Origin of the sequence: Verrucosispora sp. WMMA2121, from assembly GCF_027460185.1 — a bacterium.
Classification (GTDB): Bacteria; Actinomycetota; Actinomycetes; order Mycobacteriales; family Micromonosporaceae; genus Micromonospora; species Micromonospora palythoicola.
On record NZ_JAPZBH010000004.1, the window covers coordinates 1602688 to 1658732 of the forward strand.

A 56045-nucleotide genomic window follows, 5' to 3' on the forward strand; every position below is an offset into this window, starting at 1 on the left:
CCGCTCGGACTGCGCGATCGCCGGCACGCTGGACCTCGTCGGCGACCGATGGTCCCTGCTCATCGTGCGTGACCTGCTGTTCCGTGGCGAGCTCAGATTCGCCGACCTGGCGGCCTCGGCCGAGGCGGTGCCGACCAACACGCTCGCGGACCGACTACGTCGGCTGGAGGAGTGCGGAATCGTCGTACGCCACCTCTACAGCGAGCGTCCCCGGCGGTACGAGTACCACCTGGCCGAACGCGGCCGGGACCTCGCGCCGGTGCTGGACAGCATCGCCACCTGGGGCATCACCCATCTGCCCGGCACGCGACGGCTCGGTGCCGGCTGACCGAGCCGGTGGTGTGTGTCCGCCCGCGCGGAAAGGCGCATTTCCGACTTGCCCGGCACTGTCGCAACCCGCCGCCCATCCGGCAAGCTGTTGTTTGTCAGCTGTTCCGCGTGGTGAAGCTGGCTGCTGTTGACAGATCGGCAATCTCCGACATTCTGGACGGGTGAGACGGTTCCCAGGATCCGACGCACGGACCGTGGCGGTGGTCGCGGCCCTGGCGGCGTTCTGGCTGCTCGCGATGCTGGTGGTCGGGCGTCGGCAGGATCTGGTCGGGGTGGCGGGCGCGCTGCTCTGTGTGCTGCTCGCCACCGTCGCGGGGGTGGCCGTCACCGCTGCCCGCCAGCGTGACGCCGATGCTCGACTCGAGCGCGGGCAGCCGTCCGTGGGACCGGGGATCGAGCCGCCCGGCATCGATGCCGACACACTGGAGACGCTGGGCGATCGGGAGGCGGTCCGCGCGATGCGGGACCGGCATCGACGCGACCGGCGGGCACGCTGACCCTGCCCGGTTTCAGGGACCGGTCAGCCGCTGGTGAGCGTGGGCGAAGCCAGCCCGTTCAGGCCCCGCCCGGCCAGGCACCGGTAGGTGAGATCAGTGTCCGCGTCCGCTGGCGGCAGCACCTCAAGATTCCAACCAGCCGCCTGGCGCAGCCCACTGACCAGGCGGAACGTGTTCTCGTTGCAGACCTGCCGCACTCGGGGGTCGGCGACGATCTCGTCGTGGCCGGCGTCGACCAACGCGGCCGGCAACCGCCCCTGGGCGTAGCTCTCCCAGGTGTGCCGGGCGTCGCAGGGCATCCGGCTGGCCTCAGCCCGCTGGCCACGCACCTGCACCGGCCCGAAACACTCCAACTCCGTCGCGCACTGGGCACCGGCGGGAAGCGCCTCGGGGTGGGTGGCGCAACCTGGGCGGAGCATCCCGGTTGCCGCCGGACGGGCCGGGATGCTGGGCTGCGGCGACGGCCCGCCACCGGCCGCCCAGGCGCCGACGCCGGCCGAGGCGGCGAGAGCGACCACCCCCGCAGCCCCCAGGAACCAGCGTCGGCGTCGGCTGCGCTCGGTGGGTCCGCCCCCGGCCGGCGGGGCGGGGCGGCCGGGGGCGGATTCACCGGCGGCAGCACCGCCGATCGGCGCCACCCGGGGGACCGCCCCGCCGTCCGCCGTGCCTGAGCCGTCCAATGTGAGGTTGGTGAGCATGTCGCGCAGCTCCGCCGCGGACGGCCGGTCCGCGGGATCGTTGGCCATGCCGGCCCGCAGCACGTCGATCAGGGCCTTCGGGACGCCGGGCAGGCCGGGGATCGGCTGGTGGAACATCTCCAGCACGGTGACCAGGCTCGGGTTGCGCTCGCTCTGCCAGCGCGGCGGCCGACCGTGCATGACCGCGTAGAGGGTGGCGCAGAGCGCGTACACGTCGACGGCCGGCGACGGTGGGCTGTGGCTGAACATCTCCGGCGGCGCGTACGCCGGCGTGAGCACCTCCAGCGCCACGGAGGCGTCCCGCATCTCGGCGACCACGGCGAGGCCGAAGTCGGCAAGCACCGCCGGGTTGAAATGCGAGTGGAGGATGTTCGCCGGCTTGACGTCGCGGTGCAGCACGCCGGCGGCGTGCGAGTGGGCGATGGCATCCGCGATCTTGATGCCGAGATCGCGGGCCTCGACGGCGTCCAGCGGCGAGTTGCGCATCCGCTCGGCGTACGAACCGTCGCAGAGTTCCATGATCAGGTATGGGTGCTGGTCGATGGTGACCCCGACGTCGAACAGGTCGACCACGTGCGGGTGGGACGACATCCGACCGGCCGCTCGCGCCTCGCGCAGAAAGCGGGCCTGGTCCCGGTCGCTGGCCAGCGTCCGGTTCTCCACCTTCACGGCGACCTCGCGACCCACCGAGATCTGCGTCGCCCGGTAGACGGTGGCGTAGCCACCTCGGGCAAACACCTGCAAATCAGTCAGACCAGGCACGATGGGCGTCGGCAGGGCGCCGGGCGGGGTGTCGGTCACAACTTCGAAAATACCGAACTCTGCCGGCCGCTCACTGAACCGCATCGGTGGCCGGCCCCACAGCCGATGTTCCGGCACCGCGCCGGTCGCCGTCGCGCTCCGCTTCGTCGGGAGTCGATCCGCTCCCGCCCGTCGGGCCGATGATCCGCCGGACACCGGTCGTGCCCGTTGCGGTGGACCGGCGTGCGTCCCACCAGAGGCCGCCGGCAGTCGCCAACGCACCCAGGCCCTCCCAGGCCGCCACCCCGAAGAACCGCCCCGGCGCGATGTCAGCCAGCACCGCGAGGGTGAAGACCGTGAACGTGACCAGCCGGAACACCACCGTGAAGCGGTAGAAGGCACGCCACTCGGTGGCCGTGGCGAGCAGGTAGTAGACCCCCATGTTGAACGACGCCATCGAGGAGGCGGTCACGAAGACACCCGTGTAGTCGCCCGGTGCGCGGCTCGGTGGAATCTCGAAGCCGAGCATCCGCAGCAGCGCCTCCGGCCAGAGCAGGCCGACCGCCCCCATCACCAGCGCCAGCACGCCGAACACCGCGATCGTCCATCCGGCGACCGAACGCGGCAGCCTCATCTTCGCCCCCCCCTCGACGACCCGACCGACGACATCGACAGTCGCGTGCACCCGCCACGCTAGCCGTCGGCCCCGGCCGGCCACATCCCCGGAACCGGCAGATCCGCACCGGCCACCGATCGACCGGACGAATCGGACCGGGCCCGACCCGGTTCCTCGACACCGCGCCCACAGTGCGGACACAACGGGCCGGGCCGCCGGCGGTGCCCGTCGACATCGCGGCCGAGCCGGTCAGCCGGGCGTACGCAGCCGGTTCAGCAGCGCCTCCGCGGCGGCCCGCTCACTGCGCTGCTCGGTGGCGTACGCCAGCCGGAGCGCGTCCTCGGCGCTGGCCTTGGCCTCCGCCGGCCGCCCGCACGCGGCAAGTGCCTCGGCCAGTACGCTCGCCGCGATCACCTGGCTGCGGACGTCCTCGGCCTGCACCCGCACCGCCCGACGAGCCCAGTCCAACGCCTGCTCGCGCTGGCCGTGGGCGAGCAGGGCCGAGGCGTAACGCGCCATCGACTGCCGGCGGGAGAAGAGCAGGGACGGAGTGGTGGCCGCCATCGTCGCGACCGGGGCGAGCAGGCCGACCGCGGTGGCGGAGTCGCCGGCAGCCAACCGGGCGGTGGCCAGCAGCACCCGGGGCGCGACCTGTGCCGGTGCCTGCGGATTGTGCGGTTCCACTGTGGTGAGCACCGCGCGGGCGTCCCGCTCGGCGGCGGCCACGTCACCCATCTCCAGCAAGACGAAGCCACGCAGCGTGCCGGCCATCCCGGTCAGCAGCGGATGCGCCGTCCGATGGCCGTACGCGAGCGCGTCGGTGAGCAGGTCCGCGGCATGCTCCGGCTCGCCCAGCCCGCGGGCGACCACCCCCCGGACGACGAGCGCGAAGCCCTGACCCCAGTCGTCCGACGCGGCGGCGAAGTCCCGGTACGCCCGCCGGGCCTCCCGGTCGGCGTCGACCAGCTCCCCCAGCTCGGCGTTGGCGTACGCGTCGACCGCCCGCAGGGTGCCCACCGCCCACGCCTCGCCGACCCGTTCACCGAACGGCAGGAAGACCCGGGCCAGCCGGCGCGCCTCCCGCAGCCGACCGGCGAGCAGCCGGGCGAAGGCGGTGGTGCCACGCAGCCACGCCCGTCCGTACGGGTCCTTCAACTCCGCGAAGAGCCGGGCGGCCCGGCCGAGCACCGCATCCGTGCCGGCGAAGTCGCCACGGGTGGTGGTCACCCAGGCCAGGTTCTGCAACGACCACGCCTGTCCCCGACGGTCACCCGCGGCCAGACTCACCTGGTACGCCGCCGCCAGTCGGCTGCTGGCCTGGCCCAGCCGGCCCACCAGGAAGTCGGTCATGCCCAGCCGGCGCATCGCCGAGGCGCGCAGGGTGGGCAGGCCGGCGTCGCCGGCCACCTGAAGCGCCTCCCGCCAACAGGACTCGGCCCGCCGTAGGTCGCCCATCACCTGCTGGGCCTGCCCGGCGAGGAGCAGGGCGCTGGCCCGCGTCGCCGGATCTCCCGCGTTCGCGGCGATCTTCTCGGCGGAGGCCAGGGCGTCGGCCGCCCGACCGACCTGCAGCAGCGCCCGGGCGTGCGCCACCCGGTCGACCGCGGGTATTCCGTCGCGAGCCAGCTCGGCGGCGCGTTCGGCGTACTCGACGGCCAGTGCCGGCTCCCCCGCGTGCAACGCCCGCCGGGTGGCCCGGCCCAGCGCCGCCACGCCGAGCGGCGCGACCGCCCGGGCCGGGGCGTCCGGACGTAGCGTGACCGCGTCGGCGAGCGCGGTGGCCCGCTCGACGTGCTCGGCCACGAAGTCGTCCCGCGCCCCCTCCGGAAAACCGCCAGGTCCGGCCCCGGTGCCGCCCGGGCCGGCGGTGTCGGTCGCCGGAGCCGCCCAGCGCGCGAGCGCGGCGTGCCGTTCGGCCAGCTCCGCCTTGCTGATCCCGGAGTACGCGGCCTCCCGCATCAGTGGGGTGGCGAAGGCGTACCCACTGCGGGTGCGGTGCAGCATCCGCCGTTGCAGCAATTCCTCGACGGCCCGTTCCAACTCGACGGCGGCGACGGCGGCCGGGCGGCCGTCCCGACCGGTGCGCTGCTCCCGCAGCGCCTCCAGCGCACCGTCGGGCACGGCGTCGCCGACCACCGCGGCGTCCCGTAGCACCGAGCGGGCCTCGGCGGGCAGGGCGTCGATCCGGGCGGCGAGCACCGCCGCGAGATCCCGGGAGAGCAGGCGACTACCCAGCGAGCCGGGCGCCAGCCGCCAGGTGTTGCGCGCCCCGGCGGTGAGCGCGCCGCGCTCCATCAGCAGGGTGACCAGTTCCGCCAGGTAGAAGGGATTTCCCTGGGCGGTGGCGAGCAGCCGGTCGGCGTCGGCCTGCGGCAACCGTCCGCCACCGAGGTAACTGGTCAGCAGCCGGGCCGCGTCGGCACCGCGCAGCGGCGGCAGGGGCTGCACCTCGGCATCGGAGACCCGGGCCAGCGTACCGGCGGTACGGACCAGTTCGGGTCGGCCGAGCAGCAGCACCAGCACCGGCCCGGCGAGCCGGGACAACGTGATCTCCAACGCGCCGATGGTCTCCGCGGTGGCGTCGTGCAGGTCGTCCACGATCACCACCAGCGGCGCCTCCTCGGCGAGCGCGCTGAGCAGGTCCGCCACCGCGTTGGGCACCGCGTCGACGTCGGCCGGCGGCTGAGCGCTGCTCCACTCACCCTGGTCGGTGGGTCCACCGGCGGGCAGTTCCGCGTATCCGAGCAGGGCCAGCAGTTGGTCGGTGGCGATCGGGGCCGGCTCGGTCCGGGTACGGCTGAGCCGTTGTCCGAGCCGACGCAGCCGTTCCTCCACGGCCGCCCGGGTGACCGCGGTCGCGGCGTCGTTGGGCAACCCGGTCGCGGCGCGTACCAGGTCGGCGAGGGGTGCCAGCCTTCGACGCTCGCCGAACGCCGCACAGCGCACCGAGAGGACCCGGGCGCCGGTGTGCGCGGCGTACCGGCCGGCGCCGACGTCGTAGCCGGCGGCGAGGCGCTCCACCTCGGCGGCGAACCGGGACTTGCCGATGCCCGCCTCGGCCGTCATCAGCAACACCCGGGGCTCGGTACGGTCGATCACCTCGGCGAGCCGGCCGGCGACCCGGCCGATCTCGGTCTCCCGGCCCACGAACGGCGCCTCGTCGCCGAGACCGGAGCGGGTACCGGGCGCGTCCAGCAGGCCGAGCAGCTCGTACGCCTCGACCGGCTCGCGCTTGCCCTTGAGCCGCAGCGGCCGCAGCGCCCGCCAACTCGCGACGTGCCGGGTCGCCGCGGCGGTACGGCCACCGGCGTAGACCGCGCCTACGGCGGCGGCGTCGGCCAGCCGGGCGGCGGTGTTCACCGTGTCGCCGATGACGGTGTACTCGATGGCGGCCTGGATGCCGGCGATCACGTCGCCCGTGTTGAGTCCGACCCGCAGTCCCAGCGGCGCCCCGCCGCCCCGCTCGTCGTCGAGCACCCGGCGCACCGCCCGCTGCATGGACAGGGCGGCCCGGACGGCCCGCTCGGCGTCGTCCTCGTGCGCCACCGGAGCGCCGAAAACCGCCATGATCCCGTCACCGGTCAGCTTGTCGACGTGCCCGCCGAAGGTCTTGACCGCCCCGGCCAGCGCGGCCAGCACCCGGTCGGTGACCGCGCCGACGCGTTCCGGGTCGAGATCCTCCGACCAGGAGGTGAAATCGGACAGGTCGCCGAAGAGCACGGTCACCACGCGGCGCTCGGCGGCCGGCAGGGTGGCGGCGGCCGGCAGCGCGGCGCCGCAGTTGTGGCAGAACCGGGCGCCGGGCACGGCGACGGTTCCGCACACCGGGCAGGTCACGCTGGATCCAACCTCGCGTCGCCGCCGTCGGATTCCCGGCCGAGGTATTCGAGTTGGGCGCGTACCGACCATTCCGCCGCCCACCACAGCGACCGGTCCACGTCGGCGTAGACCATGGCGACCACCTCGGCCGCGGTCCGCGCGCCGGTGTCCAGCGCCGCCCGGACCTGGTCGAGGCGGGCACGGCGGTGGGCGAGGTAGAAGTCGGCGGCGGCACCGCAGTCGGCCAGCGCCGGCCCGTGCCCGGGCAACGCCGGCATCCCCCGGTACGTCGAGAGCAGCTCCAGACTGGTCAGGTAGTCGCCGAGGTGCCCGTCGGGGTGCGCCACGACGGTGGTGCCTCGGCCGAGGATCGTGTCACCGGTGAGGATCAGCCGCTGGCCGTCCCGCTCGGCCAGGAAGCAGACCGAGTCGGCGGTGTGCCCGGGGGTGGCGAGCAGTCGGATGTCCAGGCCGAAGCCGGCCAGGGCCTGTCCCGGGCCGGTCAGCGGCGCACCGCCGATGGTGTGCGCCGGATCGGCGGCCAGGACGTCGGCTCCGTCGAGCAGGGCGTGCAGGCGCGCCGATCCTTCGGTGTGGTCCGGATGGCCATGGGTGATCAACACCAGCCCGACCGGCCCCTGCGCGACGATCGCCGCAAGGTGCGCCTCGTCCGCCGGCCCCGGGTCGACCACCACGGCCGGTTCGCCGGGCCGGGCCCGCAGCACCCAGGTGTTGGTGCCGTCGAGCGTCATCGGCCCCGGATTCGGTGCCCGCAGCAGTGTCACCCAGTCCGGCAGTTCGCTGGCGAGGGCGGTCACCGCCCCCGTCACATGCCCTCCCATGGCTGCGATCGTACGACTCCGCGGGCACACCTCCGCGATCTTGCAGTTCCGGTCCCCGATTCGTCCTCGTTAGGGGTCTTCGTCCGGACGGAAACTGCAAGATCGCGGAGGGTCAGGAGACCTCGACGATGACCTCGACCTCCACCGGGGCGTCCAGGGGGAGTTCCGCGACGCCGACGGCCGACCTAGCGTGCCGGCCCGCCTCACCGAAGACGGTGCCGAACAGGTCGGAGGCGCCGTTGATGACACCGGGCTGAGCGGTGAAGCCGGAGGCGCTGGCGACGAAGCCGGTCAGCTTCACGACCTTCACCACGTTCTCCAGACCGACGAGCGAGTCGATCGCGGCGAGCGCGTTGAGGGCGCAGCGCTGGGCCAACTGCTTGGCCTGCTCGGCGGAGACGCCGGCACCCACCTTGCCGGTGGCCAGGAGCTTGCCCTCGACCATCGGCAGTTGCCCGGAGACGTACACGTGCTGCCCGGACTGCACCGCCGGCAGGTAGCTCGCCACCGGCGGCACCACCTCCGGCAGCTCCAGTCCGAGCTCCGCCAGCCTGGCGTGGGGTCCGTTGGCCACGACACTCATGCCTTCGGGCGCTTCAGGTAGGCGACCAGTTGCTCCGGGTTCGGCCCGGGGACGACGGAGACGAGTTCCCAGCCGTCCTCACCCCAGTTGTCGAGGATCTGCTTGGTCGCGTGGACCAGCAACGGAACGGTGGCGTATTCCCACTTCTGCATCGGTGGAGGGCTCCCTCGGTGGCACGGACACTTCGGGACACAGCCTACGGTCCACCGGCCGGTCGGGGCGCGGGACGCTGCTCGGCGTCGGGCCACTGCTCGGGGGCGGTCCGTTGCTCGGGCGCTGTCGGCAGTTCGCCGCAGGGTCCGGCATGGTCGTACGGCTGGGGGCAGCGGGTGCGATCCGGCAGCAACAGGTCGCAGAAGACCCGGTGCCGGTTGTTCTGGTCGTCGGCGGTCGACACCTCGGTCTCCCCGGCGTCGAGTTCGAGCAGGAAGTTCAGCGACGTGGCCAACCGGCCGGCCAAGGCGGTGGCGGCGGCCAGGTCGGTCACCCGGATGGGCAGATGGATGACGTAACCGGGACCGTCCTCCTCCCGACCGCCGGCCGGCTCGGCACTGGCGACCGGGTCGACGGGGCGGCGGTACGACCGCTCGTTGACCGGCAGCCGGCCGGAGAGGTCTCCGCCAGCGGTCCGGCTGCCCCGGCGCGGCCCGGCGGGGAACTGGGCTCGGGGGGTGTTGTCCGTGTCGCGCATGCACTGCCTCCGGGCGTCGTACCTGGTCACGGTGCCGCTCACCGGTCCGGAACTAATTCGCCCGGCCCGGACCGGGGCGTGCCGGAGCGACCGTAGGACTGCCACCCCGGTCCCATCAACAGGACGCGCGCGCCCGGTCGCCTTCGGTCACATTTGCGACACCCGACCAGCGGAAAGTTGATCGCGATCCGGGTACCGGACACACCGGGCTCCCCGCAGCGGCACCGCGGACCGCTACCCTTCCCGTCTGGACGGGCGCCCGGCCCGGCCACCCGATCCCACGCACACCGCCGGTACGCGGTGCTGCGCCGCACCCGGGGGGACCGATGACCCAGCCACCCGCCGGCGGCCCGACCGGCCCCACCGACCTCCCGCCGGCCGGTTCACCGGCCGAGTCCCCGCCGCCGGCCACCGGCCACGATGCGCCGCCCGGGCCGCCGGAGGGCGGGTACCGGCCGCAGCACGCGCCGGCCGGACCGCCACGCAAGCGGGGCCCACTGCTGGCCTCGCTCACCCTGGTGGTGGTGCTGCTGCTCTGCGCCGGCGGCGGCGTGGCCGCCTTCCTCACCCTGCGCAACACCGAGTCCGGCGAGGGGGCACCGGATCCGTCGGTCGCCGTCGACGATTTCCTGACCGCCGTCTATCAGGACCGGGATTCCGCCAAGGCGGCGGATCTGGTCTGCACCGCCGCGCGCGACCGGGACAAGATCCGGGCGAAGGTGGCCGAGGTCGAGCAGTACGTGGCGACCTACCAGAACCCGCAGTTCCGCTGGGACACCCCGACGGTGGACAACGAGACCGGCGACCGGGCAACCGTCACCACCACGGTGACCGTGACCACCGCCGACGAGAAGATCGCCGACCAGGACCTGCGCTTCACGGTGCTCCGTAAGACCGGCTGGTGGGTCTGCGAGGTCGCCTGAGCACGCCGGATGGATAGGCTCGACGGGTGGGAGCAGCGCAGCGACCGAACGACCGGGCCGGCATCGACTGGCCCGCCCGCCTGCACGTGGTGACCGGCAAGGGCGGCACGGGCAAGACCAGCGTGGCCGCCGCGCTCGCCCTGGGGTTGGCCACCGGTGGTCGGCGCACCCTGCTGGTGGAGGTGGAGGGGCGGCAGGGCATCGCCCAGCTCTTCGGCACCGAACCGCTGCCGTACGCCGAACGGCACCTGGCCGACGCCACCGGCGGTGGCGAGGTGTCGGCGCTCGCGGTCGACGCCGAGGAGGCGCTGCTCGAATATCTCGACATGTTCTACAAGCTCGGCGCGGCCGGCCGGGCGCTGCGCAAGTTCGGGGCGATCGACTTCGCCACCACCATCGCGCCGGGTCTGCGCGACGTGCTGCTCACCGGCAAGGTCAAGGAGGCCACCACCCGCACCGTCGACAAACGGCGGGTGTACGACGCGGTGGTGCTGGACGCGCCACCCACCGGCCGGATCGGGCGTTTCCTGAACGTCACCGCCGAAACCGCCCGGCTGGCCAAGGTGGGACCGATCAAGACGCAGAGCGAGGGAGTGTCCGCGCTGCTGCGCTCACCGATGACCGCCGTGCACGTGGTGACCCTGCTCGAGGAGATGCCGGTACAGGAGACGGTCGACGCGATCGCCGAACTGACCTCGCTCGGTTTCCCCGTAGGGCGGGTGATCGTCAACGGGACCCGGGCACCGCTGCCGACCGCGCAGGTGGTCACCGAGGCGGAATTGGCACAGGGCCTGCGCGCGGCGGGACTGCCGGCCGGCGAGCGGATCGTCACCGGCCTGCACGACGAGGCGCGGGACCTCATGATCCGCCGGGAACTGGAGGATTCGCTGCGCACCGACCTGGTGGAGTTGGGCCCGCCCCTGGTCGAGTTGCCGCTGCTGCCCGACGGGGTGGACCGGGCCGGCCTGGAGGTGCTCGCCGCCGCGCTCGTGCCCGGTGATTGACTCACACCTCCCTCGGCCTGGCGCGCGGAGCCGGTCAGCCCGATACGCTCGATTGGTGTCTTCCGACAACGCCGCGCCGCCGCTGGACGTCGACCGGATCCTGGCTGACCCGGGAGTCCGGATCGTGGTGTGCTGCGGCGCGGGCGGGGTGGGCAAGACGACCACGGCCGCCGCGCTGGCGCTGCGCGCCGCCGAGCTGCACGGCCGCCGCACGGTGGTGCTCACCATCGACCCAGCGCGACGCCTGGCCCAGTCCCTCGGCCTGACCGAGCTGGACAACACCCCGCGGCAGGTCAAGGGGATCGACGTCGAGGACAGCGGCGGCGAACTGCACGCCATGATGCTGGACATGAAGCGCACCTTCGACGACGTGGTGCTGGCGCACACCGATCCGGCGAAGGCGGCGGAGATCTTCGCCAACCCGTTCTACCAGGCCATGAGCTCCACCTTCGCCGGCACCCAGGAATACATGGCGATGGAGAAGCTCGGCCAGCTGCACGCCCGGGGCGAGTGGGACCTGATCGTGGTGGACACTCCCCCGTCGCGCTCGGCGCTGGACTTCCTCGACGCACCGGCCCGGCTGTCGCGGTTCCTCGACGGACGGATGCTACGGCTGCTGCTCGCGCCGGCCCGAACCGGTGGTCGCAGCATGTTCAGCCTGGTCACCGCCTCCTTCGGGATGTTCTCCCGAGTGGTGCAGAAGGTGATCGGCACCCAGCTGCTGACCGACCTGTCCGGCTTCGTCGCCGCGCTCGACTCGATGTTCGGTGGGTTCCGGCAGCGCGCCGAACAGACGTACCGCATCCTGCAGGCGCGGGAGACGGCCTTCCTGCTGGTCGCGGCGCCGGAGCCGGACGCGGTCCGGGAGGCCGCCTACTTCGCCGGTCGGTTGCGCGCGGAGCGGATGCCGCTCGCCGGCCTGGTGCTCAACCGGGTGCACCAGCCGACGGTGGCCGAGCTGGGCGCGGCGGAGAGCCGCGCCGCCGCCGACCGGCTGGCCACGGCCGGTGGGCACGAGGGCACCGTCGAGGTGTTGCGGGCCCATGCCGTCCTGGTCGAACAGGCGGTGCGTGAGCAGCAGGTGGCGGCGCGGTTCACCGACGAGTTCCCGGAGGTGCCGACCGTGTCGGTGACGGCGCAGCCCGCCGACGTGCACGACGTCGACGGGCTACGGACGATCGCGGCGGCGATCGGCCACCACTGACCCGCTGTCGGTCCGGCGGGAAGCCACGAGCCGACGGTGCCGGTCGGTCAGTTGCCGGCCGCGGCCAGGATCTTGTCCTTGCCGGTCTTGTCCTTGGCGTTCTTCTTCATCGCCGCCTCGAACATCTTGCGCCAGCTGGTGACCTGGGGATGGCGACGCAACAGCGCGCGGCGTTCCCGTTCGGTCATGCCGCCCCACACGCCGAACTCGATCCGGTTGTCCAGCGCGTCGGCCAGGCACTCGTACCGGACTGGGCAGCTCCGGCAGATCCGCTTGGCCACGTTCTGTTCGGCGCCCTGTACGAACAACGCGTCCGGGTCCCCGTTCTGACACGCCGCCAACGACGGCCAGTCAGTGATCATGCCCATCTGTACACGTCCCCCCTTGCTGTACTACCGACGCCGTCGCGGGCCAGCCGGCAATCCCCCCGGGTCGTCCGGCACGCCTTACCCCAAGGCGGCACAGACGACATGTGGCACTGTCGCCGCCTACATCATGCTCTGTAGCCGCACGATTACGCAACGTTGTCGGCGAAATCCATCATTCCGGACAACCCCGACCTCTCGGGCCCGGGACCGCCGCTTACCCCACCGAGGTCGGCGAAAACGCTGCGAGTCGCCTCCGTACGGAGGAAACTCGGCTCGAATCCACGCAACCGGACACCCGGTGCCACGCGTCTAGCACAACGAGGACGGCGCGCGCAGGAAATGGGGAAAAGACGCCCCGGCGCCCCTCGTTACCTGTTCGCGTACCCTGTCGAGGTGACCTGGATGCGGAAACGTGACCACAACGTCCTGACCAACGCCGCATCGCTGCTCATCTGTGGGCTGTTGGCCGGTGTGGTGGTCGCCGCTGCGGCCTTCCCCGCGGTGGCGATGTCAGGCCTGGCCGCGAAGGCCGGCGCGGAGACCTTCGGCGCGCTGCCGAAGGAACTCACCGTGGCCCGCGCACCGCAGATCAGCTATCTGCTCGCCTCCGACGGCAAGACGCCGCTGGCCACGATGTACGACGAGAACCGGCGCGACGTGAAGCTCGCCGACATCTCGGAGAACATGCGCAACGCGATCATCGCCGCCGAGGACCACGACTTCTACAAGCACAACGGGGTCGACCTCAACGGCGTGGCCCGGGCCTTCGTCAACAACAGCCAGGCCGGCGCCGACCGTCAGGGCGCCTCGACGTTGACCATGCAGTACGTCCGGATGGGCATCGCGTACTCGGCCACGCACCCGGCCGACGTGATCGCCGCGACCGAGGACACCAGCGCGCGCAAGCTGCGCGAGATGCGGTACGCGCTCCAGCTCGACAAGGAGATGTCGAAGGACGAGATCCTGGAGCGCTACCTCAACCTCGCCGCCTTCGGCAACGGCGCGTACGGTGTCTACGCCGCCAGCCAGGTCTACTTCAACAAGCCGCCGAAGGACCTGAAGATCGAAGAGGCGGCCATGCTGGCCGGCCTGGTGAAGGCCCCCACCTCGTTCGATCCGACCACCAAGGACGGCTACCCGCACGCGGTCGACCGGCGCAACTACGTGATCGACAACATGGTCAAGACCGGCGCGATCACCCAGCAGCAGGCCGACGAGGCCAAGGCCGTCAAGCTGGTGGTCAAGGGCAAGCGGGCGCCGAACGGCTGCGTCGCCACCAACAAGAACGCCTGGGGCTTCTTCTGCGACTACTTCTACCGCTGGTGGATGTCGCAGGAGACGTTCGGGGCGACCTCGTACGACCGGGAGCGGCGGCTCAAGAGCGGCGGCTACACCATCGTCACGACCCTGGACAAGCAGGCCCAGAATGGCGCCGACGACGCGGTCCGCGACGCCAAGTCGGTGAACGCCAAGGAAGCCGTGATGGTGGCGGTGGTCGAGCCCGGCACCGGTCGGGTCCGGGCGCTGTCGGTGAACCGGAACTTCAAGCTCGACAACCCCGACAAGCCCAAGAACAAGCCGCACAGCGACCCGAAGCAGCGGGAGAAGGGCAAGCGGGGCAATTACCCGAACACGGTCAACCCGCTGTTGACCGGTGGCGACGGCATCACCGGCTACCAGGCCGGCTCGGTTTTCAAGATGTACACGATCGTGGCCGCGCTGGAGAAGGGCATCCCGCTCAGCTACACCTTCAACGCGCCGCAGCAGTTCAAGTCCGAATACATCATCGACAGCAGCAGCCCCGCCGCCTGTCCGGGCACCAACCTCTACTGCCCGACCAACTCCGGCAAGAAGGCCGGTGGCGTGCAGAACATGTGGAGCGCCTTCTCCGCCTCCATCAACACCTACTTCGTGCCGTTGCAGCAGCAGGTCGGCGCGGAGAACGTGGTGGACGTGGCCAAGCGCCTCGGCATCCAGTTCCGCCAGAGCAAGGACGCGGAGTTCGCCAACACCAAGGAGGCCGCGCACCAGTGGGGCGCGTTCACCCTGGGCGTCTCGCAGGTCACCCCGTTGGAGCTGGCCAACTCGTACGCCACCCTGGCCGCCGACGGCAAGTACTGCGAGCCGATCCCGGTGCAGGAGATCCGGGACCTGGACGGCAACAAGCTGGACGTGGCCAACCCGCGTTGCGAGAAGCGGTTCAGCACCGAGGTGGCCCGCGCCGCGGTGGACGCGGCCCGCTGCCCGGTCGGGGACAACTCCTCCACCAGCAAGTGCGGCGGCAGCCGCACCGCCGCCGAGGTGAAGTGGAACGTCGACAAGCCGGTGGCCGGCAAGTCCGGCACCACCGACTCCGAGAAGACCGCCTCGCTCGTCGCGATGACCAAGCAGTACGCGGTGGCCGGCATCCTGGCCGACCCGGACTGGCCGCAGACGAACGTCAGGATGAAGCACAAGACCGACGACGGCATCAACCCGCCGGTCTGGAAGACGTTGAAGGCTGCCATGAAGGGCAAGAAGGGGATCAACTTCGAACCGCCCGGTAAGAAGATCTCCCTGGGCGACCAGCGCAGCATCCCGGACGTCGGCTGCCTGTCCCTCGATCGGGCCAAGTCCCGCCTCTCCGGTGCCGGCTTCGAGCCGATCGTCTCCAGCAGCCGGGTCACCTCCAACTGCCCTGCCGGCACGGCCGCCAGCACCAGCCCCAGCGGCCGCACCATCAAGGGCGGCATCGTGACGATCGTGGTCAGCGCCGGCAAGCCCAGCAACGACAACGGCGGCGGTAACGGCCGGCCGGGCAACGACGCGCCCTCCGGCCCGCCCAGCAACCCCGGCCGTCCGCCGGACCGGCCCGGCGGCTGACGGCTGACCGGCCTCAGCAATGCCCGAACGGGCGGGCATCCCTTGATCGGGGTGCCCGCCCGCTTCATGTGGTGTCCCCTGCCGCCGGCAGGACAGACAGCCGGCTCGGAATATTCGGCTGGGACGGCTCAGAGGCCCAGTTGGCGGCGTACCTCGGCGGCCACCCGACCGCCCTCGGCCTGGCCGGCCACCGCGGCCTGGGCCGCCTTCATCGCCGGGCCCATCTGGGCCTTGCCGGTGAAGCCGCCCGCCGCCAGCGCCTGCGTGACAAGCGCGGTCAACTCGGCGTCGGAGAGCTGCTTCGGCAGGTAACGATCCAACACCTCACCCTCGGCGCTCTCCCTGGCGGCCTGCTCGGCGCGGCCCGCGTCGGCGAAGGCGGTGGCGGCCTCGCGGCGCTTCTTGGCCTCCTTGGTCAGCACGGCCACCACCTCGTCGTCGCTGAGTTCCCGCTTGGCCTTGCCGGAGACCTCGGCGGTACCCACGGCGGCCAGGGCCATCCGCAGGGTGGAGGTGGTCAGCTCGTCGCGGGCCTTGAGGGCGGTGCGCATGTCGGCGGTGAGGCGGTCCTTCAGCGTGCTCATGGACGGTCAAACTACCCTGATCGGCATGCGAAAGCGCACACTATTCCGGCTCGCGACCGCAACCGTCGCGACGGGTGCCGCCGCCCTGGCGTACGCCTCCCTCGTCGAGCGCAACATGTTCACCCTCCGCCGCTTCGACGTGCCGGTGCTGCCGACCGGCACCGAGCCGCTGCGCGTGCTGCACCTGTCGGACCTGCACATGACCCCCAACCAGGTACGCAAGCAGCAGTGGGTCGCCTCACTGGCCGCTCTCGACCCCGACCTGGTGGTGGTGACCGGGGACAACATGGCGCACCCGGGCGCGGTGCCGGGCGTGCTGCGGGCCCTGCAACCCCTGCTCGACTACCCAGGTGCGTTCGTGTTCGGCTCGAACGACTACACCGGGCCGGTCTGGAAGAACCCGTTCAGCTACTTCCTGCCCGAGCGGGAGTACACCGAGGGAGTCGAGCTGCCCGCCGAGGAGCTGCGTGACGTGCTCGTCGGGGCCGGTTGGGTCGATCTGAACAACCGGCGTACCACGGTCAAGGCCGGTGGCCGGGCGATCGACATCGCCGGCGTGGACGACCCGCACGTCGAGCGGGACGACTACGCCTCGGTCGCCGGGCCGATCTCCCCCGCCGCCGACCTGTCCATCGCGCTCACCCACTCTCCCGAGCCGGCGTTGCTCGATGAGATGGCCGCCGACGGCTTCGGGCTGCTGCTCGCCGGGCACACCCACGGTGGCCAGGTGTGCGTACCGGGAGTGGGAGCGTTGGTGACCAACTGCGGGCTGCCCCGGTCGATGGCGAAGGGCCTGCACCGCTGGCCTGGGTCGGACTCCTGGCTGCACGTCTCCGCCGGGCTCGGCACCCACCCGACCGCCCCCGTCCGGTTCGCCTGCCCACCGGAGGCCAGCCTGCTCACGCTGATCCCGCGCTGACCGTCCGCACCGGGGTACCGAGTTTGAGCCCCGGGACGGGTGGGCTACTATTTGTCGGCACGCCTCGGGGTGTGGCGCAGCTTGGTAGCGCGCTTCGTTCGGGACGAAGAGGTCGTCGGTTCGAATCCGGCCACCCCGACCAGGTGAGGGGCACATCCAGCCACTGGATGTGCCCCTCTTTCTGTGGCGGGACAAGGCCATCGCCCGGCCGACGCATCGAGCACGGCGAGTTTGCGAGGTCAGGTTTGGCCTATGGGTCGACGGGGATGCGCGGGCATGCGCATCGACGTGGACGAGCCCGACGCCCGCAACCTGTTCTGGGAAGGGATGCGAGACGTCGCCAACGCCGCCGCACGCCATCAGGATCAAGCCCTCTACCAGGCAATCATCAAGATCGGCAGAGCCGCGTTGGCGCAGGGCGTCGATCTGGTGTCGTCGGGCGGGCTGTTCCTGCAGTGCCCGATCTGCGACGCCCAGCCAGGTCAACTCTGCATCAACGTGGCCAGCCACCCGCTCGGAGATCGCGCCTGCCATCCGGAGCGCGTCGAGCTGGCGGCGAAGGCGTTCAGCGGAGAAGTGCCGATTCCCCCTCCGCTGCGCTGACCCGCTGGTTCGACCTGGCCGACGTCGGAGCGCCCCAGCTCAGCCGACCCGGCGGCGATGCTCGCGGCGCAGCCGCGCGGCCTGCACGGCGGCGACGCCGAGGAGGACCAGGAGCACCGGGCCGCCACCGAGGACGACGAGACCGGCCCCGATGTTCGCACCGATCGCTCCGGCCGTCATGATCCGCCAGCCGAGACCGATCAGCACTCCGGCGACAATCACCGGTACGAGCGCGGACCACCAGCGGGGATCGAGTTTGTGGGTGACGGTGGCGCGAATCAACAGGGCCAGCGACACCAGCAGCAGCGCGCTGGCCACGACCACCAGGACCCGGTCGCCGGTCGGGCCCAGGCTGACCGGCTCCACCGCGTAGTCGAGCGACTCTCCCTCGGCCGCGATTCGCCGCGCCGCCTCGCCGGTCAGGTCGCCGACGAGCCAGGCGGTCACCACCGGAGTGCTCAGCAGCAGGGCCACCGCCAGCAGCCCGAGACCACGCCTCAACACGCCACCCCTCTGTCCCGCTGGTCGGACGGCCCGGGGCAACCACCGGCGACCTCAGCGAACCAACGATAGTGATTCGCGTTGGTCCTCGTCGCCCCGGGCCGTCGTCCGGTCAGCAGTTCGTGTAGCCGTTGCCCTTCTTCGTCCAGGCGCACTTGTCGATCTGCTTGCCGCTGGCGTCGCGCAGGTACGCGGTGTCGCCGGTGTTGTTCCAGATGTAGTTGCCCGAGCCCCAGTACCGGGTACTGGCCGTGTTCTTGCCCTTGCCGGTACGGATGACGACGCTCTTGCCCTTGGCGAGCTTGACGTCGCCGCTGAACTTGTAGACGTGGTTCGCCTTGTCGCGCAGGGTCCAGTTCTTCAGGTTGATGGTGCTCGCCCGCCGATTGGTCAGCTTCACGTACTCGGCGTTGAGGCTGGAATTCGACCGGTTGTCAGTGCCCGGCGAGTCGTAGTAGACCTTGGTGATCTCGATGGCCGGGGTGGCGGCCTGCGCCGGAACGGCCAAGGTGAGCGAAGCACCCACCACCACCGCGAACGCGGCCACCAGCCCGATGAGCCTTCTCGTCATACGTGTCAACCCCCACGGACAGCGCCGGAATCTCGGCGCGGATGTGTCACGCCGACGCGTGACGGAGCGAGGTTAACGACGCATCACCGCGCAGTGAACACCCCGGCATGCGCTGCCACCGATTAGAGCCGACCAGCGCCCCCGGCACATCCGGCCGGCATCTCCGGTCCACCCGGCCGGCTCGCTGGAATCGCCCGGTCCGACCGATCGGGCCCGCCTCACGATCAAGATCAGCCGGCCGAACCGCTTCGTCGGCTCACGCCTTCGGCGTCCACTTCGGACCGTCGGGCATGGCCCTCGGTCACTCTTCGGGGTAGCCGTCCGTCCGTGCCGGGCACGGGTCTGGCACCGGCCGCCACCAACCCTCGGACGGTTCAGAAGCCGCAGGTCATCCCGGCGGTGTGGCTCACCTGGACGGTGTGCGTGACGCAGCCCGACCGGGACACCAGGTGCAGCAGCAGCGCGGTCGGCTCGGCGACCCACCCGATCCGCTCGTCGTCGCTCATGGTCAGCGTGCACTGTCGCCAGGTGCTCGGCGCCACCGACAGCACCGTGCCGGCGAAGGTCGCGGTCACCGGACGGTGCAGGTGGCCTGCGGCGACGCGTACCACGTGGGGGTGCCGGAGCAGCACCTCGGCGAGCTCGGCACCGTCGGCGAGCCGGATCGCGTCGGCGACCGGGATGCCGACCTCGACCGGCGGATGGTGCAGGCAGACCACGGCCGGCACGTCGGGGCGCGCGGCCAGCGCGCCGTCCAGCCAGGCGAGCTGCTCCGCGCCGAGCCGCCCGCCGTCCGAGCCGGGGACCAGGGAGTCGAGCACCAGCACGGTCGCACCGGGGTGATCGACCTGGTAGTACGCGGAGAAGCCACCGCCGAGCCAGGGTGTGCCCCCGAAGGCGTCGAGCAGCGACTCGCGGTCGTCGTGATTGCCGGTGACCAGGTGCACCGGCAGCGGGAACCGCCCGAGCACCTCGCGCAGCACGGCGTACTCGTCGGGACGGCCGTGATCGGCCAGGTCGCCGGTGATGACCACGCAGTCGGGCCGGGGGTTCAGCGCCAGCACCCGGCCGAGCGCCCGGTGCAGGCCAGCGGCCGGCTCGGCACCGAGGACGCCGGTGGTCAGGTGCGGATCGCTGAGGTGGGCGATGAGCATCGGGCCTCCACTCGACCTGAGATCCCCACGCTATCGCCGTCGCGCCCCGCGCGTGGCCCCACCGGCCGTGTCCACACCCTGTGGATAGCACATGTGTACGACCACAGCCGGCTCCCAGTTCCGCGTGAGTACGCTTGATCCGCGACCCGGCGCCACCGGGATCGGATCCGACCTGGGACGACGTGCGAGTGGATCACCAGAAAGTCATCCGTGACGTCACGGTCCGCCTGCCCATGGCGTCGACCGTCGCCGAGGTCTGCGATGCGGCCGTCGACGCCCTCGCCCGGTACACGCCCGCCACGATCGCCGTCCTGCTGCACGTGCACGGCCGGCTGCGGTGTGTCGCCGCCACCGGCTCCTGGCAGGTCTTCGCCGCCGTCGCACCGGACGCCGGCATCGTGGGCCGGGTCTACACCGCTGGACGCTCCGCCGTCGTCCCGGATGTCGCCGTCGACGACGCGCACATCCCGGTACGCCCCGACGTCACCGCCGAGGTGTGCGTACCGGTGCTGAACCCGGCGGGCCGGACCATCGGCGTACTCGACCTGCAGTGGACCGGGCCGGCCGACCTCGGCTCCTGGCAGACGGTCGCCGAACAGGTCGCCGCCCGCCTCGGCACCCGGATCTCGGCGCTCGGTGGACCGGCGGAGAGCCGCAGCGAGAAGCTGCTCCGGCACGTCTCGGCGATGACCGCCGCCACCACCGAGTGGGAGCTGATGACGGCCGCGATCGCGGCGGCCCGGGACGTGTCGACCCTCGCCGCCGCCGTGCTGCTGCTCGGTGGCCGGGGTGGGCCGCGACTCGGCGCCCCGACGGTCGCACCGGGTGAGTTGGAGACCCGGATGCGCACGGAGCTGGCCGACCTGGCCGCCCCGGCCATCGGACGCGTCATCGACCGGGCCCACCGCTACGGCGCCGGCTACACGCTCGGCGAGGCCGGCCATCCACCGACCGACGAGCATCAGCCGTTGGTGCGGGCGGGCGTCAGCACCCTGGTGGCGGTGCCGTTCGGGCCACCGGAACGCGGCGGGGTGCTGCTGGTCGCCGACGAGCGGCTACTGCGGCCGGACCCGACCACGGTCAACCTGTTGGAGCTGCTGGCCGGGCAGGCATGGGGCTTGCTGGACCGGCTACGCACCCTGGAACGGCTGCGTGAGCAGGCCAGCTCCGACCCGCTGACCGGGCTGCGGCACACCGGCCCGTTCGGGCAGCGGATCGCCACCGTGACGCCGGGCCGCACCGCACTGCTGGCGATCGACGTGGACGACTTCAAGACCGTCAACGACACGTACGGCCACCAGGCGGGTGACCGGGTGCTGATCGGACTCGCCCGGGCCCTGGAGGATGCGCTGCGCCAGGGCGACGAGTTGTACCGGATCGGCGGGGACGAATTCGTCGCGGTGATCGAGGTCAGTCGCCCCGAGGAGGCGGTACGCGTCGCGGAACGGCTGACCGAGGCGGCCCGCCGGGTGGGCCGCACGATCAGCGTCGGCGTGGCTCTCCCCCGCCCCGGCGAGCCACCTGAACTCGCCCTGCGCCGCGCCGACCAGGCCCTCTACGCGGTCAAACGCCAGGGCCGCGACGGCGTCCACCTCTCCGCCGCCTAACCACCCCACCCCACCCCACCCCCCACCTCGCCCCGCCCCACCCACCCCACCCCGCCGGGTTGATCATGAAGTTATTGCGGCGGAGAGCGCTCCCGGGTGACAACAACTTCATGATCGACCCAGGCCATGGGGAGGAGGGGAGGGGTTTGGGGGTCAGGGGTGGGTCAGGTCTTTGGCGAGGAGTTCGGCGATCTGGGCGGTGTTGAGGGCGGCGCCCTTGCGGAGGTTGTCGCCGGTGACGAAGAAGTCCAAGGCGCGTGGGTCATCGACGGCGCGGCGGATCCGGCCGACCCAGGACGGGTCGGTGCCCACCGCGTCGATCGGCATCGGGAACTCGCCGGACGCCGGATCGTCGACCACGATCACTCCGGGCGCGTTGCGCAGCACGGCACGGGCGCCCTCGGCGTCGATCTCGGTGGCGAAGACGGCGTGCACCGCGACCGAGTGCCCGGTCACCACGGGTACCCGTACGCAGGTGGCGGAGACCTTGAGGTCACGCAGTCCGAGGATCTTGCGCGACTCGTTGCGCAGCTTCATCTCCTCGGACGACCAGCCGCCATCGGCCAGCGAGCCCGCCCAGGGGACCACGTTGAGCGCCAGCGGCGCGGGGAACGGGCCGAGTTCGTCGCCGACCGCCTGCCGCACGTCGCCGGTACGCGAGCCGAGCAGCCGGTCACCGGCCACCTTCGCCAGCTGGTCGTGCAGCGCGTCCGCACCGGCCTGACCGGCCCCGGAGACCGCCTGGTACGAGGCGAGCACCAGCTCCCGCAGGCCGTACTCGCGGTGCAGCGGGGCGACCGCGACGATCATCGCAAGCGTCGTGCAGTTGGCGTTGGCGACGATCCCCCGGGGGCGGTTCCGTAGCTGTTCCGGGTTGATCTCGGGCACCACCAGCGGCACGTCTGGGTCCATCCGGAAGGCGCCCGAGTTGTCCACCACGACTGCCCCACGGTCGACCGCGACGGGCGCCCAGTGGGCGGCGACCTCGTCCGGCACGTCGAACATTGCCACGTCGACGCCGTCGAGCGCCTCCTCGGTGAGCACCTGGACGGTCAGCTCCTCGCCCCGGCAGCGGACCCGCCGGCCGGCGGAGCGCTCGGAGGCCAGCAGCCGGATCTCGCCCCAGACGTTGCGCCGCCCGGTGAGCAGCTCACACATCACGGTGCCGACGGCCCCCGTCGCCCCGACCACGGCCAGGGTGGGCAGCCTGGCCACCCGGGCTACCGCCCCGTCCCCGCGTACACCACGGCTTCGGTGTCGCCGCCGAGGTCGAAGGCCTCGTGGATGGCCCGGACCGCCGCGTCGAGGTCGGTGTCCCGGCAGACCACCGAGACGCGGATCTCCGAGGTCGAGATCATCTCGATGTTCACCCCGGCCTGGCCAAGCGCGGCGAAGAAGCCGGCGGCCACTCCGGGGTGCGACCGCATCCCCGCGCCGATCAGGGAAACCTTACCGACGTGGTCGTCGTAGAGCAGACCCTTGAAGTTCAGCACTTCCTGGATCTTGCTCAGGGCGGCCATCGCGGTCGGACCGTCGGTCTTCGGCAGCGTGAACGAGATGTCCGTGCGACCCGTGCCCTCGGTGGAGACGTTCTGCACGATCATGTCGATGTTGATCTCAGCGCCCGCGACGGTGTCGAAGATCCGCGCGGCGGCGCCGGGCTCGTCGGGCACCCCGACGATAGTGATCTTGGCCTCGCTGCGGTCGTGGGCGACCCCGGTGATCAGTGCCTGCTCCACAGAGAGCTCCTCCATCGATCCGGTGACCATGGTGCCGGTGTTTGTCGAGTATGACGATCGGACGTGGATCGGCAGTCCGGCCCGCCGGGCGTACTCCACGCTACGCAGGTGCAGCACCTTGGCGCCGCAGGCGGCCAGCTCGAGCATCTCCTCGTAGGTGATCTGCCTGATGTGCCGGGCGTTGGGCACGATCCGCGGATCGGCGGTGAACACCCCGTCGACGTCGGTGTAGATCTCGCAGACGTCCGCCCGCAGCGCCGCGGCCAGCGCCACGGCGGTGGTGTCGGACCCGCCCCGGCCGAGGGTGGTGACGTCCTTGGTGTCCTGCGAGACGCCCTGGAAGCCGGCGACGATGACCACGGCCCCCTCGTCCAGGGCGCCCTTCAGGCGCCCCGGGGTGACGTCGATGATCCGTGCCCGGCCGTGCACCGACGTGGTGATCACGCCGGCCTGGGAGCCGGTGAACGAACGGGCCTCGTAGCCCAGGTTGTGGATCGCCATGGCGAGCAGCGCCATGGAGATCCGCTCGCCGGCGGTGAGGAGCATGTCCAGCTCCCGCCCGGGCGGCAACGGACTCACCTGGTTGGCCAGGTCGAGCAGTTCGTCGGTGGTGTCGCCCATCGCGGAGACCACCACGACCACGTCGTCGCCGGCCTTGCGGGCCGCGACGATGCGCTCGGCCACCCGCTTGATCCGCTCGGCGTTGGCGACGGAGGACCCGCCGTACTTCTGCACCACGAGTGCCACGACGGTGCACTCCCTCCCGGTTGCCCTGAGCGTGCCGACGCCGCCGGCACCGGGGCCGGCGGCGCGGGTCGGACGACCTCAGGGTATCGGGCGTCTCTGACCGCCAGGTCAGGTGATCCCACGATCCGGCCCGCAGGCACGACGGCAGTGGCCTGCGACACGCTGGGAACGCCGGCCGTCCCGGGGCTGTGCCGAGCCCGGCCGAACACCCAGAATGACCGGATGCCCGCCGCCCATCATCCGAACCGCCACCTGATCGCCGCGCTCGCGCTCGCCGTGCCCGCACTTCTCGCCGCCTGCTCGCCCGATCCGCCGGCCGACCCCGCGCCGGCCCCGACCGTCCCACCGCGCCCGGCCGGCCCGGACGCGGCCCGGGACGAGTTGGCCGCCCTCGCGGCCGCCGCCCAGGACCGGCACCTGGTCGCCCGGTACACGTTGCGGGTGGGCGGGACCGCCGACCGCCTGATCGTCTTCACCAGCGCCGACGACGGCAGTTGGCGGGTGGACGTGCCGGGCGGGGCGCTCGGCGGCACCGCCGACATCGCGCTGGCCGCCATCGCGGACGGGTTGTTCCAGTGCGGGCTGCCGTCGGCGGCCCGACCTGAACCGGCCAGCTGCGTACGCCTCGGCGAGCCCGACGACACGCTGCCGCGCCGACTGGATCCCCGGGTGCAGCACCCGTTCACCGACTGGCTCGACGTGCTCACCGACCGGCGCGCCCCGTTGTCGGTGTCGCCGGCCATGGCACTGCCCGAGGCGACCGGCAACTGCTACTCGGTGGAGACCACCGCGGCGTCGATCAATCCACCGCTGGATGTCGGCATCTACTGTTTCGACGCCGACGGCACACCGACGGCGGTACGGGCGGCGTTCGGCACGCTGACGCTGGCCGGCCCGCCCGAACCGGCCCCGGGCACGGTCCAACTGCCCGGCCCGGTCGTCGAGGGTGAGCCGCTGGGCATGGCCGCGCCGGTGGACCCGACCACACCCGCCGGCCCGGAGCCGACCCAGTAGCGGCGGGCACGTGGGAACGCCCTGACGACCATCCCGTTACGGGTGTCCTTGCCCACATTTGACCACCCGGACCCGTGTGCTAAATCGCCCATACGGGACACTCTTCCCATGACCGATCTCACTCCGCTGCTCGCCTTCCGCTGGAGCCCCCGCTCCTTCGACCCGGTCGCGGAGTTGACCTCGGCCGAGGTGACGACCCTGCTGGAGGCGGCACGGTGGGCACCCTCGGTCGGCAACCGCCAACCGTGGCGGTTCGCCGTCGGGCACCGCGAGGACGAGACCTTCAAGCGGATCCTCGTCAACCTGCCACCGGGCGAACAGCGGTGGGCCGGCCGGGCCAGCCTCCTGCTGCTCGCCGCGCGGCACGCCACCGACAACCCGTTCGCGGCGTACGACCTGGGGCAGGCCGTGGCCCACCTGACCGTGCAGGCCACCGCGCTCGGGCTGCACGTCCGCCAGGTGACCGACCTCGACCGACCCGGCCTGGTCGCCGACCTCGATCTGCCCGCCGACGTGGAACCGTCCGTCGTGACGGCGATCGGGCAGCTCGGCGACCCGTTCAGCCTCCCGGCCGACCTGCTGGTCCGCGAGACCTCGCTACGCCGTCGCCGGCCACTCGCCGAACTGATGCTGACCTGCCCGGACCTCACGCGTTGAGGATCACGCCGCGTGCCTGGTCCCACATCCCGGACGACCCTTCCCAGACCTGACGTCCAGCACGTAGTGTCACTCTGTCATGTGGCAGGTGCACCTTCTCCTTGGTCGCCGCGACGAGGCCTGACGGCCGGCACCTCGTCGCGGAGTCGAACCGCGCCGCCAGCAGTTCCCGGATCCTCCTCGGCCTCGCCGCCGACCTCCATCGCTGACGTCACATGACCACGGGAGAATTCCGCCATGGCTCACTCAGCCGGCACCACCGACATCGACTCCGATCCGTTCGCCCGGCAGCGTCCGAGCCGGATGCCGTACGCCCGCTACCAGCCGTACCGGCAGCAGTTCCGGATCGACCTGCCGGACCGGGCCTGGCCGACCCGGCACATCGAGACCGCGCCGCGCTGGTGTGCGGTCGACCTGCGCGACGGCAACCAGGCGCTCATCGACCCGATGTCGCCGGACCGCAAGCGCCGCATGTTCCAGCTCCTGGTGCAGATGGGCTACAAGGAGATCGAGGTCGGCTTCCCGTCGGCCAGCCAGACCGACTACGACTTCGTCCGGCAGCTGATCGAGCAGGATCTGATCCCCGAGGATGTCACCATCCAGGTGCTGACCCAGTGCCGGGAACACCTGATCGACCGCACCTTCGAGTCACTGCGTGGGGCACGCCGGGCGATCGTGCACTTCTACAACTCGACCTCCACCCTGCAACGCCGGGTGGTGTTCGGGCTGGATCGGGACGGCATCACCGACATCGCCACCAGCGGTGCCCGGCTCTGCCAGAAGTACGCGGAGATCCACACCCCGGACACCGAGATCTTCTACGAGTACTCGCCGGAGTCCTACACCGGCACCGAGCTGGAGTACGCGCTGGAGGTCTGCGCCAAGGTCATCGAGGTGATCGACCCAACCCCGGACCGCAAGCTGATCATCAACCTGCCGGCCACCGTCGAGATGGCCACGCCGAACGTGTACGCCGACTCGATCGAGTGGATGCACCGACGCCTGCCCCGCCGCGACAGCCTGGTGCTCAGCCTGCACCCGCACAACGACCGGGGCACCGGCGTGGCCGCCGCCGAGCTGGGCCTGCTCGCCGGGGCGGACCGGATCGAGGGCTGCCTGTTCGGCAACGGTGAGCGCACCGGCAACGTCGACCTGGTGACCCTGGGGCTGAACCTGTTCTCCCAGGGCATCGACCCGATGATCGACTTTTCGGACATCGACGAGATCAAGCGGGCCGTCGAGTACTGCAACCAGCTGCCCGTGCACGAGCGCCACCCGTACGCCGGCGACCTGGTCTACACCGCCTTCTCCGGCTCCCACCAGGACGCCATCAACAAGGGGTTCACCGCGCTGGAGGCCGATGCGGCGGCGGCCGGGGTGCCGGTCGACGAGTTCACCTGGGCGGTGCCGTACCTGCCGATCGACCCGAAGGACCTGGGCCGCAGCTACGAAGCGGTGATCCGGGTCAACTCGCAGTCCGGCAAGGGCGGCGTCGCGTACATCATGAAGACCGAGCACCAGCTCGACCTGCCCCGCCGGCTCCAGATCGAGTTCTCCGGCGTGGTGCAGCAGGTGACCGATCACGACGGCGGCGAGGTCGACCCGGCCACCATGTGGCAGATCTTCGCCGGGCAGTACCTGCTCGACCACCAGCGCGACCCCGCGGTGGCGCTGTCCGACTACACGATCGGTACCGCCGACGGGAAGGTCGAGATCACCGCCAAGCTCCACACCGGTGGGCAGGAGCGCTCGATCACCGCGATCGGCAACGGCCCGATCGACGCGTACGTCAACGCGCTGGGCACGGCCGGGGTGAGCGTACGCGTGCTCGACTACCACGAGCACGCGCTCTCCTCCGGTGGGGACGCCCAGGCCGCCGCGTACGTCGAGTGCGAGGTGCAGGGGCACACGGTGTGGGGTGTCGGCATGGACGCCAACATCGTCACCGCCTCCATCAAGGCGGTCACCAGCGCCGTCAACCGCGCCCGCGGCTGATCCGCCGGCAGGGCCCCGCACCAGCGTGCGGGGCCCTGCGTCATCTCCGTGGCGTGGAGACCGGCATCGAGTGACAGGGCTGGGCCGGTGGCGGGCGACGGGCCGGCCGGTGGACCAGCAGGGCGGCGATGAGCGCCCCGGCCAGCAGCAGACCGGCACACCAGAGCAGCGCGCCACGGTACGCGGCGGTGAGTTCGGCGGGCTGTTCGTACCCGGTGCCGGTGAGCCCGACCAGCAGCGGCAGGGCCGCCACCGCGAGCAGCCCACCGACCCGCGAGGCGGCGTTGTTGAAGCCGCTGGCCACGCCCGCGAAGCGGTCGTCGACCGCGGCCAGCACCGAGGCGGTGAGTGGCGCCACGACCAGGGTCAGCCCGACTCCGAAGATCGCCACCCCCGGCAGCACCTGCCCCCAGTACGACGCCCCCGGCTCGATCTCGCGCAGCATCAGCAGCCCGACGGCGGCCAGTACCGGCCCGACGGTCAGCGGCAACCGGGGACCGATCCGCGTCGACAACGCACCGGTCAGCGGCGAGCCAACCAGCAGCAACAGAGTCATCGGCAGCAGCGCGAGGCCGGTGAGCAGAGCCGACCAACCGACCACGTTCTGCAGGTAGACGGCGATGAAGAAGGTGAACCCGCCGAGAGCGGCGTAGACCAGCACGGTGAAGAAGTTCAGCACCGAGAACAACCGACTGCGGAACAGCCCGGTGGGCAGCATCGCCGTCTCCCCCCGCCGCCGCTCCAGGACCACGAACACCACCGCGGCCACCACCCCGGCCAGGGCCGCCGCCACCACCGCCGGTGAACCCAGGCCCCGGTCGGGGGCATCGACCAGGGCGTACGTGACACCGGCCAGGGCGAGAGCGCCGAGCAGGGCGCCGGCCACGTCGAACTGGCGGGTTCCGCGCTTGCGGGACGCGTTCTCGTCCCGGCTCTCGGGCACCCAGCGCAGCGTCGCCAGCACCACGAGCACTGCCAGCGGCACGTTCAGGAAGAAGATCCACCGCCAGGAGAGGGCGTCGATGAGCCAACCACCGATGAACGGCCCGAGCGCGGTGGAGACGCCGGAAAGTCCCGACCAGGCTCCGATCACCTTCGCCCGGTCGTCGGGATGGAAGCTGGCCTGAAGCAGCGCCAGCGATCCCGGGGTCAGCAGGGCACCCCCCGCACCCTGGAGGAACCGCGCGGCGATCAGCCAGTCGGTGCGCAGCGCCAGCCCGCACAGTACGGAGGCGGCGGTGAACCAGACCACGCCGAGCAGGAACACCCGACGACGCCCGAAGCGGTCCCCCAGCGCGCCGCCGAGCAGGACGAACGCGGCGAGGGTCAACAGGTAGCCGTTGATGGTCCACTGGAGACCGGACACCGACGCGCCGAGATCGGCACCGAGGTGGGGCAGCGCCACGTTGACCACGGTGCTGTCCAGAAAGACCATGCCGGAGGCCAGCACGGCGGCGGCCAGGGTGCCCCGGCCGGCACTGCTGCGCAGGCGGAGGGCGGACGTGTGTTCGGGCATGCCCACCAATCTGCCGTGCACCATCCGCCAGACACCACGAAACGCCGAAACCCTGGCCGGGTACTGTGCGGGATCGCCGGAAGCCCGCAAGCTGGAAAGGTGTCGTCTGTGCGTACCAGATCAGGATCGCGCGCCCCGGTGGCGCTCGCGCTCGTCGCGGCGCTGACCCTCGGCGCGGCCGGCTGCGTCCCGCTTGAGCAGGAGCCGGTCACTCCGCCGACCGGCGGCGGCAACATCAACCAGATGCTCGCGGAGCTGACCGTCGCCGAGGCGGGCTCGATGCGCGGGTACAGCCGCAACCGTTTCCCGCACTGGCGCAAGACCGGCCAGAACTGCGACGTGCGCGACACCGTGCTGGAACGTGACGGCAAGGCCATCGAGCACTCGGGCTGCAACGTGGTCGGTGGTAGGTGGGAGAGCGTCTACGACGGCCGCACCTTCACCGACCCCTCCGACGTGGACATCGACCACATGGTGCCGCTCGCCAACGCCTGGCGCTCCGGTGCCGACGAATGGGACGACTCGAAGCGCGGAGACTTCGCCAACGACCTCGACCGCCCGCAGCTCTTCGCGGTTTCCGCCTCGTCGAACCGGGCAAAGGGTGACCAGGACCCGTCCCAGTGGAAGCCGTCAAACCGGTCATACTGGTGCCAATATGCCGGGGACTGGGTGGCGGTGAAGCACCACTGGCGGCTGACGGTGACGAGCGCCGAGCAGGCTGAGCTGGCCGACATGTTGGAGGGCTGCACATGGGAGAGCAAGCCGTAACCGGCGCCGACGGTGCGCCGGCGCCCGAGCGTACGCCGGACCCGGGCGGCGAGGACGCGGCGGCGGCGACCGGCAGTCCCGGCCCGGCCACGGCCGGCATGACCGCGGACGGTGCCCCCGCGGGTGCGGTGGAGGTGCCGGGCGCCGGGATGACCGCCGACGCCGGCGGTGCCACCGGCCCGCGGAGCCGCACCGCCGACATCGTGCCGGGACCGGGCGGCGTGATGACCGACGAGGTCGGTGTGGTGACCGGCGAGTTGACCCTGCGCACCGACTTCGCCGACGGGCGGGTCAGCCTGCACGTGCAGTACAAGGACGCCGACGAGTGGTACGCGGTCACCGGCGGCAGCGCACCGCTTCCCGACGCCGCCGGCCTGGACGCGGTGCACGACATCGCCGTCGGCCTGCTGCACCGGCCCGAAGGCTGATCGCGGCACGATGACGGCTCGGCGGACCGGCGACACGCAGTGTCAGGCGGGCCCCTTCGGACGCTCTCGGTCAGCAGGGGCCCGCCGGCACGAACAACTACACGAAGGAGCCGGGTTCGGTGGGGGCGGAGACGACCGAGGGCTCCTCGCCCTCGCCCGCCGGCCGCGTGATCTGCACGCTGACCTTGTGCGGACGCAGTTCCCCGCTGGCGATCTGCTCGGCCCAGTGGCAGGCCACCCGACTGTCGCCGATCTCCCGCAGTTGGGGCCGCTCGTCGGCGCAGCGGGTCGGCTGCGCCCACGGGCACCGGGTGTGGAAGCGGCAGCCTGACGGCGGGTTGGCCGGTGACGGCAGATCGCCGGCGATGAGGATCCGCTCCCGGCGATCCTCGACGTCCGGGTCGGGCACCGGCACCGCCGACATCAGCGCCCGGGTGTACGGGTGCAGCGGTTCGGTGTAGAGCCGTTCGCTCGGCGCCTCCTCGACCAAAGCGCCCAGATACATCACCCCGACGGTGTCGGAGATGTGCCGGACCACCGCCAGGTCGTGCGCGATCACCAGGTAGGTCAGGCCGAGGTTGTCCTGGAGTTCGTCGAGGAGGTTGACCACCTGGGCCTGGATCGACACGTCGAGGGCGGAGACCGGCTCGTCGGCGACGATGAGTTCCGGCCCCAGCACCAGCGCCCGGGCGATGCCGATGCGTTGCCGCTGGCCACCGGAGAACTCGTGCGGATAGCGGGAGAGCGCCCAGCGGGGCAGCCCGACCTGGTCCAGCGTCTCAGCGATGATCTTGCGACGACCGTCCCGGTCACCACCGATGCCGTGCGCCTGTAGCCCCTCGGTGAGGATGGACTCGACGTTCTGCCGGGGATCGAGGCTGGACATCGGGTCCTGGAAGATCATCTGCATCCGGCGACGCATCGCGCGCAGCTTGTTCGGCGCCAGCGTGGTCAGCTCGACCCTGTCGAAGCTCACCTCGCCGGCGGTCGGCGGGGTGAGCTGGAGCAGCGCCCGCCCGAGCGTTGACTTCCCGCAGCCCGACTCGCCGACCAGACCGTACGTGCTGCCCCGCGCGATGCGCAGGTCGACGCCGTCGACCGCCTTGACATGGCCGACCGTACGGTCGAACAGCACCCCCCGCTTGATCGGGAAGTGCACCTTCAGGTCCCGTACCTCGACCAGGGTGTCCGGTCCGGTCACGGTGTCTCCTCCTCGCTGGGGGCGGCGGCCAGGCCCGGCACGGCCGGTGGTTCGTCCGGCACCGCCTGCGCGGGCACCGAACCCGGGGTCGCCTGCCCCGGTACCGCCGCCCGAACCTCGCCGCCGGGCGTCAGACCCGGCAGCGGGGCCGGGTTGACACACCGGTAGCTGCGACCGTCGTGGGTCAGCACCAGTTCCGGTGGCTCGCCGACGCAGGCATCCACCCGGCGGCCGCAGCGCGGGGCGAAGGCGCAGCCGTCCGGCCAGGGCAGCAGATCCCGCACCGAGCCCGGAATCGGGTTCAGCCGCTCACCGCGTCCCGCGTCCAGGCGCGGCACCGAGCCGAGCAGCCCCACGGTGTACGGGTGCCGAGGCTGACGGAACAGCGGACGCCGCCGCGCGGTCTCCACCACCCGCCCGCCGTAGAGCACGTTGATCGTGTCGCACATCCCGGCCACCACACCCAGGTCGTGCGTGATCATCACCAGCGCGGTGCCGGAGTCCCGGACCAGGTCCTTCAGCAGTTCCAGGATCTGCGCCTGGATGGTGACGTCCAGGGCGGTCGTCGGCTCGTCGGCGATGAGCAGCCGGGGCTGGCAGGCCACCGCCATCGCGATCAGGGCGCGCTGGCGCATCCCGCCGGAGAGCTGGTGGGGATACTCCTTCAGCCGCCGCTTCGGGTCGGGGATGCCGACCCGGTCCAGCAGCTGCGCCGCCTCCTTCGCCGCCGCCTCCCCCCTCATCCCACGGTGCCGGGTCAGCACCTCGGTCACCTGGATGCCGATCGGCACCACCGGGTTCAGCGAGGACAGCGGATCCTGGAAGATCATTGCGACGTCCCGGCCCCGGATGTCCCGCCGCGACCGTTCGTCGAGCTGGAGCAGGTCGGTGCCGTCGAAGACGGCCTTACCGGTCACCCGGAGGCCGGGCTGCCTGGGCAGCAGACCCATGATCGCCAGTGAGGTGACCGACTTGCCGCAACCGGATTCACCGACCAGGCCGACCACCTCGCCCGCGTCCACGGAGAAGGACACCCCGTCCACGGCCCGTACGGTCCGCTGGCCGCGCCGGGCGAAGCTGACGGAAAGATCTTCGACATCAAGCAGTGCCATGCCGCACCGCCCTTTCGTTCACAGCCACGGAGGTCACGTGCGCGTTTCTCATGCTCGGCACGCCTACTTCCGCAGCTTCGGGTCGAGGGCCTCACGCATCGACTCACCGAGCAGGGTGAACCCCAGCGCGGTGATGATGATGGCGACCGCCGGGTAGATGGCCAGCTCGGGCCGGACGCCCAGTTGATCCTGCGCGTCGGCGAGCATGACGCCCCACTCCGGGGTTGCCGAATCGGGGTTGCCGAGCCCGAGGAAGGACAGTGCCGCCGCTTCGATGATCGCGGTGGCCAGGGTCAGCGTCGCCTGGACGATGACCGGGGCGAGCGAGTTGGGCAGCACATGGGCCAGGGCGATCTTCGACTTGCGTACCCCGAGCGAGGTGGCGGCCAGCACGTAGTCGCTGTTGGACTGGGCGATCATCGAGCCGCGCAGCAGCCGGGCGAAGACCGGCACGGACACCATGCCGACCGCGATCATGACCGTGGTCAGGCTCGGTCCGAGCAGTGCGGCGATGCTGACCGCCAGCAGCAGGCTCGGCAGCGCCAGCAGCATGTCGATGAACCGCATCAGGGTGCTGTCGACCCAACGGCCCCAGCGCCCGCCGAGGCCGGCGGCGGCACCCGCGACACCGCCGATCAGCACGCCGACGGCGAGACCGATCAGGGTCGCCACCACGCCGACCAGCAGGGTCTGCCGGGCCCCGACGATCATGCGGCTGAAGACGTCCCGACCCTGGTGGTCGTAACCGAACCAGTGCTCGCTGGAGGCTCCAGGGATGACCCCCGGTTTGATGACGCCCTCCCGGATGCCCATCGTGTCCGTCGGCCCGTACGGCACCAGGAACGGACCGATCAGCGCGACCAGGACGAAGACGGTGAGGATGACCGCGCCGATGATGGCGGCCGGGTTGCGCCGCAGCCGGCGGAAGGCGTCCTGCCAGAGGCTCACCCCCCGCTCCTCGTCGCGGGCGGCCAGTTCGGCGAGTCGGTCGATCTTCTCTCGCTTCTTGCCACCGATTGTCGTCATCGGACCCTCACCCTCGGGTCGATCAGGCTGTAGGAGAGGTCCACTATCAGGTTCACCAGCACGTACACCACCGCGATGATCATGATGAAGCCCATCAGGACCGGGTAGTCGCGCTGGTCGATGGAGTCGGCGAGGAAGGCGCCGATCCCGCTGAAGGCGAAGACCGTCTCGGTCAGCACCGCGCCGGAGAGCAGGCCACCGGTGAGCAGACCGATCGAGGTCACCACCGGCAGCATGGCGTTGCGCAGCACGTGCCGGCGGCGGACCACGTTCTCGGTGAGGCCCTTGGCCTCGGCGGTACGCACGAAGTCCTCGTTGAGCACCTCGAGCACGCTGGCCCGGGTGATCCGGACGATGATCGCCAGCGGGATGCTGGCCAGGGCGAGCGCCGGCAGCACGAGATGCATGAGCGCGTCGGCAGCCGCGTCCCATTCCCGGGTCATCAGCCCGTCGAGGACGAAGAAGTTGGTGATCCGGGTGGCGCCGATCGTCGGGTCCTGCCGGCCGCTGGACGGGAACCAACCGAGGTTCTCCGAGAAGATCGCCTTGAGGATGTACGCCAGGAAGAAGACCGGGATGCAGATGCCGATCAGCGAGCCGCCGACGGAGGCGTGGTCGAGGAACCGGCCACGACGACGGGCGGCCAGGTAGCCCAGCGGGATGCCGATGCCGACCGCGATCACCATCGCGGTGATGGTCAGCTCGACGGTGCCGGGGAATCGTTGCAGGAACTCCGTCGTCACCTCGCGCTTCGTCGAGATGGACGTGCCCAGGTCGAGGCGGATCATCCGACGGACGAACCGGCCGTACTGGATCAGGATCGGCTCGTCGAGACCGAGATTGCGGCGGATCGCGGCACGCATCTCGGGCGTGCCCCGCTCGCCGAGAATGGCGGTCTCGGGACCTCCGGGCAGTCGCCGGAGCCAGATGAACAACAGGATGGAAAGCCCGAACAGCGTGGGTATCAACTGAAGCAGGCGTCTGACGATGAACCGGAACACGGCGGCCTCGGAAGGGGGCAAGGGATCACGGGCGGGCGCTGTGAGTCACAGCGCCCGCCCGTGGTCGGTGCGTCAGATCAGGACTTGAACTCCGCGGTGGCGAACCGCTCGTCGGTGAGCGGGCTCGCCTTGACCCCGGTCACGTCCTTGCCGAACACGATTGCCGGCGGCGAGTGCGAGATCGGCACACCGGGCAGGAAGTTCATGATGTCGGCGTTCAACTCCTTGTAGAGCGCCACCTTGGCCGCCTGGTCTGCGGTGGTGTCGGCCTGCCGGAACTTGTCGAACAGGGCCTTGTTGTTGAAGCCCCACTCGTCCTTCTGCCGGTCGAAGAACGTGCCGATGAAGTTGTAACCGTCACCGTAGTCGCCGGTCCAGCCGAGGAAGTGCAGGTCGTGCTCGCTGCCCGAGGTGGTGGCGTTGAGGTAGTCCGGGCTCCACTTCAGCGGGATCGGCTCGATCTTGATGCCGGCCGCCTGGAGGTCCGCCGAGACCAGCTCGAACAGGTCCTTCGGGTTCGGCATGTAGGGCCGGGTGACCTCGGTCGGGTAGTGGAACCGCAGGGTCAGGTCCGACGCGCCGGCCTCGGCCAGCAGCGACTTCGCCTTCTCGACGTCGTACTCGTACTTGGTGACGTCGCCGTTCCAGCCCTCGACCGTGTCGGGGAAGAAGTTCACCGCGACCTGAGCACCCGGGGGCAGCTTCGAGTCGACCAGCGCCTGCCGGTTGATGGCGTGGGCGAGCGCTTGCCGGACCTTCAGGTCCGCCAGCTTCGGGTTCCCCTTCTGGTTGATGGCCAGGTAGAGGATGTTGAAGGCCGGGCGGGTCAGGAGGTTGAAGCCCTCGTCCTTGAGCGGCTGGACATCGGCCGGGCCGACCAGGTCGTAGCCCTGGATGTCGCCGGCGCGCAGCGCCTGCTTGCGGGCGTTCTCATCCGAGATGGTCTTGAAGATCAGGCTCTTGAGCTTGGCCTTGTCGCCCCAGTAGTCCTCGTTCCGCTCCAGGGTCAGCGTCTTGTTCGCGATGTCCCAGGTCTTGAACTTGAACGGACCGGTACCGGTCGGATGCGCGGTCGCGTAGGCCGGGTACTTGATGTCGTCCGCGCTGCCCGAGACGTTGCTGGCGTCGTACTCCTGGAGCGCCTTCGGGCTGTGCATGGAGAAGGACGGCAGCATCAGGGCGGCCGGGATCTTGCTGGAGACCCGGCTGAAGGTCAGCGCGACCGTGGTGGGGTCGGTGGCGGAGCAGGACTTGAAGAGGCTCTCACCGAGAGTGTCGTCCTCGTTGGCGGCGAAGCCACCCATGACGTCCTGCCAGTACGCGGTCACGTCCGGGCTCTGCATCAGGCCCTTGGCGTTGTACCAGCGGTCGAAGTTGACGCACACGGCCTCGGCGTTGAAGTCGGTGCCGTCGTGGAACTTCACGCCGGAACGCAACTTGAACGTCCAGGTCGTACCGGCGGCGTCCGGCTCCCACGACTCGGCGAGGCCGGGGCTGACCTTGGTGCCACCCTCCTCCGGGCGGACCAGCGTCTCGAACACCTGGCGGGCCACGCGCAGCGACTCACCGTCACTGGCGAAGCTGGGGTCGAGCACCTTCGGGTCTCCGGCGACGCCGAAAACCAGGGTGTCCTTGCTACTACCGCTGGAACCTTCGCGGTCGCTCTCGGCACAGCCTGCTACCGCGAGGGCCGCGGCCGCCACGGCCGCGATAGCGACCTTCGGCCTGGATGCACGCATGGTGCTTCACCTCGTCCTTGGGGGTACGGACAACGTGGTGACAGGGTCACCGATGGCCGTGACCTTAGCTCCCGTTCGGACCGGCGGGAAATGGCTGCCGAAGCGGTTGGTACCGGATCGTGTCTTAATCGCTGAGACGGCCACGAAAGGCCAGCACAGACGACCAGCAAAGAGACTTTTTGTCCGGTTTGAGTGATGCGGATTTGTTACATCGACTGTCGACCGGCCGGCCCACATGTTAGAAACCACAGTGGATGCGAAACGTCCTCAGACGGCGCGACGGCCCTCGAACGCCCGACCCAGGGTGATCTCGTCGGCGTACTCCAGGTCGCCGCCGACCGGTAGCCCGCTGGCCAGCCGGGTCACCGCGATCCCCATCGGCTTCACCATCAGCGCGAGGTAGGTGGCGGTCGCCTCGCCCTCGGTGTTCGGGTCGGTGGCCAGGATCAACTCCCGCACCTCACCGCCGCCGAGACGGGTCATCAGCTCGCGGATGCGCAGATTGTCCGGCCCGATGCCCTCCAGCGGATTGATCGCACCGCCGAGCACGTGGTACCGGCCGCGGAACTCACCCGTCCGCTCGATCGCCACCACGTCCTTCGGCTCCTCGACCACGCAGATCACCTCGCCGGTGCGGCGCGGGTCGCGGCAGATCCGGCACGTGTCGGACTCGGCCACGTTGTAGCAGCCGGTGCAGAACCGCACCAGCTCCTTGACCTTGCGCAGCGCGCCGGCCAGCCGGTTGACGTCCGCCGGGTCGGCGGACAGCACGTGGAAGGCGATCCGCTGGGCGCTCTTGGGCCCAACGCCCGGCAGCCGGCCCAGCTCGTCGATCAGATCCTGGATCGCGCCCTCGTACATCTGTGGGCTCAGAACCCGGGCAGGCCGAGGCCGCCCATCCCGCCCGCGACCGGGCCCATCTTCTGCTCGGTCAGCTCGCGGGCCGCCTCGCTGGCGTTGTGCAGCGCGGCGACGACGAGATCCTCAAGGGTCTCCACGTCGTCCGGGTCGACGGCCTTCGGGTCGATCTTGATGCTCTTGACCTCGCCGGAGCCGGCGACGACCGCGGTCACCAGGCCACCGCCGGCGGTACCGGTCACCTCGGCCTCGGCCAGCTCAGCCTGCGCCTTGGCGATCTGCTGCTGCATCTTCTGCGCCTGCTTCAGCATCTGCTGCATGTTCGGCTGTCCACCAGGCCGCACGATGACTCCCTCGACTCGCCTTTTCTGCCGCCGCCCACCCTAACGCCACCCACCGACCCACCCCGCGCGCCGCACCCCTGTCCCCTGGTGCCGGTTGGATCATGGGCGCCGGCCGCGCACTCAGTCGTTGATTTTCTCGACGCCGCCGAAGGTCTCCCGGAGCAGGCGTACGGCCTGTTCCTCGCTCGACTCGCGGGCGGTCTTCTCGTCGACGATCTCGTCGAGTGGCTCGTCGCCCGGGTCGAAGCCCTCGTAGGCGGGGGTGGCGGGCGGTTGAGCAGCGCTGGGACGACCCGCGCCACCACGCAACGGGCCGTCGAAATCCGGGTCGTACGGCGGCTCGCCGGCGAACTCCGCGTCCGCGGTCTGCCGGCCCCCCTTGGCGGTACGCGTCCCCCGCCCGGCCGCTGCCGCCCGAGCCGCCGCGATCGCGCTGCTCACCGGGGCGCCACCGGAGCTGCCACCGCCGTGGGGCGCTCCCGCCTGGCGCGGCGCGGCACCGGGCCCATGGCCACCCGGCCCACCGTTCGCCCGAGCCCCACCCGAACCGGCGGTTGTCGCCGCTCCAGCCGACCCGACGGTCGCCCGCGCGGCACCCGGCACCCCGCTCGCGCCGGTCCGGCCCGAGCCGACGGATGTCCGCGCCCCGTCCGGCCCAGTGCCGCCCGGGACTACGGCCGTCCGCCCTCCACCCGACCCGCTTGCAGCCGGCCCGACGTCGGCGGCTGCCCGGCCGGACGCGACCTGCGTCCCCGTGCCCTCCGAACCGGCAACCGCTGAGCCGTCACCCGCGTCACGGCTCGACGGGGCACCCGGGTCCGCCGAGGCAGCCGCCCGAGGGTCGCCCGACGGGTCCGCCGCCGCGTCTACCGACCCACCGCCGGGACGGGCCGCCTCCGGCCAGTCGTCGTCGGCGGCTGACGGGGCGCTGCCACCTGGGCGGGCCGGCTCGGGCCAGTCGTCGCCGTCCTCAGCCGTGGTGGCAGCCGGATCATCCGACCGCTGCGCGCCGCCGGAGCGGCCTTGGTCGGCCCGGCCCGCCGGCACCTGCGGACTGGCGTCGACCGGCGCCGGGGCCGGGCCGGGGGCGGATGGGCCGCGGTGCGGACCGGGCGACACCCCGCCCCGCTCGCCCGCCACCTCGCAGCGGATCTGCCAGCGCCCGCCCAACTCCTCGTAGAGCGCGTCGGTGAGCACCTGCGCGTGGTCGGACATCATCCGGGCCAGCACCGCCGACTTCACGGTCAGCACGAGAGTGTTCCCGTCGAGGTCACGGACGACCGCGTCGCGCATCAACGCGGCGATCCGCTTGTTGCTCCGGTTGACCTTGCCGACCACCTCCGGCCAGACCCGGCGCACCGCGACCGCGTCCAGGACGCCTGGGCTCACCGCGCCGGGACGGGGCGGCTCCGGGGTCGCCGGATCGGGCATGACGGCCGACGCCGGCACGGGTCGCCGGGGCGTGGCCGCGCCGTTCGGCACACCGTCCTGAGTGCCACCCGGCCCCGCCGGACGGCCGTCACCGGGTCCGCCGGCCGGACCGGCGCCGGTCCCGTTGGTGCCAGCCCGGTGACCCGCGTCGGCCCGACCATCCGCTGCGGTACCGCCCGCCCCCGGGCCGGCGGCCGAGGTCGCTGCGGCACGAACGGCGTTCTCGGCACCGCCGTCAGAACCAGCCGGGATCGCGCCGCCATGACCGGCGTGCCGAGTCGTGCCGTCCGGACCGGCCGACGACACCCCGTCACGACCGGCAGCCCGGGTCGCGCCGTCCGGACCGGCCGACGACCCGTCGCCACCAGCGGAGTACGGATGGCCGCTGCCGCGCTCGGCCGACGAGGACGCGCTGTCGCCGCCGATCGCTGAGGTGGCGCTGTCGCGGCCGGCTGGCGGGGTGGCGGTAGCCGGCGCGGCAGCGCCGGTCCCGGCCCGGTTCGCGGCGGCAGCCGCGGGCGCGGCGGGAGGCTGGGCGCGTACCGCCGGGGGGTTGGTGGCGGGCGGCGGCACGTCGGTGCCGGCGAGGGTGAGCCGGCGCTCCATCCGCTCGAGGCGTTGGAGCAGGCCGCCGGTGGAGTCGTCGACGCCGGGCAGCAGCATCCGGGCGCAGATCAGTTCGAGCAGCAGTCGGGGGGCGGTGGTGCCGCGCATCTCCACCAGGCCGTCGTGCACGATGTCGGCGCAGCGGGACAGGGTGCCCGGCCCGAGCTGCTGGGCCTGGGCGGCCATCCGCTCGATCTGGTCGTCCGGCCCGTCGATGAGACCCTTGGCCACCGCGTCGGGCACCTGCTGGAGCACGATCAGGTCGCGGAGCCGTTCCAGCAGGTCGGCGGCGAACCGGCGCGGGTCGTGCCCGGCCTCGGCGACCCGGTCGACGGTGGCGTACGCGGCGGCACCGTCCCCGGCGGCGAGGGCGTCGCACATCTCGTCGATCAGCGCCGCGTCGGTCACCCCGAGCAGCGCGGCGGCCCGGGCGTAGCTCACCCCGTCGGGACCGGCACCGGCGATGAGCTGGTCGAGTACGGAGAGGCTGTCCCGGGCGCTGCCGCCACCGGCGCGCACCACGAGCGGGAACACCGCCGGTTCGACCTGCACCCCCTCGGCCTCGCAGAGCTGCTCAAGATAGGGCCGGAGCACCTTCGGCGGGATCAGCCGGAACGGGTAGTGGTGGGTCCGCGACTTGATGGTGCCGAGGACCTTCTCCGGCTCGGTGGTGGCGAAGATGAACTTGACGTACTCCGGCGGCTCCTCGACCAGCTTGAGCAGGGCGTTGAAGCCGGCCGACGAGACCATGTGCGCCTCGTCGATGACATAGATCTTGAAGCGGCTGTTGGCCGGCGCGAAGAATGCCTTCTCCCGCAGCTCACGGGCGTCGTCCACACCACCGTGGCTGGCCGCGTCGATCTCGATGACGTCGATCGAGCCGGCCCCGTCACCGGCCAGCGAGCGACACGAGTCGCAGGTGCCGCAGGGCTCCGGGGTGGGCCCGTGCTCGCAGTTGAGCGAGCGGGCCAGGATGCGGGCGCTGGAGGTCTTACCGCAGCCGCGCGGGCCGGAGAAGAGGTACGCGTGGTTGAGCCGGCCGCTGCGCAGCGCCTGCGACAACGGCTCGGTGACGTGCTCCTGCCCGATGACCTCGGCGAAGGTACGCGGCCGGTACTTGCGGTAGAGCGCCAGTGCCACGGCGTCCCGCCTCCTCTCGACCGAGCCATTCTGCGCCGCCCTCGCCCGCCTGACCACCCACCCCGCCGGGCCGCCCCGGCCGGTCCGGCAGGCCGCACCGCTGGATGATCCACTCTCGCTGCGATGGGTCGCACGGGTGGGTGATCCACTCCGGTTGCGGCATCTCGCGGCCTCCGGCGGCCGGGAAGCCCCCAGATGCCGCAATCGGGGAACGCCGGGGAGTGCCAGAGACAGAAAGGCCTCCCGTGCACCCGGCAGAGCTCGCTTATCCTTGCTGCCTTCCGGCCCTGGGGAGGTTCACGAGATACCGCCGCACGGGAGGTAGGCCCAGCCTACCCGACCGACCGTGGATCTTCAGGGGGTGGTGGGGTGGGAAGCGCGGCGCGGACCTGTATCCTGGCTCGCGGAGGATTCGCCTAGAGGCCTAGGGCGCACGCTTGGAAAGCGTGTTGGGTTAACACCCTCACGAGTTCGAATCTCGTATCCTCCGCTCACCTGAGCAGGAAAACGACAGGGCCGGCCCCCGCAGGGACCGGCCCTGAGTCGTGTCCACGGTCGCTCTCGTCTCAGTTGCCCTGATCCGGCCGATCTGGCGGCGGTCCGCCGCCGGTTTCCCGGGCCGGCATCTTCGCCGGGCAGGGCGATGATGTGTGTCGTGATTCCCCCCTCTGGCGTCAGGTGCGGTTCTCCGCTCGCCGAGGCAGCTTCCAGTCCGGGCGTGGGAAGTGACAGGTGTAGCCGCCGGGGTGCTTCTCCAGGTAGTCCTGGTGCTCCGGCTCGGCCTCCCAGAAGGGGCCGGCCGGGCTCACCTCGGTGACCACCTTTCCGGGCCACAGGCCGGAGGCGTCGACGTCGGCGATGGTGTCCTCGGCTTCCCTCCGCTGCTCGTCGTCGCAGTAGAAGATGGCCGACCGGTAGCTCACTCCGACGTCGTTGCCCTGCCGGTTCTTCGTCGTCGGATCGTGGATCTGGAAGAAGAACTCGAGCAGGTCCCGGTAGGACACCTGGGCCGGGTCGTAGGTGATCTCGATCGCCTCCGCGTGCGTGCCGTGGTTGAGGTACGTCGCGTTCGGCACGTCTCCGCCGGTGTAGCCGACGCGGGTGTCGAGCACGCCGGGCCGCTTGCGGATGAGATCCTGCATCCCCCAGAAGCAGCCGCCGGCCAGGATCGCCTTCTGCGTCGTCATCGCTTCCCTCCTGCGTTGAAGAGACCTAGGGACCCAAGGTGAGGACGACGTAGTCGCCCTCGCTGCGCCAGTCGCCGGCCAGCGTGTAGCTGCCCGGCACCCCCCGGTCGGTGCCGAGGTAGGTCTCGGGCGTGATGCCGAGGTAGGAGGGCTCGCCAGTGGCGGCGAACTCCGTCGCCTCACCGCTGACCGGCGGCAGCCCGATACCCGGTGTCCGTGCCCCGAGAAGCCGGCGGATCTCCGATTCCACCCGTTCGTAGGCACCCTCGCCAACCCACCTGTCGACGAGTCGCCCGTCCACGTCGAAGAGGTACTTCGCCGGCCACGCGTCGTTACGCAGGGCACGCCAGAACGCGTACGCGTTGTCCATCGCGACGGCCCAGATGTCGATCAGGACCACCCGACCGCGCAGATCGTCGGGGGTCAGCGGCGGCGAGTTCACCCACCGATCGACGGTGATCGGCGGGAGCCGCTCGGTCACGCCGATGGTCATGCGGGCATCTCCACCGCCGTAGCGCCGACGATGGCCCGGTCGCCGTCGTTCTGGACGTAGCCGACCACCATGGCTCGGCGGGGGTCGAGTTCCGCAGGCACGTCGAGTTCCACCCGTCCGTCGGTCAGGTTCAGATTCGCCGCCGCGAAGGCACGGACGACGCCGTCCTGTCGGAGTCGCCGCCCGGCGTTCTCCCCCCGGGGCACGTCGTTCTCCAGGCCGTCCTCCACGACCGCCACATTCACCATGCCCAACGCGGGTGGCCGATCCACCTGGTAGTCCACCGCCACCCGACGTCCACCATCGCTGTTCGCCACTGACAGCGTCACCGACGTGACGGGCGCTGCCGCCAGGGCGGAGGTGATCGCCGACGACGCGGCCTGCTGGTTGGAGCCGACGAACTCGACGCTGCCGTTGACCACCATCTGTGGCGTGTACAACCCCCCGGAACCGAAGGCACGCGCGTAGTCCTCCTGGCGGCGGGTGTGCGCCGGATCGCCGTACGGGTCGGCCCAGCCCAGGTGGTCCCAGTAGTCGACGTGGAAGCCGAGGGTGAACACGCGCTGTCCCCGCTCCCGGGCGGTGCGTTCGATCTCGGACAGCACCTCCTCGGCCGGTGGGCAGCTGTCGCAGCCCTGGGAGGTGAACATCTCCACGACGGCGAATCCGCCGTCCACCGCTGCGGAACGCGATGGGTCCGCCATGGCGTGCGTCCTCTCGGTCCGGTCTTTTGACAGCGCTGCCTTCCCGCCGAGCCCGCGTTCATGTCCGACCCGCTAAGCGCCCGTCCGTCAGTCGAGGACAGCTCAGACGTAACGGTGGATGTCACCTGTCGCAGGTGAACCGCTCCGTCGGAGCAACGACGAGGACGGCAGGCGGACATCAGTCGATCCGCAGCACCAGGGCGACGACCACTGCGGAGGCGATGACGGCCAGCAGGATCCGTGCCATCCGCAGGCCTCGCCACCACGGCAGCACCCACAGCAACAGCCAGAGCGCGGCGAAGGACAGGACGTGCCCGGCCACGATGCCGAGGACGCGTTCCTCGCATCCGTTGACGGCCCGCACCGGGTCGCACACCGACGGGTACGCCTGACCGTCGTCGGCCAGCAACGCCGTGCAGCAGGCCACCAGAGGGGCCCCCGCGAGCGTGAACAGCGGCGTCAGGACGTAACTAGTCAGATCACGGTGGCGGTCCAACCGGCCGTGGCGCTGCGGCTCGGTGCTTTCCGCCTCCGACATGGCGAGAACGATAGAGCGACAGACGGTGATGCGTTGCCCCACAACCCTGAAGAACATCACGAGCACCCGGGCCATCATGAACGGTTGACGTTATATATCGGCTACCGTACTATCACTCCAATGCAGGAACCCACCTTTCTGATCCTCACGGCGCTGGCGGCACAGCCGCTGCACGGTTACGGGGTGATCCGGGCGGTCGACGAGCTGTCGGCGGGCGAGGTCAAGCTACGGCCGGGCACCCTCTACGGTGCGCTGGACCGGCTGGCCGAACAGGGCCTGGTCGCCGTCGACCGGGAGGAGGCCGTCGAGGGCCGACTCCGCCGCTACTACCGGCTCAGCGACGCCGGAGCCGCCGCGTTGCAGGCACAGGTCGAACGACTGCGCCGGCACGCCGCCGCAGCGGAGGTCCAACTGGGCAAGCGCCTGGGCGGCGCACTGAGCTTCGGCCCGGCGAGCGCTCCCACCTTCGGCACGGTGACCGGATGACCGCGGCCTGGCCGACCGCCGATGACCGGCTGGAGCGTGGCTACCGCAGGCTGCTGCTCGCCTACCCGCGTCGGCACCGGCGGCGGCACGGCACCGAGGTGGTGACCACCCTGCTGGAGCTGGCGGAACCGGACCAACGCCGCCCCCGGGCCAGTGAGGCCCTCCACCTGATCATCAGCGGCCTGCGGCTACGGTTCCGGCTGCCCGCCGGCCGGCCGTTCATGGCGATCGCGGCGCTGCTCACCGCACTGGTCGTCGGCGCTTTCGGTGCCGCCGCCGGCTCCTGGCTCGGCGCCCAGACCTTCGCCGACCTGCCCGACGAAGCCGGCATGGCCATACTCACCGCACAGACCGGTGGCGACGACACGCTCCACTCCTACTACTCGTCATCGCCGTGGACCGCCGAAACGGCCCACTCGTTCAGCCAGGTCGACGGCACCTGGGATGCCGAGCAGGTCCGGCAGCGGCTCACCGCCGACGGCTGGTCGGTCTCCGGCTTCACCCCGATCACCGGCATGTCGGGCACCGTCGACGACGCCGGCTCGTTCGTCGAGGTTCCGCTGCGCGGCACGCGCTTCACCGCCGAGTCGGGTGGCGTGATCATCAACGTGATGGGCTGGAATCCTGCGGAAAACCGCTCCGTCGCCATCCGCAGTGACGTCTCGCTCTACGCGATACCGGCGCGTACCGCCGCGTTCCTGCCCCTGGTTGTCACCGGCACCGCCGTCGGACTGCTCGCTGGTTGGTTGTTGGCGGCAACCGTCGCGTACCGGATGACGGCAACGCCGCCCGGACGCCGGCACGCCGCCGCAGCGCTCTGGAGTGGGGCCCTGATGGTGCTGGCCCTACCGGCGGTCGCCCTCTACGGCAACGTCATGCGGGTGTTCCGGGACAGCAGCGTCCACGAAGGCTCTCCGCTGACCGTGCACAGCGCCTTCACGCCCGGTGAGTACTACCCGTTCGGCCCGCAGTGGCTGGTGCTCGGGCTCACCGTCGCCGGGCTCGTGGTCGCCGTCGCCGCGACCCTCGCCGCCCGCCCGGCTGAGCAACCGCCACAGCCCACCGTCGTCCCAGGCTGAGCGCGACAAACGGGGGCAGGGGCCGCTCCGACCGGGAGCGGCCCCTGATCGCGCCGGGCCCGTCCCGGTCCGGCTCCCGCGACGGTACGCGGACAGCCTCCTCACCCCCGCCCACGCGCCCAGGACACGAAGCGGTCGAACAGCCCGACCGCCGACGAGGTGTTACCGAGCTGCGCGCTCGCCTGGGCGTACAGCGTCGCGAGGTGCACCAGCAACGCGACCCGATCGTCCCGGTACTGGCGGAGCAGCCGGAGCTTCGCCGCGCCGCACGGCCACCCGGCACCGCAGTCCCGGCAACGCCAGGTCGGGCGGGACGGTGCGTGTTCCGGACGACGACGACTCATCGGCGCACCGCCCCGGACGGATGGCCCACGTCGGACGGTCGGCTTACCTCGGACGGCTGACCCACCTCGGACGATTGGCCCGGCCCGGCGCGCCGGCGCGGAGAACGGTCCCCGCACCGGATCAGGCCGGCCGGCATCAGGAACAGCTCGCGGCGCTCCACCGCGTCGCCCCGGGCGTCGAGCTGGTAGCACTCGATCCAGGTCCAGCCGTCATAGGTGCTCCGGTCGGTGCGATGCCGGATGACCCGGACCGTGATCGGGCGGACGAACTGCGGTGACGCCGCGCGGGTCAGCACGAGAAGCTCCCCCGGCGTGATCGACCCGACGCACTCACCCGGCGCGGACGGCGGCACCGATGCTGCACGGGCCACCTCGCTCGGTCCGGCTGGTCGAGCTGCCTGCACAGGTCACCTCGCTCTTGGGGGTGGCGGCGGCCCGGGAACTCTTCGCGGCCGGCGTCCGGCTGTTCAAACTGTCCGCACTGGTCACCTCGCTCCGTCCAGCGGTCGACCTGCCTGCACAGGTCACCCGGCGCGCGTCTCGGGGCGGGCTGAGTCGTCTGCGCTCTCAGCTCGACAGCCGGCGCAGGTGCAGGTACCGCCCCCGCGCCGGCACGGTGACGCCGTAAGGCCCGCACCGGCCCACGCCGCGAGGTCCGCACCCCGCTCACCAGGCACCATCGCCGAGCAGTGGTGGATGGGGGCCGCCGTGGTTGCTCGCCCGGCGGCGGCCCCCCGATGTCACGACCGCCGGGTCAAGGGGGATGAACCTCCACCGGCCGCGCCATCGACACCCCCAACTTGCCGCACGTAACGAGACAACTACATGGCGTGTGGGTATGGTCGGCGGATATTCGAGACGTCCGATGGGAGGCGGCCATGAACGACGCGCTGCGGGTGGCGCTGCGGGACACCGGGCACACGATCGAGTCGCTCGCGGAACGCGTCGGCGTCGACCCGAAGACGGTAAGCCGGTGGCTGCTCGAAGATCGGATCCCGCATGCCCGGCACCGGCTCACGGCGGCAGATGCGCTCCAGAAGAATGTCTCGGACATTTGGCCGGACATCTCGCGACGTCGGGCGCTGGTCTGGTTCCGTCCCTGGCAGGAGATCGAGCGCGAGGCGACCACGCTGCGATCCTTCGAGTCCATGGTCGTGCCAGGCCTGCTCCAGACCGAGGCGTACGCCCGCGCGGTGCTCGCCGGCGGCGGGCTCATCCCGCGCAGTGAGGTGGCACGGTTGGTCGACCACCGGATGTCCCGCCAGTTGATCCTGCACCGCGAGGAGCCGCCGCTGCTCACCGCCGTGCTTGACGAGGCGGTGCTGCGCCGGCCGGTCGGCGGCCCGGCCGTGATGCGCGAGCAACTGCTGGCGCTCGCCGAGGCGTCCACCCGGCCGCACATCCGGTTACATGTGGTGCCGTCCACAGTGGGCGAATACGCTGGGGTGAACGGCCCGTTCGTGCTGGCGACCGCGCCCGATCATCGCATCGCCGGCTACCTGGACAACCAGTTGCAGGGGCAGGTGGTCAGCGAGCAGGCCGAGATCGCGGCGATACTTGCCGCGTGGGAGAACGTGCGCGGTGAGACGCTCTCGCACTGGCAGTCGGTCGACCTGATCAGGGAGGTGGCGCAGTCATGGCAGTGAACGACACCCCGGAGCTGTCCGGCGCCCGGTGGCAGAAGAGCAGCCGCAGCAGCGGCAACGGCGGCAACTGCGTCGAGGTCGCCCGGAACCTGCCCGACGTGGTCGGCGTCCGCGACTCGAAGGACCCGACCGGCCCGGCGCTGCTGTTCAGCCCGGCCGCCTGGCGGGCCTTCGTCGCCACCGTCGACAAGACCTGACCACCGTCGTACACATGTTCTATCCACAGGTTGTGGACGCCGGGTGAGTTACCAGCTCAGCGCGGTCGTCTCGGACGCCGAGCTGCTGCGCGAGGAGACCCGCGAGCTGGATCATGCCGTGCTCGGTGAGCTGCGGCAGGACTTCGCGTTGCTGCCGGTCACGCCGCAGCTCGTGCTGGAGCTGACCGGCACGCCGCCGGACTACCGCACCGTCGAGCCCGGCCCGGAGCAACCGTTCGAGCTGGTCCTCTCCCCCGCGCTGACCGAGGTCCTGGCCCGCTGGTCGGTGCGCGGCCCGCTGGCGTACGTCGAGGCGGAGTTCGCCGGTGGGGCCGGGCACCAGGCCGCGGCGGTCTGGCTGGGCGGCGGCCTCGCCTGGGGGCCGCGCTTCGACGCGGCGCTCGACGGACCGCGCCCGGAGTGGCCGATCAACGCGGCGCTGATCGAGCTGGGCGTGGAGCCGGGCCGGTGGATCGACCCCTTCGCTGAGCTGGGGTTACACGTCGAGCGGAGCACCGAGGGGTGGCTCGCGCACGGACGGCGAGGGCTCAGCGCCGACTACTGGGACGAATTGGCCGACGAATGGGAGGCTCGGCAATAACCTCAGCGCCCCCGTCACGTTGGGGACTGGGGGATTCTGATGAAATTGCGACAATTCGGCTTCATCGCCGCACTGCTTCTGGCTGCCTCGGCATCGGGTAGCGGAGCCATGCCACCGGACAGCATCGCCGTCCGCGAGCCCGTCGCGTCGGTGAGCGTCGTCGATCTCGACGGAGTGGCCGATGTGGACTTCGGTGACTCGGAGAGCGAGCTGACCCGGCGCGGCATCCTGCGTACCGACGTCGACGCCTGCGGCCCGACGCTGGCCGGGTACGACGAGATCAGCCCGATCTTCATCGAGGATCGGCTGGTGCTGCTCTGGGCCGGCGACCCGGTCCGCACCCCGGAGGGCATCACGGCCGGCTCACCCGTCGCCGAGGTCCGGGCGAGCTACCCGACCGTACGCGAACTGCGCGCTCCACAGGGGACGTACCGCTTCGACGGCCTGCTCGCCCGCGACGGCGACCGCGCCTACCTGTTCCTGCACGACGGCCAGACGGTGCGGAAGATCATTGTCGGCTACGCCACCTGGGCCCATCGCCTCTTCGTCGAGGGCCACGCCCCCTGCTGACGAGATCTTGGTACGAACCTGCCCTCCGAGGGGCGCGTCCGTACCAAGATCTCGTCGCGGGTGCTCAGTAGTAGAGGCCGCCGGACTGGGGGGTGGCGAGGCGGCGGCCGTACCACTTGGGCCACACGAAGTCGGTACGCATGCTCAGGCCGCTCCAGGTGGTGGACTGCGGGACGAGGCCGCCGGAGCCGCCGTGGAACAGGGCGACCGACCCGGACCCGAAGCCGGCCAAGTCGCCGGAGACCTCTTCGCCGGGCGACGTCACCACCGCGTCCAGCGGGCCGGTGCCGTTGAGATTGAGGATCGCCACCGCGCCGCCGAACCGGTCAGCCCGCTCCGCACCGCCCGGCACGACCGCGTGGTCCTGGTCGAAGCCCTGCGCACCGGTGCCGGTCAGCCCCGAGGCCGAACCCTTCAACAGCGCAACGGTGCCTGCCTCGGCCTTCGTGCCGATCGCCTCACCTGGCGCACCCACCAGCACGTCCGCCCGGCCGTCGCCGGTCACGTCGCCCACCGCGAGCGCCGCGCCGAACAGGTCGCCGGCCTCCGCCGAGCCCGGCACCCCGGCCGTACGCTGCGAGAAGAGCTTCACCGAGCCGCTGGAGAGCCCGGTCGAGTTACCGGGGAACACCGCGACCATGCCCTCGTTGCCGGTCGGGCTCTGCGCGAACGGAGCACCGGCGATCACCTCGCCCGACCCGTCGCCGTTGACATCGCCGACCGCGAGGGCCATGCCCAGATCCCACACGTAGCTGTCACTGCGGCCGGTCGCCGCGCGTAGCGCCGCCCCGGTGACCGACGTGGCCCCGCTGAGCTTCACCCCGCTCGCCGAACCCCACATCAGCGTGAGCATGCCGCTGCCCGTCGGCGAGCTGCTCTGGTTCTCCTGCGGCGCGCCGATGACCAGGTCGGCGTAGCTGTTGCTGTTGACCTTTCCGATCGCCAGGGTCCACCCGAAGTGGTCACCGCGTTCGGCCGAGCCGGGCACCGCCGCCTGGTCCTGGTGCAACTGCTGCGCACCGGTCCCGCTCAGGCCACCGACACCGCCGTACAGCACGGTCACCGCGCCGGCCTCCCTGATGGTGCCGATCGACTCGCCGTATGCCCCGATCGCCAGGTCGTCCCGGCCGTCGCCGTTGAGATCCCCGGCGGCCAGCGCCGAACCGAACCAGTCCTCCTGCTCCGAGTCACCCGGCACACCTGGCGAACTCTGGCTGAAATGCTTCGCCGACCCGATGGCCAGGCCGGTGCTGCTGCCCGGGACCACCCACACTCCGCCGGCGTGCACCTTCGCGGTCGGGTCGTACTCGGCCAGGTCACCCATTGCCAGGTCGTCGTAGCCATCCCCGTTGAAGTCCCCGGCGGCGAGAACATCGCCGAAGCGCAACTCGCCGCCCGCCGAGATCAAGCTCGTGTAGTAGTCGACGTGCGGTGCCGACGAGTAACGCACCACGACCAGGCCGGCCGGCGACTCAGGCCGGGTGTACTCGAACGGGTCGGCGGAGGCCGCGATGTCGTCGACACCGTCACCGTCGAAGTCGGACCGGGTCTGCCCGCTGCCCGTGACCGGGGTGACCGCCTTCGCCACCCGGTGCACCTGAAGGGTGACCCCCTCCCGGGTCACCGACAAGACCTCGGCCGCCGCCGCCCCGGCCGGCACACCCACCGCCAGGCTGGCCGCCACCGCCACTACCGACACTCCGGCAACTCTGCGCCGCATGGAAAACCCCGTTCTTCTGTGGTGTGTGATTGAGCTCGGCGCACTAATAGTGGGGGCCGCCGCTCTGTGGTCCCGCGATCCGAATGCCGTAGCGCAGGGGGCTGACCCGGTCCGTACGCATCGACAGGCCGCTCCACGAGCCGGCCTGCGGGACCAGCCCGGCGGCGGAGCCGTGGAACCTTGAGATCGTGCCGGAGGGGTACGCGGCCTGGTCGCCCGCGACCTCCTCCCCTACCGACGCCACGACCGCGTCCAGCGGGCCGGTGCCGTTGAGATTGAGGATCGCGACCGAGTTGCCGAACAGGTCGTCCGGTTCCGCACCACCGGGAACGACCGAATGGTCCTGGTCGAAGCCCTGCGCCCCGGTGCCGGTCAGCCCGGAGGCGGAGCCCTTCAGCAGGGCGACGGTGCCCGCCCTCTTCTTGGTGCCGATCGCCTCACCGGGCGCACCGACCAGCACATCCGCTCGGCCGTCGCCGGTCACGTCACCGACCGCGAGCGCACCGCCGAACCGGTCGTCCTGCTCCGGCGATCCCGGTACCCCAGCCGTAGCCTGGTTAATGATCTTTGCCGCGTCACGGGACAGGCCGCCGCTGCGGCCGGTGAAGACGGCGATGAGACCTCCGTAGGTGGCCGGCGTCTGTGCGCCGGGCGCGCCGGCGATCACCTCGCCGAGCCCGTCGCCGTTGACATCGCCGATGGCGAGCGTCTCACCGAGGTACCACGCGATCGTTCGCTCGTTTCCCGTCTTCGGATGGACCGCCGCCCCGGTGACCGAGGTGGCGCCGCTGAGCTTCACCCCGCTGGCTGACCCCCACATCAGGGTGACCATGCCGCTGCCAAACCACGTCTGGCCGTCGTTCTCCCGTGGCGCGCCGATGACCAGGTCGGCGTAGGTGTCGTTGTCGACCTTCCCGATCGCCAGAGTCCAACCGAAGTAGTCACCGCGTTCGGCCGAGCCGGGCACCGCCGCCTGGTCCTGGTGCAACTGCTGGGCACCCCTGGTGGTCAGGCCACCGATGCCGCCGTACAGGACGGTGACCGCGCCAGCGTCCTGGACGCTGCCGATCGACTCCCGGTACGCGCCAATCGCCAGGTCGTCACGCCCATCGCCGTTGATGTCGCCGGCCGCGAGCGTCGCCCCGAACCAGTCGTAGTCTTCCGCACCGCCGGGCACTCCGGGAGAACTCTGGTTGAAGTGCTGCGCCGAATCGACGATCAAGCCGGTACGGCTGCCAGGGATGACCCAGACGCCACCAGCACGGGTCTTGTTGCCGGGGTCTACCTCGTCCATGTCGCCGATCGCCAGGTCATCGAACCCGTCGCCGTTGAAGTCACCGGCCACCAGCGCGATGCCGAAGCAACTGCCGCATCCGCCGTCGAGCGGAAGTACCCCTGCGAAGTAGTCGACCTGCGGCGCGGACGAGTAGCGCACCACGACCAACCCGGTCGGGTGCAGCGGCAGGCCGGATTGACCTGGGTTGCTGGTGGCGGCCACGTCGTCGACGCCGTCACCGTCGAAGTCCGACCGGGTGGGACCGGTCCCCTGGATCGGCGCGTTCGCCTTCGCCACCCGGTGATACTGCAGTACGACGTCCTCCCGGGTGATGGTGCGAGTCTCGTCCACCGCGTGCGCTGGGGCGCTCACCGCCAGGCTGGCCGCCACCGCCAGCACCGACACTCCGGCGATTCTCCGCCGCATGGAAAGACCCCGTTCTGCTGTTCGTGCTGCTCGTCTGTGATCTGGGGGCGGGTGCGCTCAGTAGAGATAGCCGCCGCTCTGCGGGCCGGCGATCCGCATCCCGTACCGTCGCGGCCAGAGCCGATCGGTACGCAGCGACAGGCCACTCCAGGAACCAGCCTGGGCGACCAACCCGGTCGATGAACCGTGGAACCGTGAGATGGTGCCCGACGGGTATCCGGCCACGTCGCCCGCAACCTCCTCCCCACTAGACGCGACGATCGCGTCCAGCGGGCCGGTGCCGTTGAGGTTGAGGATCGCCACCGAGCTACCGAACAGGTCGCCGCGCTCCGCACCACCGGGGACGACCGAATGATCCTGGTCGAAGCCCTGCGCACCGGTGCCGGTCAGCCCGGACGCGGAGCCCTTCAGCAGGGCGAAGGTGCCCGCCCCGGCCTTCGTGCCGATCGCCTCGCCCGGCGCACCCACCAGCACGTCCGCCCGGCCGTCGCCGGTCACGTCACCGACCGCGAGCGTCCCGCCGAAGTTGTCCTCCTGCTCCGGTGATCCTGGCACTCCAGCCGTACGCTGGCTGATGATCTTCGCGGCGTCGCGGGACAGGCCACCGCTGCGGCCGGTGAAGACGGCGATGAGGCCCGCATTGATGGCCGGCGTCTGAGCGCCGGGCGCACCTGCGATCACCTCGCCGAGCCCGTCGCCGTCGACGTCACCGATCGCCAGCGTCTCACCGAGATACCAGGCGACGGTGTTCTCGTCGCCGGTCTTCGGGTAGACCGCCGCCCCGGTGACGGAGGTGGCCCCGCTGAGCTTCACTCCGCTGGCCGACCCCCACATCAGGGTCACCATGCCGGTGCCGTCCCAGGACTGGCGGTCGTTCTCCTGCGGCGCACCGATGACCAGGTCGGCGTACCTGTCGTTGTTGACCCTCCCGATGGCGAGGGTCCGGCCGAAATGGTCTTCGCGTTCGGCGGAACCCGGCACCGCCGCCTGGTCCTGGTGCAGCTGCTGGGCACCGACGGTGGTCACGCCACCAACGCTGCCGTAGAGGACGGTGACCGCGCCCGCGTCCTCGACGCTGCCGATCGCCTCCCGGAACGCGCCGACCGCCAGGTCGTCGCGGCCGTCACCGTTGATGTCACCGGCCGCGAGCGCCGACCCGAACGAGTCGAGCTCCTCGGCGCCACCCGGGACCCCAGCGGAACTCTGGTTGACGTGCTGCACCGAGTCGACCACCAGGCCGGTGCGGCTGCCCGGGATGACCCAGACCCCGCCGGCCCGGGTCTTGTTGCCGGGGTCCACCTCGTCCATGTCGCCGATCGCCAGGTCGTCGTAGCCGTCGCCGTTGAAGTCGCCGGCCACCAACGCCAGACCGAAACAGTGACAGCCACCGTCGGGCGGCAGCACCCCGGCGAAGTAGTCGACCTGCGGCGCGGACGAGTAGCGCACCACCACCACGCCGGTCGGATAGTGCGGCAGGTTGTAGTCGCCCGGGTCACCCGTGACGGCGATGTCGTCGACACCGTCACCGTCGAAGTCCGAACGGGTAGCACCTGTTCCCGTCACCGCGGTGGTGGTCTTCGCCACCCGGTGGTACTGAAGGGTGACGCCTTCCCGATCAAGGGTCCGGAACTCGTCCGCCGCCTGCGCTGGGGCGCTCACCACCAAGCCGGCCGCCACCGCCAGCACCGACACTCCGGCAATTCTCCGCCGCATCGCCATCCTCACCACCCTGGGGCCGCACCTGCTACCCATGCACCAGGTTCCAGCCGTATTCCTGAACGACAATGCGGTCGGTGTTCAGCGACCTCCCGCTCCACGACGTCGACTGCGGGACGAGCCCGCCGGAAGCCCCGTGGAACCGGGACAGCGTCCCGGATCCGTACCCCACCGAGTCACCGGTCACTTCCTCGTCGGGCGATCCCACCACGGCGTCCAGTGGGCCGGTGCCGTTGAGGTTCAGGATCGCCACCGAGGCGCCGAACCGGTCGTTGCGTTCCGCCGCACCCGGGACGACCGAGTGGTTCTGGTCGAACCCCTGGGCACCGCTGGCGGTCAGCCCCGACTTGCTTCCCTTGAGCAGCGCGATCGTGCCCGCCTCGGCCTTCGTACCGATCGCCTCGCCCGGCGCACCGATCAGCACGTCGGCCCGACCGTCGCCGGTCACGTCACCCACCGCGAGCGTTTCGCCGAACCGGTCCTCGTCCTCCTGCGCGCCTGGCACGCCCGGCGTGGCCTGCGTGAACACCTTCACGGCGCTGCCGGAGAGACCACCGGTGCGGCGGCCGGTGAAGACCGCGACCAGACCGGCGTTGATGTGAGGGCCCGGGCCCTGGGCACTCGGTGCTCCGACGACAACCTCACCCAGCCCGTCTCCGTTGACATCACCGACCGCGAGCGACCTGCCGAGATACCAGGCCACGGTGAACCGATGGCCGGTCGCGTGGTGGATCGCGGCGCCGGTGACCGAGGTGGCGCCGCTGAGCTTCACGCCGCTTGCCGATCCCCACATCAGGGTGACCATCCCGCTGCCGGACGCGCCCGACCCGTCGTTCTCGTTGGGCGCGCCGATGACCAGGTCGGCGTACCGGTTGTTGTTGACCTTCCCGATCGCCAGGCTCCACCCGAAACGATCCCGATGTTCTGCAGTGCCGGGCACCGCGGCCTGGTTCTGATGCAGTTGCTGGGCGCCGCTGGCGGTCAGGCCGTCAATCCCGCCGTAGAGGACGCTGACCGCACCCGCCTCCACCACACTGCCGATCGACTCTCCGGGGGCACCGACGGCCAGATCGTCCCGCCCGTCACCGTTGATGTCGCCCGTGGCCAGGGACGAGCCGAACCTGTCGTAGTCCTCCGAATCGCCGGGCACACCCGGTGACCCCTGAGTGAATCGCCGGGTCGAGTCGACCACCAGGCCGCTACTGCTGCCCGGGATGATCCAGACGGCCCCACCGGGGGCCTTGTTGCTCAGGTCGACCTCGACCTCGGCGCCGACCGCCAGGTCGTCGAACCCGTCACCATTGAAGTCACCGGCCGCCAGATCGCTGCCGAAGCCGGAACCAAGGTAGAGCGTCGCCGTGCCGATCAGGTAGTCGATGTGCGGCGCGGACGAATAACGCACCACGACCGCACCGGACGGGTGGTGGGGCAGAAAACTGTTGCCGCCGGGGTCGAAAGTTGCCGCGATGTCGTCGACACCGTCCCCGTCGAAGTCGGACCGGGTCGCACCCGTCCCCTTCATCAGGGTGACCGCCTTCGCCACCCGCTGGTGCTGCATCACGACACCGTCGCGGGTGATGGTCCGGAACTCGCTGGCCGCCTGCGCCGGTGCGGTCACCGCCAGCCCGGCCAACACCGTCAGAACACTGAAACCGGCAAGCTTCCGCCGCATCGAAAGACCTCACATCCCCGTAGTCGCTCCCACATCCTAGGGATACGTAGATCAAAAACCATGTCCGGTCGGCCAGACACGACGACCCGCATGGGCGGAAACCGGCAAGCACGCGCCTCGGAGAAAGCGGAACGCCCGGTGCGATCCTCACGGACCGACCGGGCGTTCTCGCTGCTGAGAGCGGTGGCGGAGGGATTTGAACCCTCGGAGGGCGTAAACCCTCACACGCTTTCGAGGCGTGCTCCTTAGGCCGCTCGGACACGCCACCGCCGACGAGGGTACAGGACCACCGGTTCCGACGCCGAACCGGTCCCGGCCGGGCCGGCCTGGCAGGATCGACGCCATGAGTACGCACATCGGCGCGAAGCCGGGCGAGATCGCCGAGCGGGTCCTGATGCCGGGTGACCCCCTGCGGGCCAAGTGGATCGCGGAGACCTACCTCGAGGGCGCGAACTGCTACTCGACGGTCCGGGGCATGCTGGGCTTCACCGGACGCTGGAACGGCGTCGAGGTTTCCGTGCAGGGCTCCGGCATGGGCATGCCCTCGGCGTCGATCTACGCCCACGAACTGGTGAACGAGTACGGCGTGAAGGCGCTGATCCGGGTCGGCTCGTGCGGCGCGCTCACCGAGGATCTCCAGCTCCGCGACGTGATCGCGGCGATCGGGTCGTCCACCGACTCGAACATGAACCGGATGCGTTTCGACGGGCTGATCGACTACGCCCCGGTCGCCGACTTCGGGTTGCTGCGTACCTCGGTCGAGGTGGCCGAGCGGCGCGGCATCGCCATGCGGGTCGGGCCGATCCTGGCGGCGGACGCCTTCTACACCGACCGGCCGGACCTCTACGACAGTCTCGCGGAGTACGGCGTGCTGGCGGTGGAGATGGAGTCGGCGGCGCTGTACACGATCGCGGCCCGGTTCAAGGCGCGGGCGCTGACCCTGCTGACCGT

General features: G+C 71.1%; 54 protein-coding genes, 3 tRNA genes and 1 other RNA gene (2 of these 58 only partly in view). 23 read left to right on the forward strand and 35 right to left on the reverse strand.

What is annotated here, in order from left to right:
- Together O7605_RS08135 and O7605_RS08140 are read left to right on the forward strand one after the other, a co-directional pair.
- Positions 1-328 carry the 3' portion of a winged helix-turn-helix transcriptional regulator gene (locus O7605_RS08135; protein WP_269738591.1) on the forward strand. Its footprint begins 26 nt before the window's first position, so 328 of the gene's 354 nt are visible here — the last part of the coding sequence; the start codon falls outside the window, past its left edge; the stop codon is at positions 326-328.
- A gap of 163 nt (positions 329-491) precedes the next feature.
- The gene (locus O7605_RS08140; protein ID WP_269738592.1) at positions 492-827 is read left to right on the forward strand and encodes a hypothetical protein; all 336 of its coding nucleotides are present in this window, start codon (positions 492-494) and stop codon (positions 825-827) included.
- A 23-nt stretch (positions 828-850) separates the two neighbouring features.
- Here the strand turns inward: O7605_RS08140 and O7605_RS08145 are convergent, their stop codons facing one another.
- The 7 genes from O7605_RS08145 to O7605_RS08175 form a co-directional block, all read right to left on the reverse strand.
- Positions 851-2326 (reverse strand): serine/threonine-protein kinase, encoded by a 1476-nt coding sequence (locus O7605_RS08145; protein WP_269738593.1) that lies wholly within the window; start codon positions 2324-2326, stop codon positions 851-853.
- A 31-nt stretch (positions 2327-2357) separates the two neighbouring features.
- Positions 2358-2900, reverse strand: coding sequence for a hypothetical protein (locus O7605_RS08150; RefSeq protein WP_269738594.1), 543 nt, complete (start codon positions 2898-2900; stop codon positions 2358-2360).
- A gap of 231 nt (positions 2901-3131) precedes the next feature.
- Positions 3132-6719, reverse strand: coding sequence for an adenylate/guanylate cyclase domain-containing protein (locus tag O7605_RS08155; protein WP_269738595.1), 3588 nt, complete (start codon positions 6717-6719; stop codon positions 3132-3134).
- Complete coding sequence (locus O7605_RS08160; RefSeq protein WP_269738596.1) at positions 6716-7543, reverse strand: MBL fold metallo-hydrolase; 828 nt, start codon at positions 7541-7543, stop codon at positions 6716-6718. Before O7605_RS08160 ends, O7605_RS08155 begins: the two co-directional genes overlap by 4 nt.
- A 112-nt stretch (positions 7544-7655) precedes the next feature.
- Complete coding sequence (locus O7605_RS08165) at positions 7656-8126, reverse strand: RidA family protein (protein ID WP_443083888.1); 471 nt, start codon at positions 8124-8126, stop codon at positions 7656-7658.
- The gene (locus O7605_RS08170) at positions 8123-8278 is read right to left on the reverse strand and encodes a DUF4177 domain-containing protein (RefSeq protein ID WP_013736319.1); all 156 of its coding nucleotides are present in this window, start codon (positions 8276-8278) and stop codon (positions 8123-8125) included. The genes O7605_RS08165 and O7605_RS08170 overlap by 4 nt, the downstream gene beginning before the upstream one ends.
- Before the next feature lie 44 nt (positions 8279-8322).
- Positions 8323-8817, reverse strand: a complete 495-nt coding sequence (locus tag O7605_RS08175) for a hypothetical protein (protein ID WP_269738598.1) — start codon at positions 8815-8817, stop codon at positions 8323-8325.
- A gap of 326 nt (positions 8818-9143) precedes the next feature.
- Here O7605_RS08175 and O7605_RS08180 point away from each other — a divergent pair, with 326 nt between their 5' ends.
- From O7605_RS08180 to O7605_RS08190, 3 genes are read left to right on the forward strand one after another with little or no spacing between them, the layout of a single operon-like run.
- Positions 9144-9740, forward strand: coding sequence for an Rv0361 family membrane protein (locus O7605_RS08180; RefSeq protein WP_269738599.1), 597 nt, complete (start codon positions 9144-9146; stop codon positions 9738-9740).
- 26 nt (positions 9741-9766) lie between these two features.
- Positions 9767-10744: an ArsA-related P-loop ATPase gene (locus O7605_RS08185; protein ID WP_269738600.1), complete on the forward strand. Its 978-nt coding sequence runs from the start codon at positions 9767-9769 to the stop codon at positions 10742-10744.
- A gap of 52 nt (positions 10745-10796) precedes the next feature.
- Positions 10797-11948 carry an ArsA family ATPase gene (locus O7605_RS08190; RefSeq protein WP_269738601.1) on the forward strand — a complete coding sequence of 384 codons (1152 nt, stop codon included), beginning with the start codon at positions 10797-10799 and terminating at the stop codon, positions 11946-11948.
- Positions 11949-11995: 47 nt separating this feature from the next.
- Here O7605_RS08190 and O7605_RS08195 read toward each other — a convergent pair whose 3' ends face one another.
- Entirely contained in the window at positions 11996-12316 is a 321-nt protein-coding gene (locus O7605_RS08195) for a WhiB family transcriptional regulator (RefSeq protein ID WP_269738602.1), read from the reverse strand.
- Between the two features lie 402 nt (positions 12317-12718).
- Between O7605_RS08195 and O7605_RS08200 the strand changes: the two genes are divergently transcribed.
- A complete protein-coding gene (locus O7605_RS08200; RefSeq protein ID WP_269738603.1) occupies positions 12719-15178 on the forward strand; it encodes a penicillin-binding protein in 2460 nt (819 codons plus the stop codon).
- 128 nt (positions 15179-15306) lie between these two features.
- On the opposite strand, the gene O7605_RS08205 is transcribed toward O7605_RS08200, so the two are convergent.
- Complete coding sequence (locus O7605_RS08205) at positions 15307-15762, reverse strand: GatB/YqeY domain-containing protein (protein WP_269738604.1); 456 nt, start codon at positions 15760-15762, stop codon at positions 15307-15309.
- A 25-nt stretch (positions 15763-15787) separates the two neighbouring features.
- Between O7605_RS08205 and O7605_RS08210 the strand changes: the two genes are divergently transcribed.
- The 3 genes from O7605_RS08210 to O7605_RS08220 all read left to right on the forward strand — a co-directional run bounded on the left by O7605_RS08210 (position 15788) and on the right by O7605_RS08220 (position 17284).
- On the forward strand, positions 15788-16681 hold the full coding sequence (locus O7605_RS08210) for a metallophosphoesterase (RefSeq protein WP_269738605.1): 894 nt from the start codon (positions 15788-15790) through the stop codon (positions 16679-16681).
- Positions 16682-16746: 65 nt separating this feature from the next.
- Positions 16747-16823: transfer RNA gene (locus O7605_RS08215), tRNA-Pro, on the forward strand.
- A 134-nt stretch (positions 16824-16957) separates the two neighbouring features.
- A complete protein-coding gene (locus tag O7605_RS08220) occupies positions 16958-17284 on the forward strand; it encodes a zinc finger domain-containing protein (protein ID WP_269738606.1) in 327 nt (108 codons plus the stop codon).
- Between the two features lie 39 nt (positions 17285-17323).
- Here O7605_RS08220 and O7605_RS08225 read toward each other — a convergent pair whose 3' ends face one another.
- The 3 genes from O7605_RS08225 to O7605_RS08235 form a co-directional block, all read right to left on the reverse strand.
- Positions 17324-17788: a hypothetical protein gene (locus O7605_RS08225; RefSeq protein ID WP_269738607.1), complete on the reverse strand. Its 465-nt coding sequence runs from the start codon at positions 17786-17788 to the stop codon at positions 17324-17326.
- Between the two features lie 109 nt (positions 17789-17897).
- Entirely contained in the window at positions 17898-18356 is a 459-nt protein-coding gene (locus O7605_RS08230; RefSeq protein ID WP_269738608.1) for a lamin tail domain-containing protein, read from the reverse strand.
- 374 nt (positions 18357-18730) lie between these two features.
- Entirely contained in the window at positions 18731-19510 is a 780-nt protein-coding gene (locus O7605_RS08235) for a phosphodiesterase (RefSeq protein ID WP_269738609.1), read from the reverse strand.
- A gap of 188 nt (positions 19511-19698) precedes the next feature.
- Here O7605_RS08235 and O7605_RS08240 point away from each other — a divergent pair, with 188 nt between their 5' ends.
- Positions 19699-21117 (forward strand): GGDEF domain-containing protein, encoded by a 1419-nt coding sequence (locus O7605_RS08240; RefSeq protein ID WP_269738610.1) that lies wholly within the window; start codon positions 19699-19701, stop codon positions 21115-21117.
- 153 nt (positions 21118-21270) lie between these two features.
- On the opposite strand, the gene O7605_RS08245 is transcribed toward O7605_RS08240, so the two are convergent.
- Positions 21271-22332, reverse strand: coding sequence for an aspartate-semialdehyde dehydrogenase (locus O7605_RS08245; protein ID WP_269738611.1), 1062 nt, complete (start codon positions 22330-22332; stop codon positions 21271-21273).
- 5 nt (positions 22333-22337) lie between these two features.
- Entirely contained in the window at positions 22338-23603 is a 1266-nt protein-coding gene (locus O7605_RS08250) for an aspartate kinase (protein ID WP_269738612.1), read from the reverse strand.
- A 222-nt stretch (positions 23604-23825) separates the two neighbouring features.
- Between O7605_RS08250 and O7605_RS08255 the strand changes: the two genes are divergently transcribed.
- The 3 genes from O7605_RS08255 (at position 23826) to leuA (ending at position 27269) form a co-directional block, all read left to right on the forward strand.
- Positions 23826-24617, forward strand: a complete 792-nt coding sequence (locus O7605_RS08255; RefSeq protein WP_269738613.1) for a hypothetical protein — start codon at positions 23826-23828, stop codon at positions 24615-24617.
- 108 nt (positions 24618-24725) lie between these two features.
- Positions 24726-25274 (forward strand): nitroreductase family protein, encoded by a 549-nt coding sequence (locus O7605_RS08260; RefSeq protein WP_269738614.1) that lies wholly within the window; start codon positions 24726-24728, stop codon positions 25272-25274.
- Positions 25275-25511: 237 nt separating this feature from the next.
- Entirely contained in the window at positions 25512-27269 is a 1758-nt protein-coding gene (leuA, locus tag O7605_RS08265) for a 2-isopropylmalate synthase (RefSeq protein WP_269738615.1), read from the forward strand.
- 40 nt (positions 27270-27309) lie between these two features.
- Here leuA and O7605_RS08270 read toward each other — a convergent pair whose 3' ends face one another.
- Positions 27310-28785: an MFS transporter gene (locus O7605_RS08270; RefSeq protein ID WP_269738616.1), complete on the reverse strand. Its 1476-nt coding sequence runs from the start codon at positions 28783-28785 to the stop codon at positions 27310-27312.
- 108 nt (positions 28786-28893) lie between these two features.
- On the opposite strand from O7605_RS08270, the gene O7605_RS08275 reads away from it, so the two are divergent.
- Together O7605_RS08275 and O7605_RS08280 are read left to right on the forward strand one after the other, a co-directional pair.
- Complete coding sequence (locus tag O7605_RS08275) at positions 28894-29553, forward strand: HNH endonuclease family protein (RefSeq protein WP_164450038.1); 660 nt, start codon at positions 28894-28896, stop codon at positions 29551-29553.
- Positions 29535-29981: a hypothetical protein gene (locus O7605_RS08280; protein ID WP_269738617.1), complete on the forward strand. Its 447-nt coding sequence runs from the start codon at positions 29535-29537 to the stop codon at positions 29979-29981. The genes O7605_RS08275 and O7605_RS08280 overlap by 19 nt, the downstream gene beginning before the upstream one ends.
- 97 nt (positions 29982-30078) lie before the next feature.
- Here the strand turns inward: O7605_RS08280 and O7605_RS08285 are convergent, their stop codons facing one another.
- From O7605_RS08285 to ffs, 9 genes are all read right to left on the reverse strand, one after another.
- Positions 30079-31182, reverse strand: coding sequence for an ABC transporter ATP-binding protein (locus O7605_RS08285; protein WP_269738618.1), 1104 nt, complete (start codon positions 31180-31182; stop codon positions 30079-30081).
- On the reverse strand, positions 31179-32294 hold the full coding sequence (locus O7605_RS08290; RefSeq protein WP_269738619.1) for an ABC transporter ATP-binding protein: 1116 nt from the start codon (positions 32292-32294) through the stop codon (positions 31179-31181). The genes O7605_RS08285 and O7605_RS08290 overlap by 4 nt, the downstream gene beginning before the upstream one ends.
- A gap of 63 nt (positions 32295-32357) precedes the next feature.
- Positions 32358-33320: an ABC transporter permease gene (locus O7605_RS08295; protein WP_269738620.1), complete on the reverse strand. Its 963-nt coding sequence runs from the start codon at positions 33318-33320 to the stop codon at positions 32358-32360.
- Positions 33317-34321, reverse strand: a complete 1005-nt coding sequence (locus O7605_RS08300; RefSeq protein WP_269738760.1) for an ABC transporter permease — start codon at positions 34319-34321, stop codon at positions 33317-33319. The genes O7605_RS08295 and O7605_RS08300 overlap by 4 nt, the downstream gene beginning before the upstream one ends.
- A 77-nt stretch (positions 34322-34398) precedes the next feature.
- Positions 34399-36060 carry an ABC transporter substrate-binding protein gene (locus tag O7605_RS08305; RefSeq protein WP_269738621.1) on the reverse strand — a complete coding sequence of 554 codons (1662 nt, stop codon included), beginning with the start codon at positions 36058-36060 and terminating at the stop codon, positions 34399-34401.
- A gap of 267 nt (positions 36061-36327) precedes the next feature.
- Entirely contained in the window at positions 36328-36921 is a 594-nt protein-coding gene (gene recR, locus O7605_RS08310) for a recombination mediator RecR (protein ID WP_269738622.1), read from the reverse strand.
- Between the two features lie 8 nt (positions 36922-36929).
- Positions 36930-37238: a YbaB/EbfC family nucleoid-associated protein gene (locus O7605_RS08315; protein ID WP_269738761.1), complete on the reverse strand. Its 309-nt coding sequence runs from the start codon at positions 37236-37238 to the stop codon at positions 36930-36932.
- A 144-nt stretch (positions 37239-37382) separates the two neighbouring features.
- Positions 37383-40439, reverse strand: a complete 3057-nt coding sequence (locus tag O7605_RS08320; RefSeq protein WP_269738623.1) for a DNA polymerase III subunit gamma and tau — start codon at positions 40437-40439, stop codon at positions 37383-37385.
- Between the two features lie 234 nt (positions 40440-40673).
- An RNA gene (ffs, locus tag O7605_RS08325) (signal recognition particle sRNA small type) lies at positions 40674-40763 on the reverse strand.
- 81 nt (positions 40764-40844) lie between these two features.
- Between ffs and O7605_RS08330 the strand changes: the two genes are divergently transcribed.
- Positions 40845-40929, forward strand: a tRNA-Ser gene (locus O7605_RS08330).
- A 184-nt stretch (positions 40930-41113) separates the two neighbouring features.
- Here O7605_RS08330 and msrA read toward each other — a convergent pair.
- The 4 genes from msrA to O7605_RS08350 form a co-directional block, all read right to left on the reverse strand.
- Entirely contained in the window at positions 41114-41626 is a 513-nt protein-coding gene (msrA, locus tag O7605_RS08335; protein ID WP_269738624.1) for a peptide-methionine (S)-S-oxide reductase MsrA, read from the reverse strand.
- Positions 41627-41651: 25 nt separating this feature from the next.
- Complete coding sequence (locus O7605_RS08340) at positions 41652-42119, reverse strand: TlpA family protein disulfide reductase (protein WP_269738625.1); 468 nt, start codon at positions 42117-42119, stop codon at positions 41652-41654.
- Entirely contained in the window at positions 42116-42823 is a 708-nt protein-coding gene (locus O7605_RS08345; RefSeq protein ID WP_269738626.1) for a DUF1223 domain-containing protein, read from the reverse strand. The genes O7605_RS08340 and O7605_RS08345 overlap by 4 nt, the downstream gene beginning before the upstream one ends.
- Before the next feature lie 178 nt (positions 42824-43001).
- On the reverse strand, positions 43002-43361 hold the full coding sequence (locus tag O7605_RS08350; protein WP_269738627.1) for a hypothetical protein: 360 nt from the start codon (positions 43359-43361) through the stop codon (positions 43002-43004).
- A 120-nt stretch (positions 43362-43481) separates the two neighbouring features.
- Between O7605_RS08350 and O7605_RS08355 the strand changes: the two genes are divergently transcribed.
- Positions 43482-43847: a PadR family transcriptional regulator gene (locus O7605_RS08355; protein WP_269738628.1), complete on the forward strand. Its 366-nt coding sequence runs from the start codon at positions 43482-43484 to the stop codon at positions 43845-43847.
- The gene (locus tag O7605_RS08360) at positions 43844-44926 is read left to right on the forward strand and encodes a hypothetical protein (protein ID WP_269738629.1); all 1083 of its coding nucleotides are present in this window, start codon (positions 43844-43846) and stop codon (positions 44924-44926) included. Before O7605_RS08355 ends, O7605_RS08360 begins: the two co-directional genes overlap by 4 nt.
- Before the next feature lie 101 nt (positions 44927-45027).
- On the opposite strand, the gene O7605_RS08365 is transcribed toward O7605_RS08360, so the two are convergent.
- Both O7605_RS08365 and O7605_RS08370 read right to left on the reverse strand, forming a co-directional pair.
- Complete coding sequence (locus tag O7605_RS08365) at positions 45028-45270, reverse strand: flavin reductase (protein WP_269738630.1); 243 nt, start codon at positions 45268-45270, stop codon at positions 45028-45030.
- The gene (locus O7605_RS08370) at positions 45267-45566 is read right to left on the reverse strand and encodes a hypothetical protein (protein WP_332317111.1); all 300 of its coding nucleotides are present in this window, start codon (positions 45564-45566) and stop codon (positions 45267-45269) included. The genes O7605_RS08365 and O7605_RS08370 overlap by 4 nt, the downstream gene beginning before the upstream one ends.
- A 582-nt stretch (positions 45567-46148) precedes the next feature.
- Here O7605_RS08370 and O7605_RS08375 point away from each other — a divergent pair.
- The 4 genes from O7605_RS08375 to O7605_RS08390 are packed head-to-tail and all read left to right on the forward strand — an operon-like array spanning position 46149 to position 48284.
- Entirely contained in the window at positions 46149-46916 is a 768-nt protein-coding gene (locus O7605_RS08375) for a helix-turn-helix domain-containing protein (protein WP_269738631.1), read from the forward strand.
- Complete coding sequence (locus O7605_RS08380; RefSeq protein ID WP_269738632.1) at positions 46907-47113, forward strand: DUF397 domain-containing protein; 207 nt, start codon at positions 46907-46909, stop codon at positions 47111-47113. Before O7605_RS08375 ends, O7605_RS08380 begins: the two co-directional genes overlap by 10 nt.
- A 43-nt stretch (positions 47114-47156) precedes the next feature.
- Positions 47157-47714, forward strand: a complete 558-nt coding sequence (locus O7605_RS08385; protein ID WP_269738633.1) for a hypothetical protein — start codon at positions 47157-47159, stop codon at positions 47712-47714.
- A gap of 39 nt (positions 47715-47753) precedes the next feature.
- Entirely contained in the window at positions 47754-48284 is a 531-nt protein-coding gene (locus O7605_RS08390) for a hypothetical protein (protein WP_269738634.1), read from the forward strand.
- Positions 48285-48348: 64 nt separating this feature from the next.
- Here the strand turns inward: O7605_RS08390 and O7605_RS08395 are convergent, their stop codons facing one another.
- From O7605_RS08395 to O7605_RS08415, 5 genes are all read right to left on the reverse strand, one after another.
- Complete coding sequence (locus O7605_RS08395) at positions 48349-49983, reverse strand: hypothetical protein (protein ID WP_269738635.1); 1635 nt, start codon at positions 49981-49983, stop codon at positions 48349-48351.
- Positions 49984-50047: 64 nt separating this feature from the next.
- Positions 50048-51706: an FG-GAP-like repeat-containing protein gene (locus tag O7605_RS08400; RefSeq protein ID WP_269738636.1), complete on the reverse strand. Its 1659-nt coding sequence runs from the start codon at positions 51704-51706 to the stop codon at positions 50048-50050.
- 57 nt (positions 51707-51763) lie between these two features.
- Complete coding sequence (locus O7605_RS08405; RefSeq protein ID WP_269738637.1) at positions 51764-53419, reverse strand: FG-GAP-like repeat-containing protein; 1656 nt, start codon at positions 53417-53419, stop codon at positions 51764-51766.
- A 31-nt stretch (positions 53420-53450) separates the two neighbouring features.
- On the reverse strand, positions 53451-55094 hold the full coding sequence (locus O7605_RS08410) for an FG-GAP and VCBS repeat-containing protein (RefSeq protein ID WP_269738638.1): 1644 nt from the start codon (positions 55092-55094) through the stop codon (positions 53451-53453).
- Between the two features lie 181 nt (positions 55095-55275).
- A tRNA-Ser gene (locus O7605_RS08415) sits at positions 55276-55362 on the reverse strand.
- A 75-nt stretch (positions 55363-55437) separates the two neighbouring features.
- Between O7605_RS08415 and deoD the strand changes: the two genes are divergently transcribed.
- Positions 55438-56045, forward strand: partial view of a purine-nucleoside phosphorylase gene (gene deoD, locus O7605_RS08420; protein WP_269738639.1) — the 5' portion only. 100 nt of this gene lie beyond the right edge of the window; the window shows 608 of its 708 coding nt (coding positions 1-608); the start codon lies at positions 55438-55440; its stop codon lies beyond the right edge, outside the window.

Coding starts and splice junctions, on each gene's coding strand:
- O7605_RS08405 (WP_269738637.1), bottom strand. CDS start 53,419: ATGCGGCGGAGAATTGCCGGAGTGTCGGTGCTGGCGGTGGCGGCCGGC.
- O7605_RS08375 (WP_269738631.1), top strand. CDS start 46,149: ATGAACGACGCGCTGCGGGTGGCGCTGCGGGACACCGGGCACACGATC.
- O7605_RS08255 (WP_269738613.1), top strand. CDS start 23,826: ATGCCCGCCGCCCATCATCCGAACCGCCACCTGATCGCCGCGCTCGCG.
- O7605_RS08280 (WP_269738617.1), top strand. CDS start 29,535: ATGGGAGAGCAAGCCGTAACCGGCGCCGACGGTGCGCCGGCGCCCGAG.
- O7605_RS08400 (WP_269738636.1), bottom strand. CDS start 51,706: ATGCGGCGGAGAATCGCCGGAGTGTCGGTGCTGGCGGTGGCGGCCAGC.
- O7605_RS08195 (WP_269738602.1), bottom strand. CDS start 12,316: ATGGGCATGATCACTGACTGGCCGTCGTTGGCGGCGTGTCAGAACGGG.
- O7605_RS08220 (WP_269738606.1), top strand. CDS start 16,958: ATGCGCATCGACGTGGACGAGCCCGACGCCCGCAACCTGTTCTGGGAA.
- O7605_RS08260 (WP_269738614.1), top strand. CDS start 24,726: ATGACCGATCTCACTCCGCTGCTCGCCTTCCGCTGGAGCCCCCGCTCC.
- O7605_RS08175 (WP_269738598.1), bottom strand. CDS start 8,817: ATGCGCGACACGGACAACACCCCCCGAGCCCAGTTCCCCGCCGGGCCG.
- O7605_RS08380 (WP_269738632.1), top strand. CDS start 46,907: ATGGCAGTGAACGACACCCCGGAGCTGTCCGGCGCCCGGTGGCAGAAG.
- O7605_RS08410 (WP_269738638.1), bottom strand. CDS start 55,094: ATGCGGCGGAAGCTTGCCGGTTTCAGTGTTCTGACGGTGTTGGCCGGG.
- O7605_RS08365 (WP_269738630.1), bottom strand. CDS start 45,270: ATGAGTCGTCGTCGTCCGGAACACGCACCGTCCCGCCCGACCTGGCGT.
- O7605_RS08230 (WP_269738608.1), bottom strand. CDS start 18,356: ATGACGAGAAGGCTCATCGGGCTGGTGGCCGCGTTCGCGGTGGTGGTG.
- O7605_RS08165 (WP_443083888.1), bottom strand. CDS start 8,126: ATGAGTGTCGTGGCCAACGGACCCCACGCCAGGCTGGCGGAGCTCGGA.
- O7605_RS08160 (WP_269738596.1), bottom strand. CDS start 7,543: ATGGGAGGGCATGTGACGGGGGCGGTGACCGCCCTCGCCAGCGAACTG.
- msrA (WP_269738624.1), bottom strand. CDS start 41,626: ATGACGACGCAGAAGGCGATCCTGGCCGGCGGCTGCTTCTGGGGGATG.
- O7605_RS08170 (WP_013736319.1), bottom strand. CDS start 8,278: ATGCAGAAGTGGGAATACGCCACCGTTCCGTTGCTGGTCCACGCGACC.
- O7605_RS08350 (WP_269738627.1), bottom strand. CDS start 43,361: ATGTCGGAGGCGGAAAGCACCGAGCCGCAGCGCCACGGCCGGTTGGAC.
- O7605_RS08235 (WP_269738609.1), bottom strand. CDS start 19,510: ATGCTCATCGCCCACCTCAGCGATCCGCACCTGACCACCGGCGTCCTC.
- leuA (WP_269738615.1), top strand. CDS start 25,512: ATGGCTCACTCAGCCGGCACCACCGACATCGACTCCGATCCGTTCGCC.
- O7605_RS08290 (WP_269738619.1), bottom strand. CDS start 32,294: ATGGCACTGCTTGATGTCGAAGATCTTTCCGTCAGCTTCGCCCGGCGC.
- O7605_RS08345 (WP_269738626.1), bottom strand. CDS start 42,823: ATGGCGGACCCATCGCGTTCCGCAGCGGTGGACGGCGGATTCGCCGTC.
- O7605_RS08150 (WP_269738594.1), bottom strand. CDS start 2,900: ATGAGGCTGCCGCGTTCGGTCGCCGGATGGACGATCGCGGTGTTCGGC.
- recR (WP_269738622.1), bottom strand. CDS start 36,921: ATGTACGAGGGCGCGATCCAGGATCTGATCGACGAGCTGGGCCGGCTG.
- O7605_RS08355 (WP_269738628.1), top strand. CDS start 43,482: ATGCAGGAACCCACCTTTCTGATCCTCACGGCGCTGGCGGCACAGCCG.
- O7605_RS08295 (WP_269738620.1), bottom strand. CDS start 33,320: ATGACGACAATCGGTGGCAAGAAGCGAGAGAAGATCGACCGACTCGCC.
- O7605_RS08205 (WP_269738604.1), bottom strand. CDS start 15,762: ATGAGCACGCTGAAGGACCGCCTCACCGCCGACATGCGCACCGCCCTC.
- O7605_RS08180 (WP_269738599.1), top strand. CDS start 9,144: ATGACCCAGCCACCCGCCGGCGGCCCGACCGGCCCCACCGACCTCCCG.
- O7605_RS08200 (WP_269738603.1), top strand. CDS start 12,719: ATGCGGAAACGTGACCACAACGTCCTGACCAACGCCGCATCGCTGCTC.
- O7605_RS08390 (WP_269738634.1), top strand. CDS start 47,754: ATGAAATTGCGACAATTCGGCTTCATCGCCGCACTGCTTCTGGCTGCC.
- O7605_RS08305 (WP_269738621.1), bottom strand. CDS start 36,060: ATGCGTGCATCCAGGCCGAAGGTCGCTATCGCGGCCGTGGCGGCCGCG.
- O7605_RS08315 (WP_269738761.1), bottom strand. CDS start 37,238: ATGCAGCAGATGCTGAAGCAGGCGCAGAAGATGCAGCAGCAGATCGCC.
- O7605_RS08210 (WP_269738605.1), top strand. CDS start 15,788: ATGCGAAAGCGCACACTATTCCGGCTCGCGACCGCAACCGTCGCGACG.
- O7605_RS08270 (WP_269738616.1), bottom strand. CDS start 28,785: ATGCCCGAACACACGTCCGCCCTCCGCCTGCGCAGCAGTGCCGGCCGG.
- O7605_RS08360 (WP_269738629.1), top strand. CDS start 43,844: ATGACCGCGGCCTGGCCGACCGCCGATGACCGGCTGGAGCGTGGCTAC.
- O7605_RS08340 (WP_269738625.1), bottom strand. CDS start 42,119: ATGACCATCGGCGTGACCGAGCGGCTCCCGCCGATCACCGTCGATCGG.